Source organism: Pseudoclavibacter sp. JAI123 (assembly GCF_013409665.1).
Lineage (GTDB): Bacteria > Actinomycetota > Actinomycetes > Actinomycetales > Microbacteriaceae > Pseudoclavibacter.
Map to the genome: position 1 here is coordinate 1,766,453 of NZ_JACCCM010000001.1, position 57,113 is coordinate 1,823,565.

Below are 57,113 nucleotides of genomic sequence, written 5' to 3' on the forward strand. Positions count from 1 at the left end.
CTTCGCCGGCGTGCACTACGTGCTGATCCTCGTGAACCTCTACTCGCTCTCGAACCCGATGGGCGACGTCTTCCAGGTGTACCGCGGGTGGGTGGATCAGGCGCAGCAGGGGCAGGTGCCCGGCATCGACGCGACGTTCGTGTATCCGCTGCCGTCGCTGCTCCCGATGCTGCTCGCCGACGTGGTGGGCGGGCAGGCGAACTACGGTCTCGGCTGGCTGCTCGTGGTCACGGCGGGCAATGCGGTGGCGTTCGCGGCCCTGACGCTCTGGCGGCCGTCGTCGCGCGACGCTCGCCTCCGGCAGGTGGCTGCCTGGTGGTGGCTCATCCTGATGGCGCTGCTCGGTCCCGTCGCCCTCGGGCGGATCGACGCAATCAGCGTCCCCATCGCGCTCCTCGCGCTCCTGTCGCTCCGACGAAGGCCGGAGATCGCGGGTGCGCTCCTCACCTTCGGGGCCTGGCTCAAGATCTGGCCGGCCGCCGTGTTCGCGGCCGCCTTCATCGTGCTGCGGTACCGCCTCTGGCTCGTGGCGGGCGCTCTCGTCGTCTGCGCCGCCGTGCTCATTCCGGCGTTCGCTCTCGGTGGGGGATCGAACGTGCTCTCCTTCGTGACCGAGCAGACCGGCCGTGGGCTCCAGGTCGAGGCGGTCGCGGCGACCGTGCCCATGTGGCTGGCCTCGATGCAGGTGCCCGGCTACAGCGCTTCCTACTCCATGGAGATCCTGACCTTCCAGGTCTACGGGCCCGGCACCGAGTTCGTCAGCGCACTGCTCACTCCGGTGCTGGCCGTGGCCGTGCTCGGCGTGGTCCTGCTCGCGCTCGTCTCCAAGCGCCGGGGGATGCCGTTCACCCGGTTGTTCCCGGCGCTCTCGCTCGCGCTTGTGCTCTCGTTCATCGTCTTCAACAAGGTCGGGTCACCGCAGTTCATCACCTGGCTGGCGCCGGTCATCGTGTTCGGCCTCATCGTGGATGTCAGGCGGTTCGCGCTGCCTGCGGGGATCGCGCTGTGCATCGCCTGGCTGACGCAGGTCATCTACCCCGGCAACTACAACTTCGTGACCGACGCCCACGCCGCGGGCGTGGCCCTCCTCGCCGGGCGAAACGGCCTCCTGGTGGTGCTGCTCGTCTGGGCGCTGTGGGCCATGTGGCCGCGCAGCAGGCGTGCCGCGCCCACGGCGGCGAGGTCAGCCGTTGGCGAGCATCGAGCGGATCGCGTCGCCGACGTGATGGATCTCCAGCAGGAACCCGTCGTGGCCGAAGTTCGATCGAATCGTGACGGCCCGGTCACCTGAGTAGCTGTTCGGCACGCCGGCCGCGATGCGGTGCTGCGTCTCCGGCGGGAACAGCACATCGGTGGAGATGCCGATGACCATGGTTGATGCCGTGACGCGCCCGAGGGCCGCATCCACCCCGCCACGGTCACGGCCGACGTTGTGCGAGCTCATCGCCGTGAGCAGCGTGATGTAGCTGTTGGCGTCGAATCGACGCGTGAACCGATTGCCGTGGAAGTCGAGGTAGGACTCGACGGCGTAGCGGCCCTCGTCCTGCTCAGGGCTGAGGTTCGACTGCCAGCTGCGGCCGAAACGGTCGTCGAGCTCAGTGCCCGAGCGGTAGTTGAGCATGGCGAGCCGCCGCGCCAGGGCGAGTCCCCGGTGCGGCCCGAAGCCGGCGGGCTCGTCCGCGTAGTCGCCGTCGTTGAAGTTCGGGTCGAGCCTGATGGCATCGATCTGCAGCGTGTTCTGCGCGATGGTCTGCGCGTCCGACGCGGCTGGCGCGCTCATCACGATGAGCCGCTGCGTGCGGTCGGGGTGCATGATGCCCCATTCGAGCGCGTGCATGCCGCCCATGGAGCCGCCGATGACGGCCGCGAACGTCGAGATGCCGAGCTGGTCGGCGAGCAGGGCCTGAGCGCGCACCTGGTCGCGGATTGTCAGGACGGGGAACGAAGCACCGTACGCATTGCCGCGTGCGTCGAGGCTGGCTGGACCCGTCGAGCCCTGGCAGCCCCCGAGCATGTTGGGAGCGATGACGAAGTAGCGGTCCGTGTCGAGGGGCGCCCCCGGGCCGATGATGCCGGGCCACCAGCCGGCGGTGGGGTGCCCTGGGCCGAGCTGCCCTTCGACGTGGGAGTCGCCGGTGAGCGCGTGGAGGACGAGGATCGCGTTCGACCTGTCGGCGTTCAGCGTGCCCCAGGTCTCGTAGGCGAGTCTGATGAGCGGCAGCTCGCCTCCGTGCTCTGGGCTGAAGGCCCCGAGCCACGCGAATTGGCGGTCGCCGACATCGTCGCCGTCGCGCCACGCGCCGGAGGCGGGCGGCCTCAACGAGGCCGCCCGCAGTTCGTCGTTCGGGATTCTGCCGCTCGGCGGCGAGATTCCGTGATCTGTCCAGTCCATCAGCGCCAGGCTACGGGCAATTCCGCGCCTACGCGCGGAGGGAGTCGAGTGCCTGCGCGAGGTCCGCGATGAGGTCGTCGACGTTCTCGAGACCGACCGACAGGCGCACGAGTCCAGGGTTGATGCCCGAGGCGAGCAGCTGCTCTGGCGTCAGCTGCGAGTGCGTCGTCGACGGCGGGTGCACGATGAGGCTGCGCACGTCGCCGATGTTCGCCAGGTGGCTGAAGAGCTGGACGCGCTCGACGAGCTTGCGGCCGGCTTCGACGCCTCCGCGGAGCTCGAACGAGAGGATCGCGCCTGCGCCGTTGGGGGCGTAGCGCTTCGCGAACGCGTTCCACGGGCTGGACTCGAGTCCCGCGTAGTTCACGTTCTGCACTTCCGCGTTGCCCTGCAGCCAGCTCGCGATGGCGGTCGCGTTGGACACGTGGCGTTCCATGCGGAGGCTGAGCGTCTCCACGCCCTGGAGGATCTGCCAGGAGGACGCGGGGGCGATGGATGCGCCGATGTCGCGCAGGAGCTGCACGCGGGCCTTCGTGTGGAAGGCGTTCGCGTTGCCCAGGGCGCCCGTGTAGCTCAGTCCGTCGTAGCTCGGGTCTGGCTCGGAGAGGCCGGGGAAGCGGGCCTTGTGCTCATCCCACGGGAAGCTGCCACCGTCGACGATGATGCCGCCGATGACGGCGCCGTGGCCGCCGAGGAACTTCGTGGCGGAGTGGACGACGATGTCGGCCCCGTGCTCGAAGGGGCGGATGAGGTAGGGCGTCGCGATGGTGTTGTCGACGATGAGGGGCACGCCGACCTCGTGTGCGACGTTCGCGACGGTCTCGATGTCGAGGATGTTCACGGCGGGGTTGCCGATCGTCTCGCCGAAGAAGAGCTTCGTGTTCTCCTTGGCGGCGGCCCGCCAGGCGTCCGGGTTGTTCTGGTCCTCGACGAACGTGACGTCGATGCCGAGCTTGGCGAACGTGTACTTGAAGAGGTTGAACGTGCCCCCGTAGATGGAGGTGGAGGACACGATGTGGTCGCCGGCTCCGGCGATGTTCAGGATCGCGAAGGTCTCAGCGGCCTGGCCAGAGGCGAGGGCGAGGGCGCCGCTGCCGCCCTCGAGGTCGGCGATCCGGGCCTCGAGCACGGCCGTTGTCGGGTTGGTGATGCGCGTGTAGATGTTGCCCGCGCGGGAGAGGGAGAACAGGTCGGCCGCGTGCTGTGCGTCGTCGAACACGTACGAGGTCGTCTGATAGATGGGGGTGACCACCGCGTTGGTCGTCGGGTCTGGGGCGGAACCGGCATGGATCTGCCTGGTCTCGAAGCTCTGGGTCATAGGTAGCCTCCGGGTCGGCTGCGACCCGACTGGACTGTCGGGTGGCACCGAGTGTGGCAGTGGGAGCACTGGGGGGCAACGGAACGGGACACAAATCGTCACGCGTTGAGCGTTCGCGACATGCGCGCATGCCACGATGGAGGCATGCCTGAACAACAGAGAACGCGTGTGGTCGTGGTCACGGGAGCGAGCAGCGGGATCGGCCGTTCGACGGTCAGATCCCTGCGCGCCGCAGGGCGGACGGTGCTCGCGACGGCTCGTCGTGCGGATCGGCTCGACGAGCTCGCCGCCGAGACCGGGGCAGAGGTGCTCGCTGGCGACATCACGAGCGATGCGTTCGTCGCCGAGCTGCGGGATCGCGCGGCCCAGCTCGGCGTGGTCGAGGCGCTGGTGAACGTCGCGGGCGGGGCGTTCGGCACCGAGAGCGTCGAGGAGAGCCGCATCGATGACTGGCAGCGGATGTTCGACCTGAACGTTCTCGGCACCAAGCGCGTCATCACGGCGTTGCTGCCGCTCCTGCGCGCCTCCGCCGCGAGCAGCCAGGACGAGTTCCCGCACGCCGACATCGTCACCGTCACGTCGACGGCAGGGCGAGTCATCTACCAGGGTGGCGGAGGGTACGTCGCGGTCAAGGCGGCGGAGGCGGCGATGATCGGCGTGCTCCGACTCGAGCTCGGCGGCGAGCCCATCCGCGTCATCGACATCGCGCCCGGCATGGTGCACACCGATGAGTTCACGCTCAAGCGGATGCGCGGTGACGAGGAGTCGGCCGCGAAGCTCTACGAGGGTGTCGACCATCCGCTCACAGCCGACGACATCGCTGCGACCATCCAGCTTGCACTGCAGCTGCCCGGGCACGTCAACGTCGACGAGCTCATCGTGCGGCCGGTGGCCCAGCGAGAGCAGTTCCAGTTGCATCGTGGGCGTCTCGAGATGAAGGACACGGCGAAGGAGTCGAGCGAATGAGCATCTTCCTGGTTGGCGGCGGCGACGGACCGGGGGTGGAGCTCGCGCTCTCCCAGCTCGCAAGCGACGCACGGCTGCGGGCTGGCGGCGAGACTCCCGTCATCGCGATCATCGCGGTCGGGGAGGCACCCCGACCCATCGCGGACTGGTTCGCCGATCGTCTGCGCTCGCTCGACCCCGGCGTCCTCGCCACGCCGGTGCTCGCGCGCAGCACCGAGGCCGGCGAACCGCTCGACGAGATCGACCTCGCGAGCTTCTCGACGGCGCACGCCATCCTCGTCGCCGGTGGGCACACGCCCGCCTATCTGGCCGCGTTGGCCCCGCTCGCGACGGACGTGCGTCGCCTCGTCAGCGAGGGCGTGTCGTACCTCGGCTACTCCGCCGGGGCGGCGATCGCGGCCGATGAGGCCATCATCGGGGGTTGGCGCATCGGTGGCGTGCCCGTGGCTCCCGAGGAGTCCGGTGAGCGGCTCGACGAGGTGACGCTCGAGGCGGGACTCGGGTTGGTCGACCTGACCATCGAGGCGCACGCAGCGCAGTGGGGTCTCGTCGCGCTATGCGCAGCGAGCATCGAGGCGGGGCTGGCTGAGCGCATCCTCGCCATCGACGAGGACACGGTTCTAAAGGTGGGGGAGGGCGCACTCGAGATCCTCGGCTCGGGCAGCGTCTGGCAGCTCACTGCGGCAGAGGGCGGCGTCACGGTCTCGTCCAGTCGCGCTTCCGGATGACCGTGCCAGCGGGCCTCGCTGACCTGGGGCGACTCGAGCAGGGCTGGGCCAGGGCGCTCGAACCGGAGGCGGGCGCACTTGCCCGGATCGAGCGATGCCTCGAGGCGGAGGTCGAGGCCGGCCGCGGATTCCTTCCCGCCGCAGAGCACGTCTTACGAGCCTTTACCCAGCCCTTGGATCAGGTGCGAGTGCTGATCGTCGGTCAGGATCCGTACCCGACGCCCGGACACCCCATCGGCCTCTCGTTCGCCACCGACTCGCACGTGCGGCCGCTCCCGCGCAGCCTCGCCAACATCTACCGGGAGCTGCACGACGACCTCGGCATCGAGCCGGCCGCGAGCGGCGACCTCTCCCGCTGGAGCGAGCAGGGTGTCCTCCTGCTGAACCGGGTGCTCACGGTCTCCCCAGGGGCAGCGGGGTCGCATCGCAGCCTCGGCTGGCAGGCGGTCACCGACGCCGCGATCACGGCGCTCGTCGCCAGGCAGTCGCCGCTCGTCGCGATCCTGTGGGGCAAGGACGCACAGGCCCTCGGCCCGATGCTGGGCGATACTCCACGCATCGAGAGCCCGCACCCTAGCCCGCTGTCCGCATCCAGGGGGTTCTTCGGCTCGCGGCCATTCTCCAGGGCCAACGAGCTCCTCCGTGACCAGGGAGCGGCTCCCGTCGACTGGCGTGTCGAGACGACGGACAGCGTCGTCTCGCAGCCCTCTCTCTTCTGACTCGTCCCGCCAGGGCGCGACGTGCCCGTTCCTCGAAAGGCGCACCATGAGCGAACCGCTGCACGAACTCGGTGCCATGCGGCAACGCGAGCTGATCGCCGCTGGCGACCTCTCGCCCGTCGACCTCGTGAGCGCCTACCTCGCGAGGATCGACGCCGATGCTGGCAGGTCGGGCGCGTTCATCACCGTGACGCGCGAACGCGCACTCGAACGGGCGCGTCAGCTCGAGCAGGATCCCGAGGCTCGCTCGCAGCGCGCCGACAGGCGCTCAGCCCCGCTCTGGGGCATGCCGTTCGCGGACAAGGACCTCGAGGCACGTGCTGGCGTGCCGACGACGTTCGGCTCTCGAGCCTTCGCGGGCCACGTGCCTGAGGCGAGCTCGGCACTGGTCGAGACGATGGATGCGGGGGGCGGCATCAGTCTGGGCAAGACGAACACTCCAGAGTTCGGGCTTCCCGCGTACACCGAGAATGCGGTCGCCGCCCCGGCCGTCACCCCATGGGGGTCCGGGCTCGGTGCCGGCGGCTCCTCGGGTGGAGCCGCCGCGGCGGTCGCGGCGGGGCTGCTGCCCTTCGCGCCGGGCTCCGACGGTGGCGGCTCCATCCGCATCCCCGCCGCGGCCTGCGGTCTCGTCGGCCTCAAGCCGAGTCGGGGTCGTGTGCCAGACGGGTCCGGCGTCGGATCGCTGGCCGGACTGCCCGTCGCCGGGCCGCTCGCGAGGACAACAGCGGATGCAGCGCTGCTGCTCGACGGCATGATCGCCCGCCGCGCCGACGGGGGCCAGGCTGACCGGAGCGCGCTGACGGCCCCGGCGGGAGAGCGGTCCTACGTCGACGCGCTGGAGGCGCCCGTCCGGAGACTCCGCATCGGCTTCACCACGTGGTCGCCGTGGTCGACCACCTACGCCATCGACCTCGACGATGGCGTCGCCGAGGTCTTCGAGGCGACCAAGGAGCACCTCGTCCGGCTCGGGCACCAGCTCGTGCCGGCGACCCCGGTGGATGCGCCCGAGTACTTCGAGGCGTTCCGCACGGTCTGGCAAGCGGGAGCATCCACCATCCCGCTCGAGGGGGAAGCGCTTGCTGCGCTTGAGCCGTTGACACGCTGGCTGGTCGGCGTCGGGAGGACGAAGTCGGCGGCGGACCTGGCCGCCTCGCTCGCGTCCCTCGGTGCGTTCGAGCGCAGCATGATCGCCCAGTACTCGGAGTTCGACGTCGTGCTGACCCCGACCCTGGCGATGACCCCGAGGCCGCTGGGATGGTTCGATGCGGAGGACGGCGAGCGGAACTTCGAGCAGCAGTGCCAGTTCACCCCGTACACCTCGTACGTGAACGTGACCGGGCTGCCGGCGATCACGATGCCGACGGGGTCAGCGCGCGGTCTACCGGTCGGCGTGCAGGCCATCGGGCGCCCCGGGGACGACGTGACGCTGCTTCGACTCTCGACCGAGCTCGAGCGGGAGCTGGACTGGCCGAGGCGGCACCCGCCTACGTGGTGAGCGGCGACGTGCTCGCGTCCGGTCAGCCGCGCGGGGCTGGACGCCGGCGTGGCGGCAGGTAGTTGCCGTCTTCCAGGCCGGCTTCGATCTCGAAGCGGTTCTTGAGCGGGTCGAAACCCGCTAGCCAGTAGAGGGGCGGGAACAGGAAGCCGTAGCGCTTCCACTGCTCGACGTGCACGCGTTCGTGACGGAACACCCGCTCGCCGACGACGTCGCGCGTCAGATAGACACGGCCGACACAGGTCCCTCCTCGGCGGAAGGCCCACTTCGGGAGGCCGCGACAGACGATGAGCCCGTCGTGCACTTCCACGCGGCCCGTCGAGAGCGGGACTCCGACGACGAGACCGACGGCGGTCGCTGCGTGGTAGCCGAGTCGCGAGATCGGCGAGTCGAGGAACAGGCTCTTGAGGGGGTTCATGGTGACGACCTTCGTACGCTGATTGTGGTGCCGCGGAAAGGCTGGGGGAGAAGGACGCCGCTGAGACCCGACCGTGTGCGACGGGTCTCAGCGGCGAACACTGCCGGTTTCGAGGTCTAGAAGCTCTGCTCCGGGGCGTCGATGGCGGCGGGGGAGCGCTGCCCCTGCTTGAGCGCGGCGAGGCGAGCCTCGACCTCGGTCAGCTTGCCGAGGTCCTCGAGCTGGTTGAACTGCGAGTCGAGGCTGGAGGTCTGCAGCTCCTGCTGGCCGCGGACGAGCGCCTCCTGGCGGCGCACCTTCTCCTCGAAGCGGCCGAGGTCGCTGGTCGGGTCCATGACGTTGATGCTGCCGAGGGCTTCGTTGACCTTCTGCTGCGCCTCGGCCGTCTTGGCGCGAGCGGCGAGCTGATCGCGCTTGGCGCCGAGCTGACGCAGCTTCTCGCGCATCCCCTCGAGGCCGCCCTTCAGCTGGTCGACGACCTGCGTCTGGGCGCGGATCTGCGGTTCGGCAGTGCGCGCCTCGGTCTCGGACTCGATCTGGCGCGAGAGCGCGACCTTGGCGAGGTTGTCGAACTTCTGCGCGTCGACCTCATCGTTCGCGGCTCGGAGCTCGTCGGCCTTTCGGCTCGCGGCGAGCGCCTTGTTGCCCCACTCCGACGCAGCCTGCACGTCCTCGCGGTAGTCATCCTCCAGCATGCGCAGCTGGCCGATGGTCTGCGCGATGGCCGACTCGGCTTCCTTGATGTTCGCGGTGAAGTCGCGGATGAGCTGGTCGATCATGAGCTGCGGGTCTTCCGCGTTGTCGATGAGCGAGTTGATGTTCGCGCGGACGAGCTGGCTGATTCGTCCGAAGATGGACTGCTTGTTGGACATCGAGTGCTTCCTTCTTGCTGGTCGGTTCCTGGTGGATGGCAGTGCTGTGAAGTGGTGTGTTGCAGGCTGTGTGCTCCCGGGAGCGGCGTCAGCGCCGTCGGCCGCCGCCCGAGGAGCGGAAGCCGCCGCCTGAGGAGCGGAAGCCCCCGGACGACCTGAACCCGGAGGAGCCGCCTGAGCGGCGGCTCGAGCCGCCTCCCCAGGAGCTTCCGCCTCCCCAGGAGCTGCGACTCGAGGAGCCGCTGTTGCTGATGAGGCCGCCGAGGATTCCGCCCAGGAGCCCCGAGTTGAAGTTGCTGTTCGAGTTGACGCCAGACGACATGCCCCAGCTCTGCTCGTAGCCGCTGCGCTGCATCTGCACCTGGCTCCTGGCCTGCTCGGTCGCCCGTTCTGCGAGGCTGATCGCGCTCTTAGCCCGCTGCATCGCCTCTTCGGGCTGCGTCGCGGCGAGCTGCTCCGCCGTTCGGAGCTCGGTCTCGGCCTGCTGGATGCGCGCGCGGGGTTCGCTCTCGACGGCCCCTCGTCGTCCGTCGATGAACTGGAGCCCGCCCGTGACCGCGGAGCGGGCTTGTGCCAGCGCGACGTCGAGCTGGCGACGCAGACCGGCGAGGCGCTCATGCTCCTGCAGCAGCGATGCGATGGCGGTGTCGAGCGCCTCGTCGGCCTCGCGGAGAGCGCCGAGGGTCCGGAGGGGATCGGCCGCTGCCGTCCCGCCGGAGCGGGCCCGGCCGATGGCCTCGTGGGCCGCAGTCTGAGCTGCCGCCGCCGCAGCGGCGACGTCGGGCTGCAGCGACGCCTGCTGGACGAGCTGGGAGCTGCGCGCGAGCCCGGACTCCAGCTCCCCGATCTCCTGGCGGATGAGCTGCTCCGCGTTCTCCAGGTCGCTCGCTGCGGCGCCGATCGAGCCGAGCACCGAGCTCACCCGTGCGAGCGCGAGCTGCGCGTCACTGATGTCGACGGCCGCGGGCCCGGTCCGGCCCTCACGAAGACCGCCGTCCGCGTTCTCCGTCTCCGTGCGCGCCAGCGCGAGCAGCTCCCTCGCGTGCTGCGTGGAATCGTCGACGGTCGAGAGCGCCTGTGCGCTATACCGGGCACGCAAGGCTGTCAGCTGCGACTCGGCACCCTGCATCTGGCCTTCCAGCCGGTCGAGCTCGCCGCGCACCTGCCTGAGCAGTTCCGGCGCGTTGCGTTCCATGTCCCGCAGCTTCTCGAAGCGCGCGGCCTGCTCGGCGACGCGCTGCTCGGCCTGGTTCGCGAAACCCAAGATGGCCTCGTTCATCTGGATCTTGGCGGGCTCCGGCTCCGGGGTCGCGTCGAGGTACTGCCCCTGAACGTCGAACGCTCGTCGCAGCTGCTCGCGCGCATCCGCCACGGCCGCCCGGTACTCGGCGACCGGCTCCTGACCGAACTGCGCCTCGGCGAAGCTCACTTCCTGGTCGGCGGCGGTCACGAGGTTGTCGACCCTGACGAGCTCGCCTGCTGCGCGCTGCGCCAGCTGCTCGAGCTGCGCCGTGCGCTGAGCCTGGGTTGCCCGCTGTCCCTGCTTCTTCTTGCGCCGGGCCATCAGGACGACGACCAGGATGATGAGGGCCACGACGACGATGAATCCGCCCACGAAGAGGAAGATCGGCCCCGCATCGATGCTCGGGGCGGTTCCGGCCGACCCGCCTCCTGCCCCTGTCAGCTCCTGGCGGAGGGAGTCGGCGGCAGAGACGGCGGCTTGGCCGTAGTCGCCAGCATCGAGGTTGGGTGCGATGGACTGCGTCTCGATGTCGCGGAGCGCCCCGTCTCCGAGAGGGAAGGTGCTGTCGGTGTTGAGCCCGAAGTCGAGCTGATCGACGCCGACATAGAGGATGACCGCCTCAGAGCCGAGGTCGTTGACGGACGCGAACTCGCTCGCCCAGTCGAACCCCTCACTCGGGTTCGAGAATCGATCGACGATCGCGAAGTACATGGTGAAGTCGGAGTCCGCCTCGAGCGCCGAGATCGCCTGCTCGATGTCGGCGGTCTCACCCGTGACGAGCCCGTCGGGGTCGAAGATGTGCCCGTCGGGGGCCCCTGGGCTCGTCGCTGGCGCGATGGCAGCGGAAGTGATCGGAGAGACCTCGGCGGATGCTGGTGCACTCGTCCCGAGGAGTGCAACGGCAGCGATGCCGAGCAGAGAGAGCGCACGACGCACGGAGACCCCTTTCTGGCCGGTCAGCGGCCTCGCTCGTAACGCTAGCGGGACCAAGCCGTGAAGAACGTGATTGTTGTGCGCGTCGTCGCCGTGCCGGTGAACACGTGGGGAACGTCTGGCATCGTGGTGGTGGCCAACGTGAGCACTTGGTGACGATCGGGCGTCGATGTGTGATTCCGCATGGAGTTCCGTAGAATTGTCGTGCACCGGACAAGCGCACCTTGTCCGGTTTTCACATAAGACACAGGAGGTCCAACGTGCGAAGTGAAGACGTACGCACCAAGCGGTTCAACGCGCTGAAGTTCGACGGCTGCTACGACGTGCAGGAGGTCGACCAGTTTCTCGACCAGGCAGCGGCGACGTTGGAGGCGTTCGAGAGCGGCCACCCGGAGGAAGCCCAGATCGCGGGAGCCCATGAAGTCGAGGCGGTGAAGTTCACCTCGCGCGTCTATGAGCGCGGATACTCGGCGCAAGAGGTCGACGTGTTCCTGGAGGAGCTCGCCGATGCGATCGCGCGCTACAAGCGCTCGGAGGACGCCACCGACGCCAAGGGGTCGTGAACCCGGTTCCATCACCCGTTCCCGGCGAGGGTTGTTAGGCTGTCCTAACTCATACCCCCATCGTCAGGAGCCCCCACGTGACCGAAGCCGTCGTCCAGAAGCCACGCAAGCGCGGACCCACCGTCCGTCTGACGGTGGTGCGGACCGAGCGCCTCAGCCGTTCGCTCGTCCGCGTCCATTTCTCCGGCGCGGACCTCGACGACTTCGATCTCGAGCACGCCGACACCTACCTGAAGCTGCACTTCGGGGCAGGCATCGGCGAGCTCGAGCTCCCCTTCGACCTGCAGGAGCTCCGGGCCACGCTCCCGATCGACCAGGTGCCGGTCCGTCGCACCTACACGGTCCGCGGCATCGACCGTGCGAGCGGAACCGTCTCGGTCGACTTCGTTGTGCACGGCGACGCTGGGGTGGCCGGACCCTGGGCCCGAGACGCCAATCCGGGCGACGTCATCGTCGCAAGTACCCCGCACGGGGCCTACTCCCCGCTGCCCGAGAGCGACTGGCACCTCATCTGCGGTGACGAATCCGCCCTCCCGGCCATCGCCCGCACGCTCGAGGCGATGCCGGACGACGCCAAGGGCGCAGTGCTCGTCGAGGTTGGCGGGGACGAGGACCACATCCAGCTCGAAGCGCCGACGGGAGTCACCGTCACCTGGATCCACCGGGGCGAGCACGGCGGTTTCGACCGTCAACTGCTCGCAGCCGCGGTCGAAGAACTCGAACTCCCGGACGGAAGAGTTCAGGTGTTCGCACACGGCGAGCGCGAGCAGATGAAGCGGCTGCGGAAGAACTTCTCCGCGCGCGGCATCGACCTATCGCAGCTCTCCCTGTCCGGCTACTGGGCGGCGGGCCGGACCGAGGACGCCTTCCAGAGCGAGAAGCGCGAGCCGGTTGGCCAGATCTTCTAGTCCAGACACCGTCCGTCTGGCTCGGCGGGCAGTTCCGGTGGTCGGCCGTGCTGGCGGGGTGGACGCCAGCCCCGCCTGCTACCAGGAGCCCGGCTTGTAGTCCTTCAGGAAGACGCCGAAGAGGTCCTCGCCGGTCTCGCCTCGAACGATCGGGTCGTAGACGCGTGCGGCTCCGTCGACGAGATCGAGCGGAGCGTGGAAGCCCTCCTCGGCGAGCCGGATCTTGGTGAAGTGCGGCCGCTCGTCGGTGATCCAGCCGGTGTCGACGGCGGTCATGAGGATGCGATCGCTCTCGAACATCTCCCTCGCGCTTGTGCGCGTGAGCATGTTCAGTGCGGCTTTCGCCATGTTCGTGTGGGGGTGACCTGGGCCCTTGTAGCCACGACCGAACACGCCCTCCATCGCGGAGACGTTGACGATGTAGGTGCGTCGAGCCGACGATGCCTTGAGCGCGCCACGCAGCTTGCTGACCAGCAGGAACGGGGCGGTCATGTTGGCGAGCTGCACTTCGAGCATCTCGATGGGCTCGACCTGGTCGACGTGCTGGGTCCAGGAGTTGATGTGCAGCTCGTCCGGCACGAGTCCGCCGGCGTCGATCGCGGTGCCGGCGGCGAGGCGTTCGAGCGACGAAGAGCCCGCGGCCATCGCGTCGGCGCTGAGCTCCTCCGCGGTTCGACCGGCAGCAGACGAGAGAATCGGGTGCGCCGCAACCGACTCCGCGAGGGCGAGCGGATGCGCGTCGTTGGTGTGCCCGAACGTCACGAGCTCCGGGAGCGGGCCGTCCGGCAGCGGCGCCAGCTCAGCCTCCACGAGCGGCGCGTAGGCACCGGGGGAGCGACGCACGGTCTGCGCCGCGTTGTTGATGAGGATGTCGAGCGGCCCGGCAGCGGTGACCGAATCTGCGAGGCCCATGACCTGAGCCGGGTCGCGGAGATCGATGCCGACGATCTTCAGCCGGTCGATCCATTCGGCGGAGTCCGGCAGCGCCGAGAAGCGGCGCACGGCGTCGCGCGGGAAGCGCGTCGTGATCGTCGTGTGGGCACCATCGCGCAGGAGACGCAGCGCGATGTACATGCCGATCTTCGCGCGACCGCCCGTGAGCAGCGCGCGCTTCCCCGTGAGGTCGGCTCGTGCATCCCGCTTCGAGTGGCTGAACGCCGCGCAGTCGGGGCAGAGCTGGTGGTAGAACGCATCGACGACCGTGTAGGGCTGCTTGCAGATGTAGCAGGCGCGTGGCTTGAGGAGCTCGCCCGCGCTCGGGGTCGTCGTGGAGGTGGAGATCGGGATGCCGCGGGTCTCGTCGTCGATGCGATCGGGCGCGCCGGTCGCGGTCGCCGCGACGACCGCCTTGTCGGCGTCCGCGATGCGCTGCCGCTTCGCGGCGCGTCCCACCCGCTTCACGTCCTTGAAGAACTGGGCCGTCGCGCGTCGCACGGCGATGAAGTCCGGGTCCTCGCGGTCGTACGCGGACAGCTGCTCGAGCACCCGCAGGGTCGTCGCGAGGTCGGCTTCGCCGATGCGCTCCGGAGCGCTGCTCGCGATGGTCGCATCGTCGGGCGCCGCCGTGGGCGTCTCGTCTGGGGTCTCTGAAGGCACACGAGATTGTAGAGGCCAGCGGGCAGGCGCGCCACATGCGCCCACCCGCGGCCCCAGATGAGGGCGGGTCCTCTCAGGAGGCGACGGCCCTCGGCGCCCCCATGCCCGGGTCGATCTGATGCGGCCCGCGTGCGGAGGGCCGAACGTCGAAGTCGAAGATCGCCGTCGGCAGGTACACCGTGGAACAGGAGTTGGGGATGTCCACGACGCCAGACAGACGGCCCTCGATCGGCGCCGATCCGAGCAGCAGGTAGGCCTGCTCGGGGGCGTAGCCGAACTTCGTGAGGTAGTCGATGGCGTGCAGGCATGCTCGCTGGTAGGAGAGGTGGGAGTCGAGGTAGCGCTGCTCCCCGTCGAGCGTCACGGAGGTGCCGCTGAACGCGATCCACTCGCTGTAGTTCGGCTCCACGTTCCCTGGCATGAAGATCGCGTTCTCCGAGACCCCGTACGTGTCCATGCCGCCCTTGATGACGTCGACCCGCACATCCATGAACCCGCCCATCTCGATGGCGCCGCAGAAGGTGATCTCGCCGTCGCCCTGGGAGAAGTGCAGGTCGCCCATCGAGAGGTTCGCTCCGTCCACGAAGACGGGGTAGAAGATGCGGGTGCCCTTCGAGAGGTTCTTGATGTCCTGGTTGCCGCCGTTCTCCCGCGGGGGCGCGGTCCTGGCGGCCTCACCCGCGACGCGGTCGAACTCCGAGTCGGGGAGCGAGCCGAGCACCGCGAACTGCGGCTCGGGAGGCAGTGCGAGCGGCGGCACACGGTTCGGGTCGGTCGCGATGAGCTTCCCTTCCCGGGCGTTCCAGGTCGCGAGCAGCTCCGCCGACGGAGCCGTGCCCATCAGCCCTGGGTGGATGAGCCCGGTGAAGGACACCCCAGGCACGTGGCGAGAAGTTGCGGTCTGTCCGCTGAAATCCCAGATCGCCTTGTACGCGTCCGGGAACTGATCGGTGAGGAAGCCGCCGCCGTTCTGCTTCGCGAAGATCCCGGTGTACCCCCAGCCCTGGCCCGCGAGTGGGCCCTTCTCCTGCGGGATAGGACCGACGTCGAGGATGTCGACGATGAGCAGGTCGCCGGGCTTCGCCCCCTCGATGCGGAACGGGCCGCTGAGCTTGTGCACCGTGAGCAGCGGTGCGTTGAGGATGTCTTCGGCCGAGTCGTCGTTGACGATCGCGCCGTCGAACCACTCGCGGCAGTCGACTCGGAACTCGTCGCCTGGTTTCACGGTGGCCACCGGTGGGATCTCCGGGTGCCACCGGTTGTGGCCGATCTTCTCCTGGTCCTCGAACTTCTTCGAGGAATCGAGGGGAAACAGCACGTCTGGCATGGGGCGGTCCTTTCGTTGGTGCGAGCCCCACGACGTCAGTGTCGTGGCAGCTTCGCGTGGAGCGGGTTGCGGGTGACGCCGGTACCGGGTCGACGGGGTGTCCCCGGAGGCGAGCTCACGACCTGCGGCTCGTGCGCGGACCTCGCCGCGGCGTCGAGGAGGCCGTAGGCGGAGGAGGCAGCGGCGGAGAGGTGTGGGGCGGCGGGCCGGCGCCGCGCGTCGCCACCGCACTCAGGGCAGGTGGAAGCATCCGGGACTGAGGTCATCGGGTGCACCTCGTCGAAGCCGTGCGAGTCAGCGCATCGGTATGTGTAGGTGGGCATCCTTGCCTCCCCTCGTCGAGGTACTGCTGACCGTAGCCCTGCGTCGCGACGGCTGTCAACGGTGCCATGTCGACGGTCGATGGGTCCCGGCCCACGCGCAGACGGCCCGGCTCTGCGCTGCAGAACCGGGCCGTGCGTGATGCCTCGCGACATCGAGATGTGCCCCCGACAGGAGTCGAACCTGCGACCTTCGGTACCGGAAACCGGTGCTCTATCCACTGAGCTACGGAGGCGGGCGCGGAGCTGAGCATTCAGCAACGCGGGGCCAATACTAACAGGGCCAGAGGGCATCCCGACGCCACCCTGCGAGGCCGCACACACTTGTGCTGGAACGCCATGACGGCGTGACACAATCCGCTGGTGATGCGAAAGATCGAATCTGCCATTGACCTCGAACTCGACGGGGAAGCCGACCTCGTGTTCTCGATAGCCGCCCACACGCTGGCGAGCCTCGAGAGCGAGACGTTCACGATCACGGGTGACGGACAGCCGCTCGAGGTCATCGAGTCGATCGACCGCTCCGAGTGCCGGCTGCACCGCGTGACGACCTCAGCCAGGCACATCGAGATGCGCTACAGCGCGACGGTTCTCGGACGCGCGCAGGCGAACGAGCCGGAGGAGCTCGATCTCATCCAGTTCCGCCGCCCCTCTCGCTACGCGGAGTCCGACCTGCTCGGGCCCACGGCCCGCTCGATGTTCCGCGGCAAGCAGGGTTTCGAGCTCGTGGATGCGGTCGTCGACTGGGTCTCGAGGAACATCAGCTACGTGCCGGGTTCCAGCGCGCCGACCGACGGCGCGCGAGACACGTTCCTGAAGCGCCAGGGAGTCTGCCGAGACTTCGCGCACCTGACCATCGCGTTCCTGCGCGCCAACGACCTGCCGGCACGGCTCGTGTCCGTCTACGCTCCCGGCCTGGTGCCAATGGACTTCCACGCCGTGGTCGAGGTGCTCGTCGACGGAGCCTGGTATGTCGTGGACGCCACCCACCTGGCGCCGCGCCGCCTCATGCAGCGCATCGCGAGCGGTCGGGATGCCGCCGACACCGCCTTCCTCAGCAACACCATTGCGAACCTCCGCCTCTCGAAACTCCACGTGAACGCGACGTCGAGCGAGGTCATCCTCGAGGACTGGACCGAGCGGGTCCAGCTGGGCTGACCCCGGCGCTCCTTCGCGCCGCCGGAGCGCCCGTCTCGGCTCTAGGATGGGTGGTCTATGACTTCTCCAGCTCTCGTCACGGCTCTCACCACCGCTGTCAACGCCGCGCTCGCACCCCTCGAGGGCGCGGCAGGCATCACGGTCCCCGAAGCGGACATCGTGCTCGAGCGTCCGCGGAACCGCGACCACGGCGACTGGGCCTCGAACGTCGCGATGCGGCTCGCGAAGCGTGTCGGCACGAACCCGCGTGAGCTGGCCGCGAGCATCGTCGAGCAGCTGGTGCTCGACGCGCAGGTGGCGAGCGCCGAGGTCGCCGGCCCCGGCTTCATCAACATCACGCTCGACACGGCCACGGCTGGCTCGCTCGCGAAGGTCATCGTCGACGCCGGTGCGGCCTACGGCAATGGCGACTCGCTCGCGGACGTCAAGATCAACCTGGAGTTCGTGTCGGCCAACCCGACGGGCCCCATCCACATGGGCGGCGTCCGCTGGGCCGCGGTCGGCGACTCGCTGGCACGCGTGCTCATCGCTGCCGGCGCTGACGTGACACGCGAGTACTACTTCAACGACCACGGCGCGCAGATCGACCGCTTCGCCCGCTCGCTGCTCGCCGCCTACCTCGGCGAGGGCACGCCGGAGGACGGCTACGGCGGCGCGTACATCTCCGACATCGCGGGGCAGGTGGCTGCGGCCTACGGCGACGGGCTCGCCGAGCTCGATCGGGAGGCGCAGCAGGAAGTCTTCCGCTCGAAGGGCGTCGAGCAGATGTTCGGCGAGATCAAGCAGAAGCTCCACGACTTCGGTGTCGACTTCGACGTCTTCTTCCATGAGGATTCGGTGCACGAGTCCGGCGCCGTGGGACGCGCCATCGAGCGTCTGCGCGAGCAGGGTCAGATCTTCGAGCAGGACGGCGCGCAGTGGCTGCGCACGACGGAATACGGCGACGACAAAGATCGTGTCGTCGTGCGCTCGAACGGCAGCCCGACCTACATGGCCGGCGACATCGGCTACTACCTCGACAAGCGCGAGCGGGGCTTCGACCAGTGCATCATCATGCTCGGCGCCGACCACCACGGGTACGTCGCACGCATGATGGCCATGGTCGCGGCCTTCGGCGACCAGCCCGGCGTGAACCTGCAGATCCTCATCGGCCAGATGGTGAACCTCGTGAAGGACGGCGAGCCGGTTCGCATGTCGAAGCGCGCTGGCACGATCGTCACGCTCGACGACCTCGTCGACGCAGTGGGGGTCGACGCGGGCCGGTACGCGCTTGTGCGCTCATCCGCCAACTCGACACTCGACATCGACCTCGATGTCCTCGCGCAGCGCACGAACGACAACCCCGTCTACTACGTGCAGTACGCGCACGCTCGCACGTGCGCCGTGGGGCGAAACGCGGCTGAGTCCGGCGTCGACCGCTCGGCCTTCGAGCCGTCCCTCCTCGACCACGAGTCCGAGTCCGCGCTGCTCGGCGCGCTCCAGGACTTCCCGCGCGTCGTGGCGGCGGCCGCCGAGCTGCGCGAGCCGCACCGCGTCGCGCGCTTCGCGGAGGAGCTCGCAGGGCTCTACCACCGGTGGTACGACAGCTGCCGCGTCATTCCGCGGGGGGACGACGAGATCACCGACCTGCACCGCACGCGCCTCTGGCTGAACGACGCCACGAGCACGGTCCTGCGCTCTGCGCTCACGATGCTCGGGGTCTCCGCGCCAGAGCGGATGTGAGTTCCGCGTGACGCCGGTCATCTCCGCCGAGCCGCCGCTCGGCCCCGGACTGGTCCCGAGGCCGCAGCGGAGGCGGAGGATGCGCCGCTGGGTGAAGGCCGCGCTCTGGGCGCTCGGCGCCCTGCTGCTCCTCGTCGGACTGGATGTCGGCGTGCGCCTCGTCGCGCAGGACCGGATCGCGCAGCACGTGCAGGACTCGCTCCCGCCCGGGGTCGAGGGTGATGTCGAAGCCCGCGTGCACGGCTTCTCGACGCTCTGGCAGCTCGCATCCGGTCGGGCGAGTCACGTCACGGTGTCGGCGGATGAGCTGACGGCGTTCGGACTGAACCTGGCGGCGAGCGTCGACGCCTACGGCGTGCACATCTTCGACGGCATGCGGACGGAGATGCTCACGGGCACCCTCGACGTTCCCGAGGCGACGCTCGAAGGGGTCGCGGCCCTGCCGGGAACGGATGCATCGCTAACGCTCGGTGAAGATGAGCTGTCGTACGCATCCACGGTCTCCTTCCTCGGCATCACCGGTGTGCTCACCGTGGATGCGCAGCTGCGGCTCGTTGACGGCGAGGTGGTCATCGACCCGACGAACGTCGAGGTCTCCGGCAGCGCGTTCGGGCAGGCGCTCACGCAGGCCCTTCCCGACATCGACGAGTTCGCGGTGCCCATCTGCACCGCCGACTACCTGCCCGCGGGTCTGCACGTTTCGGAGTTGCGCATCGGCGAGGGGATGCTGACGGTCGGTGTCGAAGCGAGGAACATCGCGCTCACGGCCGAGATCCCGGATTCCGGGGAGTTCTCCACCTGTCGCGACTAGTTTCGAGCTGAGACGATGGGGTCCGTGCCGACGAGGCCACCCTGGGCTCGACGGCTCGCCCTCAGCGCGTCGCCGACTCAGCCGCTGAGGAACTGGAGAACTGAGATGAGCATCCCGCCGAACGGACAGGGCTTCGGGCAGCAGCCAGGTCAGGGTCAGCAGCAGCCGGGGTACGGTCAGCAGCCCCAGCAGCCCGGCTTCGGTCAACCGCAGCCGGGCCAGGGCCAGCAGCAGGGATACGGGCAGCAGCCTCAGCAGCCTGGCTTCGGTCAGCGCCCAGGGTACGGCCAGCAGCAGCCGCAGCAGCAGCCTGGCTACGGTCAGCAACCCCATGGTCCCGCCTACGGCCAGCCTCAGCAGCGTCCGTTCGGCCAGCCGCAGGGGAGCGGTTTCGGTCAGCAGGTCGCGGTCGCGGGCGGTCCGCCCCCGAACGGTCAGCAGCCGGGCCCGTGGCAAGGCGGTCAGCCCCCGCAGGGCAAGAGGCCGCGGCCCTGGTACGCGCAGTGGTGGCTGTGGACCGCCGTCGGGGTCGTGGTGGTCGCGGGTGGCCTGGTCATCGGCGAGTTCGCGGCTCGGGCGAACGTGACGAGCGCGCTCGAGGAGCAAGCGAGCAAGATCGTCATCGACAACTACGGGGAGGCTTCGGCTCCGACGGAGTACACCGTCGCCGTGGACGGCTTCAGCGTGCTCGCGCAGGTGCTCACCGGCAAGATCGAGCACGCGACCCTGACCTCGGTGGGCGATGAAGGGATCACGGTCGGCATCGACCTCAGGGGCATCGACGCATCGCTGGAGGGTCAGGTGGACGCCACGACCGTCGATCTCTCGGTGGCGACCGACGTCCTCGATGGCGTTCCGACCGCTCTGCAGGGCGAGGAGAGCGAGATCGACACCGAGTCCTACGAGACGACGATCAGCTACGGCGACGATGTCATCAACATCGAGGCCGTGAGCGGAACTGGTGAGTTCCAGGTCAAGGTCGAGTCTGAGCTCGGGTACGAGACCGCCGACGGGAAGCTCTTCGTGACGAACGACAGCAGCATGACGCTGTTCGGGACGAGCATTCCCTTCGGGTCCGACGAGAAGGTCGAGGTGCCGACGTGCGCGGACTCGGGGCTCGAGGCGACGGTCACCGACGCGGGTGTCTCCAGCGAGGCGATCACGTTCTCCTGGCAGGTCGACGGTGCACGACTCGACGAGCTCCCCGCGGTGGCCGACTGCCTGTAGCCCTGCGTGTCGGCGCCGGCGGCCTGTTCCGCCGAGAGGCCAGCCGATAGCATGCTCTGGTGCCTGAAGCTCTCCGCGAACCACAAGCCGTCCACCTGACCGGAGCGAACCCACTCGCCCCTGCTGCCCTCGAGGTGCCGAGTGACCTGAACGAGCTCGACGCCCACGTCTGGTCGAGGAATGCGAACCGCGCCGAAGACGGCGCGGTCTGGATTGCGGGTGCGGATGTCCGCGCGCTCGCAGAGCAGTTCGGCACCCCGCTCTACATCGTCGACGAGTCGGATGCGCGAGCGAGGGCAAGCGAGACCGTCGCGGCCTTCACCGACGCCTTCGCGCCACTCGGGGTCTCGGCCAAGGTCTACTACGCGGGCAAGGCGTTTCTGAGCGCCGACGTCGTGAGGTGGATGCTCGAGGCTGGCTGCGCGATCGACGTGTGCAGCGAGGGGGAGCTGGCGCTGGCGCTGGCGGCCGGCGCGCCGCCCGCGCTGATCGGCTTCCACGGGAACAACAAGTCGAACCGAGAGATCGGCCTCGCCGTCGCCGCCGGGATCGGTGGGATCGTGCTGGACAGCACCCAGGAGCTCGATCGCGTCGCCGCGGCCGCCGCCGCCGCGGGGGTCAGGCAGCCCGTGCGTGTCCGCGTCAACTCCGGGGTGCACGCCTCCACGCACGAGTTCCTCGCCACGAGTCGCGAAGACCAGAAGTTCGGCATCCCGCTCGATGAGGTGGAGGCGTTCGTCGCCCGTATCCGGGAGCACGACTCGCTCGAGTTCCTCGGGTTGCACTCGCACATCGGTTCGCAGATCTTCGACGCGGACGGGTTCGGCGAGGCGGCGGACCGCCTCGTCGCCGTGCACGCGCGCCTGCTCGCCGGAGGGCCGGTGCCCGAGCTGAACCTCGGCGGCGGGTACGGCATCGCCTACCTGCCGCGCGAGACGCCGACCGACATCCGCACGATGGCCGCCCACATCGCCTCCCACGTGGCGGACGCCTGCTCGCGGCTGGGCATCGCCGTCCCGAACATGGCGTTCGAGCCGGGCCGCACCATCATCGGGCCGGCCGGCACGGCGCTCTACGAGGTGGGCACGACGAAGAACGTCCGCGTCCCACTCGACGCCGGGGGCAGCGCCGACCGCCTCTACGTCTCCGTGGACGGTGGCATGAGCGACAACGTCAGGGCCGCGCTCTACGAGGCCGAATACAGCGTCCGCCTCGCGTCGCGGGCGTCCGCTGCCGGGCCAGCGCTCGTTCGTGTCGTTGGAAAACACTGCGAATCCGGCGACATCGTCGTTCTGGCAGACTATCTCCCGAGCGATGTCGCCCCCGGCGACCTCGTCGCCGTGCCAGCGACCGGCGCGTACTGCTGGTCGCTCTCGAGCAACTACAACATGATCGGCCGACCGGCCGTCGTCGCGGTTCGCGACGGCGAGACGCGCACGCTGATCCGTGCCGAGTCCGTGACCGATCTGCTTGCCAGAGACGCGGGACTCGCAGCTGCCATGACCGATGAGCGCCCGTAACCGAGGAGAACCGATGAACCAGAACCGACCCATCCGTGTCGCCCTGCTTGGCGCGGGATCCGTCGGCTCGCAGGTCGCCCGCATCCTGCTCGAGAACGCCGAGGAACTCGCTGCCAGGGTGGGGGCCCCGCTGCTGCTCACCGGCATCGCGGTGCGCAACGTCGACGCGAAGCGCGACGTCGACCTGCCCAAGGAGCTGTTCACCGACGACGCCGAACGCCTCATCCTGGGCTCGGACATCGTCATCGAGCTCATGGGCGGCATCGACCCGGCGAAGCACCTCATCTCCCTGGCGCTGTCCACGGGCGCCGACGTCGTCACCGCGAACAAGGCGCTCGTCGCGGCGCATGGGCCCGAGCTGTTCGACCAGGCGCGCCGGGTCGGCGCGCAGCTCACGTACGAGGCCGCCGTGGCGGGCGCCATCCCGATCATCCGCCCGCTGCGCGACAGCCTCGCCGGCGACAGGGTCGAGCGCATCCTGGGCATCGTGAACGGCACGACCAACTTCATCCTCGACCGGATGCACACCAGGGGCGACTCCCTGGAGGAGGCCCTGCGCATCGCGACGGAACTCGGCTACGCCGAAGCAGACCCGACGGCCGATATCGGCGGCTACGACGCGCAGCAGAAGGCGGCCATCCTGGCGTCCATCGCCTTCCACACTGAGGTCCCCGTCGAGCTCGTGCACCGTGAGGGCATCACGGAGATCACCATCGAGCAGATCGAGCGAGCGAAGGCGGCTGGCTTCGTGGTCAAGCTCCTCGCGATCTGCGAGCGCGTGACGGGCTCCGACGGCGTCGAGGGCATCTCGGCGCGCGTCTACCCGGCGCTCGTCGACGAACAGCACCCGCTCGCCTCGGTGCACGGTGGGAACAACGCCGTCTTCGTGCAGGCGCAGGCCGCCGGCGACCTCATGTTCTACGGTGCTGGAGCCGGGGGAGTGGAGACCGCCTCGGCCGTCCTCGGTGACCTCGTCTCCTCCGCCAGGCGCCGCGTCAACGGCGGACCCGGCCTGGGTGAGTCGACGCACGCGGACCTGCCGGTACTCGAGGTCGGCGAGATCACGACCCGCTACCAGATCATTCTCGAAGTGCACGACCGTCCCGGTGTGCTCGCGGAGATCGCGAAGGTCTTCAGCGACTTCGGCGTCTCGGTCTCGACGCTCGAGCAGCGCAGCGCCGGTGGTCAGGATGGCTCGCCCGCGGGCCACTCCGCAGACTCAGCCGAGGGCGGGGCGACCCTCGTCATCGGCACGCACGCCGCAACCGAACGAGCCCTCTCGGCCCTCGCCGAGGCCCTGGCCGCTCACGAGGCATCGCGTCGCGTCACGGGGGTTCTCCGTGTCGAGGGCGCGCTCTAGCGCACGGCCCACCGGCGCCACCGACCACGACGCACCGCCCGTGGTGTCCGTCGAATTCACTCACATCGCAACAGTCCTCTGCCTAGGAGTCGCAGCATGAAGCAGGTCGAACAGGCGCGTCGCGTCGAAGTCAAGGTCCCCGCGACGAGCGCCAACCTCGGACCGGGCTTCGACACGCTCGGTCTCGCGCTTGCCGTCTACGACACGCTCGTCGTCGAGAGCGCGCCGGCTGGCGTCCTCGAGATCGACGTGGAAGGCGTCGGTTCCGAGAGCGTGCCACGCGACGCCTCGCACCTCGTCGTCCAGTCGATCGAGCACACGCTCACCGGCCTCGGCTACGAGCTGCCCGGGCTGCGCATCCACGCCGTCAACACGATCCCGCACGGGCGCGGCATGGGGTCCTCTGGCGCCGCGATCGTCTCCGGCGTCATGGCAGCAGCCGCGCTCGTCTCCAACGACGTGGAGCTCGACGCGGACACGCTCCTGCGATTCGCGACCGAGCTCGAAGGTCACCCGGACAACGTCGCGCCGTGCCTCTTCGGTGGTCTGACGATCGCCTGGGTCGGAGAGAACGGGCCCCGCTCGAAGCAGCTGCTCGTGCATCGCGGCGTCTCGCCGATCGTCCTGATCCCGACCGAGACGATGTCCACCAAGCTCGCCCGCAGCCTCCAGCCCGAGAGCGTCCCGCACGCCGACGCGATCTTCAACCTCTCACGCTCCGCCCTGCTCGTCGCCGCACTCGTCCAGAGCCCGGAGCTGCTCTTCGAGGCGACGGAAGACCGCCTCCACCAGAGCTACCGCGCATCCGCCATGCCCTTCACGAGCGGCCTCGTCGCCGAGCTGCGGGCCGCAGGATTGCCCGCAGTCGTCTCCGGCGCGGGCCCGAGCGTGCTCGTGCTGTGCGAGAGCCCCGAGCAGCGGCTCCGCGCCGCGGCGGTCGCGGAGGCCAACACGCAGACCGAGTGGAACGCCATCATGCCTGCCGTTGATTTCCTCGGTGCTACAGTGGAGGTGCTGTCGGGCGACGCGGCCACACTCTCGGTGTAGGCACAGCGCGACAGCTTCAACTCTCCGAGCAGCGGAGTACGCACCCCCCTCGATTTCTGTCGATGTGGTTCAGAGTGCGTGAGAAGTCCCGCTCGCTCGATCTGAACACCGCAGAACGCGGTAGAGGTAAGGACTCACAGCAGATGACTGACACGACACCCACTGCGGAGCAGGAAGCTCCGCTCACTTCCATGAAGGTCGCGGACCTCCAGGCGCTTGCCGCCGGTCTGCAGATCCGTGGCGCTCGGAGCTTGCGCAAGGGCGCGCTCATCGACGCCATCGAGGCGGCACGCGCAAGCGCCGCGCCCGAGGCGCCGGCCGTCGAAGCCGACGTCGCACCGCTCGAGGCTGACGTCGTCGAGACGGATGCCGCACCGGTCGAGGCCGCTGCGGCGCCCGAGGCGGAAACCCAGGCCGAGTCGGCGCCTCTCACCGATGAGGAAGCGCCCGTCGTCATCGATGACTCCGCAGCGCAGGAAGCGACCGCACCGGCCGCGCCCGCGGCTCCGGAGCTGTCGCTCGACGACCTCGTCCTCCCTCCCGCACGCGGCGAGGCCTCGGAGCAGGACGACGCACGCGACGAGGACCAGGGACGCGCAGGCCAGCGGAAGCGTGGCCGCGGCCGCGGCCGTCGTGGTCGCACCAACGACACCGAGCAGAGCACCACCGACAACGCGGAACCCGCCGCCAAGCAGGACGAGCCGGCCACGGAGTCCAACGGCGACGCGCAGGATGACGAGCAGCAGGGCGGGCGCCGTCAGCGCGGACGCTCGCGCGGACGCGGCGGAGACCAGGCGCAGGGGCGCGCAGAAGGCCAGCAGGCACAGGACACGCCCGCTGACGACGAGACGGACGAGCAGCGTCGTGGCCGCGGCGGTCGCTACCGCGACCGCAAGCGCGGACGCGGGGGAGCGGAGGACACCGAGCCCGAGATCGCAGCGGACGACGTGCTCCTCCCCATCGCGGGCATCCTCGACGTGCTCGACAACTACGCCTTCGTGCGCACGAGCGGCTACCTGCCAGGCCCGAACGACGTCTACGTGTCGCTCGCGCAGGTCAAGAAGTACCAGCTGCGCAAGGGCGACGCCGTCGTCGGCGCCATCCGCCAGCCGCGCGAGGGCGAGAACCAGCACGGCCGCCAGAAGTTCAACGCCATCGTGCGCTTCGACGCGATCAACGGCCAGTCGCCGGAAGAGCCGCGCCAGCGCCCCGACTTCGACTCGCTGACCGCCCTGTACCCGCAGGAGCGACTGCGCCTCGAGACGAGCGAGGACCGCGTCGCCACTCGCCTCATGGACCTCTTCGCCCCCATCGGCAAGGGGACCCGCGGCCTCATCGTCGCACCGCCGAAGTCGGGCAAGTCCATCGTGCTCGAGCAGGTCGCCGCCGCAGTTGCGAAGAACAGCCCCGACGTGCACCTCATGGTCGTCCTCATCGACGAGCGTCCGGAAGAGGTGACGCACATGCAGCGCACCATCCAGGGCGAGGTCGTCGCGGCCACGTTCGACCTCCCCGCCGACGACCAGACCACCGTCGCGGAGCTCGCCATCGAGCGGGCGAAGCGCCTCGTCGAGCTCGGCCACGACGTGGTCGTGCTGCTCGACGGCGTGACCCAGCTGTGCCGCGCCTACAACCTCGCGGCTCCCGCATCCGGTCGCATCCTGCCTGGTGGCGTGGACGCCTCCGCGCTGACCCCGGTTCGCCGCTTCTTCGGCTCAGCCAAGAACGTCGAGAACGGCGGCTCGCTCACGATCCTCGCCACGGCCATGATCGGCACCGGCTCCAAGACGGAAGACACGATCCTCGAGTCGTTCGCCGGCACGGGCAACATGGAGCTGCGCCTGTCCCGCGACATCGCCGACAAGCGCGTCTTCCCCGCCATCGACATCTCGCACTCCCAGACGCTCCGCGAGGAGCAGCTGCTCACGCAGCAGGAGGTCGAGGCGACCTGGAGCATCCGCCGAGCCCTCACAGGCGGCGACCCGCTCCTGCTGCTCGAGGCCGTGCTCGCCCGCGTTGCAGGCACAAGCACTAACGCGGAGTTCCTCGCCTCTGTCGCGAAGCAGCCCATCCGCGCCGCCAAGGCATAGTCATGGCCAGACACGAGATGGCCGACTCCGTTCGGCAGCTTCGAGCCGAGCACGAGGACCTGCAAGAGCAGCTGGCCGACCCTGAGCTGCACGCCAACCCGGCGCGCGCGAAGAAGGTCAACCGCCGGTATGCCCAGCTCGCGCAGATCCTCGCGGCGGACGCCTCCCGGGCCGAGCTCGAGGACGACCTCGAGGCCGCCAGGGAACTCGCCAAAGAGGACCAGTCGTTCGCCGAGGAAGTCCCCGTGCTGGAGGAGAACCTGCGTGTCGCGCAGGAGAAGCTGCGGCGACTCCTCATCCCGCGCGACCCCGACGACGGCCGTGACGTCATCATGGAGATCAAGGGCGGTGAAGGCGGCGAGGAATCGGCGCTCTTCGCAGCCGACCTCCTCCGCATGTACTCGCACTACGCGGAGCAGCGCGGCTGGAAGACCGAGATGATCTCCTCGACGGAGAGCGACCTCGGCGGCTTCAAGGACGTGCAGGTCGCGATCAAGGGCAATGCCAACGACCCGGCGCTCGGCGTCTGGGCGAGCCTCAAATACGAGGGTGGCGTGCATCGCGTGCAGCGGGTCCCCGCGACCGAGTCGCAGGGACGCATCCACACGTCGACCACTGGCGTCCTCGTGTTCCCTGAGGTCGACGAGCCGGAGGAGATCGAGGTCAGCCCCAACGACCTCAAGATCGACGTCTTCCGCTCGTCCGGCCCCGGCGGCCAGTCGGTCAACACGACCGACTCTGCCGTGCGCATCACGCACATCCCCACGGGAATCGTGGTGTCGATGCAGAACGAGAAGAGCCAGATCCAGAACCGCGCAGCCGGCATGCGCGTGCTGCTCGCGAGGCTCCTCGCCCACCAGCAGGAGCAGATCGCGGCAGCGGAGTCGGAGGCGCGATCCGGGCAGATCCGCACGATGGACCGTTCGGAGCGCATCCGCACGTACAACTTCCCGGAGAACCGCATCGCGGACCACCGCACCGGGTACAAGGCGTACAACCTCGACCACGTCATGAACGGAGCCCTCGGGCCCGTCATCCAGTCGGCGATCGCCGCCGACGAGGAGGCACGTCTCGCGGCCCTCTCCGGCAGCGACGACTGAGGTCGACGCTCACATCGCACCGAAACGGCGGCCAGCACTGCTGGCCGCCGTTTCGCTGTCTCGGGGCTGGGACCCTTGAGATCTTTTAGATCTCGTAGTACCCGACGAGGTCCTGCTCGGCGGGAGTACGCTGACGGACGCGAGCTGGCACACCCGTGAGCACCGAGTTCGCGGGTGCGTCCCGCGTGACCACGGCGTTCGCGCCGATCCGCGAGTCGTCGCCGATCGTGATGTTGCCGAGCAGCTTCGCCCCGGCGCCGATGAGCACCCGGCTGCCGACGGTGGGGTGCCGCTTCACGCGGTGGCCGGAGGTGCCGCCCAGGGTGACCCCGTGGTAGATGAGCACGTCGTCTCCGACGACCGCGGTCTCGCCGATGACGATGCCCATGCCGTGGTCGATGACGACCCGGCGACCGATCTGCGCGCCCGGGTGGATCTCGACGCCCGTCGCGAAGCGATTGAACTGCGAGAGCGTGCGTGCGAGCAGCTTCGTGTCAGCGCGCATCCACAGTCGGTGGGCGATCCGGTGCAGCCAGAGCGCGTGCATGCCCGAGTAGTTGATCACGATCTCGGCCTTGGAACGGGCCGCCGGATCGTTCTTCCGGGTCGCCGCGATGTCCTCCCTGACGCGACGCCAAACGCCGACACCTTGGGGTGCCGGCGTTCGACGTGGTGTTGCCAGTGCCACTCGCTAGTCGCGGAGGTCGTCGAAGAGCACCGTCGAGAGGTAGCGCTCGCCGGTGTCGCAGATGATCACCACGATGTTCTTCCCGGCATTCTCGGGACGCTTCGCGATCTCGAGAGCCGCCCAGAGGTTCGCTCCGCTCGAGATGCCGCTGAAGATGCCCTCGGTCGAGGTCAGGGCGCGGGAGACGCGGATGCTGTCCTCGAGCGTCGCGTCGAGGACCTCGTCGATGACATCGCGGTCGAGCACGTCTGGCACGAAGTTGGCGCCGAGGCCCTGGATCTTGTGGGGGCCGGCCTTGCCCTCGGTGAGGAGCGGCGAGTCCTTCGGCTCGACGGCGACGATCTTGACCTCGGGCTTGCGCTCCTTGAGCACCTGTCCGACGCCGGAGATCGTTCCGCCCGTGCCGACGCCCGCGACGAAGATGTCGATTTCGCCGTCGGTGTCTGCCCAGATCTCCTCGGCAGTGGTCTCGCGGTGGATCTGGACGTTCGCCTCGTTCTCGAACTGGCGAGCGAGGATCGCGCCCGGCGTCTCGTCGACGATCTGCTTGGCGCGGGCGACGGCGCCACGCATGCCCTCGGGGCCGGGCGTGAGGACGAGCTCGGCGCCGAACGCCTTGAGCAGCTGTCGGCGTTCGATCGACATGGTCTCGGGCATGGCGAGGATGACGCGGTAGCCGCGAGACGCGCCGAGCATCGCGAGCGCGATGCCGGTGTTGCCCGAGGTGCCCTCGACGATGGTGCCACCCGGCTGCAGCTCGCCACTCTGCTCAGCTGCGCGGATGATGCCGAGGCCGAGGCGGTCCTTCACCGACGACCCGGGCCCGAAGAACTCGAGCTTGGCGAAGATGTTCGCGCCGGTCTCGTTGATGCGACCGAGCTTGACGAGCGGGGTGCGGCCGACGACCTCGGTGATGTCGTTGTAGATCTTTCCAGTCACTTCGTGCCCTTCTGGGATGCTGTGTGAACTTCGTGGGTGTCGCTGGCAGCGTTCGCCCGCGTCAATCGTCCCAATCATCTCGCGCGCGAGTGCTGTGCATGACGCTGCGAGTCAATGTGCGGGAGACTCTCTTCATGATCTTGCACGTAGACGCGCAGAGAAAGCTGGTTCGCGAACAGCTGAAGGCGGCCGGCATCGCCGAGAGCAGCGTCGAAGCGGACCTGCTGCTCGCGGGTGTGCTCGGCATCTCACGTGGCGAGGTGCAGATGCGCTCGCTGCTCGGCCGAGAGCTGTCGGAGCAGGAAGCACTGGAGGTGAGTGCTGCGGCGGCGAGGCGAGCCCGTCGCGAGCCCCTCCAGCATGTGCTCGGCGTGGCGCCCTTCCTCGACATGGAGCTCGCCGTCGGCCCGGGGGTCTTCATCCCGCGGCCCGAGACCGAATCGCTCGTGACCGCCGCGGTGTCCCTGCTCGGCCAGGATTCGAACGGCACCGACCTGGCGGGCATCGATGTCGGCTCCGGGAGCGGGGCGGTGGCGCTCGGCGTCGCCCGGACGCACGGTCGCATCCGCATGACGGCGATCGAGCGTTCGAGTGCCGCCTGGCCCTGGCTGCGCGCGAACGTCGAGGCGTTCGGCGGCGGGCAGGTGAACGCGTTCTTCGGAGATGCCGCGCGCGCCTTCTCGGCGGTGCCGCCCGGATCGCTTGATCTCGTCGTCTCCAACCCGCCGTACGTGCCCGCCGCGAATCGGCCGGAGAGCCGCGAGGTCTGGCGACACGACCCCGAGGATGCGCTCTACTCCGGAGCCGACGGCCTCGACTTCATCCGGGAGCTCGCGACCTGGTCGTCCGCTTCGCTCGCTCGGGGCGGCGTGCTCATCGTCGAGCACGAGGACTCCCAGGGGGCGGAGATCAGACAGATCTTCGCCGACGCCGGCTTCATCGACGCCACCACCGGTCAGGACCTCACCGGCAGGGACCGCATCACATCCGCCGTGCTCTCCGCGTCGGGCCAGGGTGGAAGCGGCCAGCCGACTATCATGTGACGAAGTATGGGACAGATCTACGCCACCACAGACTCACTCGACCTCCTGGCAGCGGTCCGCGCGGCACGCACGGCCATCGCGAGCGGCGAGGTCATCGTCATGCCGACCGACACGGTCTACGGCATCGCGGCCGATGCCTTCTCGGCATCTGCCGTCCAGCGTCTGCTGGACGCCAAGGGGCGCACACGCGCGACCCCGCCGCCGGTGCTCGTGGCGAACCACGAGACGCTCGACGCGCTCGCCGAGAACGTCCCCGCGCTCGCGCGGCAGCTCTTCGAGCGCTTCGCGCCGGGCCCCCTCACCGTCATCCTGCAGGCCAGGGGCTCGCTGCAGTGGGACCTCGGCGAGACGAACGGAACGGTCGCCCTGCGCATCCCCGACAGCCGCCTCGCACGCGAGCTGCTCAAGGAGACCGGACCGCTCGCCGTCTCGAGCGCCAACAAGCACGGCGAGCCCGCGGCGACGACGGCGCAGGAGGCGCTTGATGCCCTCGGCGAGGTCGTCGGTGTGTTCCTCGACGGTGGCCCGGCAGGAGGCGAGCCCTCCACGATCGTCGATGCGACCCCGCTGACGCGCGGTGAACCCGCGCGCATCGTCCGACAGGGAGCGCTTTCACGCGAGCTCATCGAAGAGGTGCTCGGAGACAAGCTCGCGCCGGTCGATGCCCCGGCGGCGGAACCGGCAGTCGAAGCGGAACCGGCAACCGTGCCGGAGCCGGCAGGAGAAACACAGCCGGCAGTCGTCGCTGCGAACCCGGAGCAGGTGGCCAGCGCACCCGCGGCGCAGCCGAAGCCGTCGACGGGGCACGAGTCCTAGCGTGCGGATCTACCTCGCCCTCGTGGTCGGCACGGCGCTCGTCACGCTTGTGCTCGTCTACGTGGTCTGGCGACTCGCGATGCGCTACAAGTGGTACCCGCCTGTCCGCGACAGGGACGTCCACACGACACCCAAGCCGAGACTCGGCGGCGTCGCGATGTTCGTCGGCATGCTGCTCGCGCTCGCCGCGGCCTCGCAGATCCCGTTCTTCTCACTCGTCTTCGAACAGCCGGGACGGGTATGGGCCCTCGTCGGCGCCGCGTCCCTCATCGTGCTGATCGGCGTCATCGACGACTTCATCGACCTCGATTGGATGACGAAGCTCGCAGGCCAGATCCTCGCCGCCATCCTTCTCGCCTGGCAGGGCGTCGCGATCACCTCGCTCCCGATCGGGGGCATCACGGTCGGCTCCCAGTGGATGTCGATCGCCATCACGGTGCTCGCCGTCGTCCTGGTGATGAACGCCGTCAACTTCATCGACGGGCTCGACGGGCTCGTGGCCGGAGTCGCGATCATCGCGAACGGCGTGTTCCTCGTCTACAGCTACGTGCTCAGCGAGTTCGCGGGGCAGACGGGGCGCTTCACGATGGGTGCGCTGCTCTCGGCGATCGTGATCGGCATCTGCCTCGGCTTCCTGGTCCTCAACTGGTACCCGTCGAAGATGTTCATGGGGGATGGGGGAGCGCTGCTCGTAGGGCTCCTCATGGCCGCCAGCGCTGTCGCGGTCACGGGCGAAGTCGACCCGCAGACGATCAGCCGCACGGAGCTCTGGCCCGCCTTTCTGCCCATGATCATCCCGTTCGCGGTGCTGATCGTGCCGCTGCTCGACTTCTCCCTCGCAGTGTTCCGACGGATGCGCGCGGGCAAATCGCCTTTCACCGCCGACAGGAAGCACCTCCACCACCGCCTGCTCGACATGGGTCACTCCCAGCGCTGGGCGGTCGTGGTCTTCTACTCCTGGACGGCTGTCGTCTCGGTGGGGGCGCTCATGGCGTTCGCCGCCGATCTGATCTCGATCCCCATCGGCCTCGTCATCGGCTTCGTCGTCGTCGGCTTCGTGCTCTGCACGCTCGTGACGATCGCGCCGCTCAGCCGGCGCAAGTCGAGGGAGCGCCACGCGCAGAAGGCTCCGGGCGAGAACGCCCACGACGAGCTCGCCGATGCACACGCCTCGCTGCTCAAGGCAGCACCAGAATCCGGAATGGACGCATGAACTCCTCTACGACCCCCACCTCCGTGCCCATCTTCAAGAGCATCCTGAAGTGGTCCGTCGTGGTCGCCATCGCGGTCGCCGTCATCGGCGGCGCCGCTGGCTTCTTCGCGGTCGGGATCAACGGCCTGTGGAGCGCGCTCTTCGCCGCGGCCATCACGCTGCTCTTCACGGGTATCACGGTCGTCTCCGTCATCCTGGCTTCGCACCTCGATCAGATCTTCTTCATGGCGACCATCCTCGGCGCCTGGATCCTCAAGTTCATCGTGTTCCTCGGCGCGCTCTTCCTCATCAGGGACCTGCCGATCGTCCACCTCTTCACCCTCTGGCTGTGTCTCGTCGTGGCTGTCATCGCGACGGTCATCGTGGACGTCGTCTGCGTCGTGCGCGGGCGGATGGGCAACGTCAGCGACGTGCGCCTGCCCGGCGACGACAAATAGTAGAAAAGTTGGCTCTGGAGGCCCGAACTGCACTCCTGCCTGGGGATTTCTTGATAGGCTGATCCAGGTGCGCCGAGAAGGGGTCCTTCTCGTGTGCTCACCCGCCCGAACTCATCGAAGCGCAGCAAAGACAGCTGCGCCCCGAGACAGGAGAGTGCTCTGTTCGCCTCAGCCCTGAATCTGCCAGTTTTCATCGCTGCCGCGGAGGACAACAGCATCTTCCACCCGCCGTCGCTTGACCACGAGTTCTTCCTCGAGGCAGTGGCGTTCGCCGGCACCCCCTTCGAGCTGAACCGCATCATCCTCGTGCGGCTCTTCGCGATCGCGATCCTCCTGCTCCTCTTCTGGCTCGCACTGCGCAGCCCGAAGGTCATCCCGGGCAAGGGACAGTCGCTCGCTGAGATCGCCATCGGCTTCGTGAAGTCGCAGATCGCGGACGGCATCCTCGGAGAGAAGCTCGGCCATAAGTACCTGCCGCTGCTCTCCGCCATGTTCTTCGGCATCTTCGCGATGAACATCACCGGCATCATCCCCGGCCTGAACATCGCCGGAACCGCGCTCATCGGCATGCCGCTCGTGCTGGCCGTCGTCTCGTACATCGCCTTCATCTACGCGGGCTTCCGCGAGGCCGGGCCCGGAACGTTCTTCAAGAACGCGCTCTTCCCGAGCGGTGTGCCGTGGCCGATGTACATCCTCCTGACGCCGATCGAGTTCATCAACATCTTCATCGTGCGCCCCGTGTCGCTCGCCCTGCGACTCTTCCTCAACATGATGGTCGGCCACCTCCTGCTCGTCCTGACGTTCAGCGCGACGAACTTCTTCGTCATCCAGTACTCGATGAACGGCCCAGGCGGCCCCCTCGACATGCTGTTCGGCATCCCCACGCTCCTTGGCGGCTTCGTCATGACGCTCGTCGAGATCCTCGCGTCGGTCCTCCAGGCCTTCGTATTCACCCTCCTGACCGCGGTCTTCATCCAGCAGGCCGCCGCCAAGAGCCACTAAGACCCACCTGACTCACGCGAAGCAACCTGCTTCACCACCCATACGGAAGGAAACCCCTGTGGAAACCACCACGCTCGCCGAGATCTCCGGCAACATCGCTACCGTCGGCTACGGCCTCTCTGCAATCGGCCCCGGCATCGGCATCGGTATCGTCGCCGGCAAGACCGTCGAGGCCATGGCACGTCAGCCCGAGATGGCTGGCCGCCTCCAGGTCACCATGTTCCTCGGTATCGCCTTCACCGAGCTGCTCGCCTTCATCGGCGTCGCAACGTTCTTCATCTTCCAGTAAGCGGGTCCGCACATGAGCACCTTCGTACTGTCGGCGGCAACGTCGACGCTCGCAGCGGAAGAGGGCGGCAACGTCCTCCTTCCCGCTACGTATGACATTGTCTGGTCGTTGGTCGTCTTCGTTGTGCTCGGATTCTTCTTCTGGAAGTTCGCCATCCCGGCACTCCGCAAGGTTCTCGACGAGCGCGAAGCGCAGATCGAGGGCGGCATCCGCAAGGCGGAGATCGCTCAGGCCGAGGCCGCTGCCAAGCGCGACGAGAACGAGAAGCTTCTCGCCGCCGCGCGAACCGAAGCCGCGGAGATCCGCGAGCAGGCTCGCGTCGACGCAGACCAGATCAAGGTCCAGAAGAAGGCCGAGACGCAGGCTGAGCTCGACCGGATGACCGCTTCCGCAAAGGCGCAGATCGAGGCGGAGCGCCAGACGGCGATCGTCTCGCTCCGCGCCGAGGTGGGCACGCTCGCACTCGACCTCGCCTCCGGCGTCGTCGGTGAGAGCCTGCGCGAGGACAGCCGTTCGACGGCCTACGTCGACCGGTTCCTGAGCGACCTCGACAACGACCAGAAGGCAGGAACGCACAGCTGATGGGAAGCGCGACCAGACACGCACTGGCAGCCCTCAAGAACAGCGTCGACGGCTGGGGCCAGGCAGAGCTTGGAGATGCTGAGCAGGTGTTCGCGGCGGTCAACGCGGCGGGCGCCAACCAGCACCTCCTCGCAGCACTGTCCAACCCCGCCGCCGACGTCAGCGCCAGGCGCGAGCTCGCAGGGAAGGTCTTCGGATCGCACCTCGGCCCGCGTGCGCTGCAGCTCCTCCAGGACGCTGTCAGCCAGACCTGGTCGAGCAACCATGAGTTCGCGCTCGGCCTGCAGGAACTCGCAGTCCGTGCCACGGCCCAGACCGCAGGAGAGCAGTCGGCGATCGCCGGCGAGCTCACCACGGTCGCTGACACGATCAGCGCCAACCCGGAGCTCGAGCTCACGCTCGGGTCGCGCCTCGGAGACTCGGCTGTCAAGTCGCAGCTCATCGAACGCCTCTTCGCGGGCAAGATCAGCGCGCCAAGCCTGCTGATCCTCCGTGAGCTCGTGGGCAACCCGCTCGGTCGCCGCACGCGCCGCCTCCTCACGTGGGCTGGCGAAGTGGTTGCCGACCAGGCAGGCCGCTCGGTCGCAACGGTCACGGTGGCGAGTCCGCTCGCCCCCGAGCAGCTTGCGAAGCTCGAGGCGGGACTGACGCGTCGCTTCAACCGACGCGTCTCCGTCACGACGGTCATCGACCCGAAGATCATCGGCGGCCTGCGCGTGCAGCTTGGCGATGACGTGATCGACGACAGCGTCGCCGCTCGACTCAACAACCTCCGCCTGCAGCTCGCCTGAGCCTCACGCACTGAAACTCTCGGGGCGAGGCCCCGGACGACAAGGGAAGAACATGTCAGAACTCACAATCAATCCGGATGAGATCCGCGACGCGCTTCAGCAGTTCGCTTCCTCATACCGTCCGGAAGGCGCCACGGCGACCGAGGTCGGCACCGTGGTTGACGCCTCGGACGGCATCGCGCACGTCGAGGGTCTCCCTGGCGTCATGGCCAACGAGCTCATCACCTTCGCCGACGGGACGCTCGGTCTGGCCCAGAACCTCGACGAGAGCAGCATCGGCGTCATCGTCCTCGGCGAGTTCCAGGGCATCGTCGAGGGCATGGAAGTCCGCCGCACCGGCGAGGTCCTCTCCGTCCCAGTCGGCGACGGCTACCTCGGCCGCGTCGTCGACCCGCTCGGGAACGCGATCGACGGACTCGGCGAGATCGCGACGTCCGGTCGCCGCGCCCTCGAGCTCCAGGCTCCAGGCGTCATGGACCGCAAGTCGGTGCACGAGCCACTCGAGACCGGCATCAAGGCCATCGACGCGATGATCCCCGTCGGCCGTGGCCAGCGACAGCTGATCATCGGCGACCGCCAGACCGGCAAGACGGCCATCGCGATCGACGCCATCATCAACCAGAAGGCCAACTGGGAGTCGGGCGACGTCAACAAGCAGGTTCGCTGCATCTACGTCGCCGTCGGCCAGAAGGGCTCGACCATCGCCTCCGTCAAGGGCGCGCTGGAAGACGCCGGAGCAATGGAGTACACGACGATCGTCGCGTCTCCCGCATCCGACCCTGCAGGCTTCAAGTACCTCGCTCCGTACACCGGCTCGGCCATCGGCCAGCAGTGGATGTACGAGGGCAAGCACGTCCTCATCGTCTTCGACGACCTGTCGAAGCAGGCTGAGGCTTACCGCGCCGTCTCGCTCCTCCTGCGCCGCCCGCCGGGCCGCGAGGCCTACCCGGGTGACGTGTTCTACCTGCACTCCCGTCTGCTCGAGCGTTGCGCGAAGCTCTCCGACGCGATGGGTGCAGGCTCGATGACCGGTCTTCCGATCATCGAGACGAAGGCCAACGACGTCTCCGCGTACATCCCGACCAACGTGATCTCGATCACCGACGGCCAGATCTTCCTCCAGTCCGACCTCTTCAACGCCAACCAGCGTCCTGCGGTCGACGTCGGAATCTCCGTCTCGCGAGTCGGTGGCGACGCACAGCAGAAGCACATCAAGAAGGTCTCGGGAACGCTCAAGCTTGAGCTCGCCCAGTACCGTTCGCAGCAGGCCTTCGCGATGTTCGCGTCCGACCTCGACGCGACGACGCGCAAGCAGCTCGAGCGTGGCGCACGCCTCACCGAGCTCCTCAAGCAGCCGCAGTACTCGCCGTACCCCGTCGAGCAGCAGGTCGTCGCGATCTGGGCCGGAACCAACGGCAAGCTCGACCTCGTCCCGGTCGACGAGGTGCTCCGCTTCGAGCGCGAGCTCCTCGAGTACCTCGAGCGCAACACCGACGTCCTCAGCCTCCTCCGCGACAGCGGGAAGCTCGAAGACGAAACGCTGAAGGCCATGGCCGACGGTGTCGACGCCTTCGTGAAGACGTACCTCAAGAACGACGGAACTCCGCTCGTCGCAAGCGCCGAACAGGTCGCCGCTGACGAGATCGAGCAGGAGAAGATCGTCAAGAAGCGCCGCTAGGCGCCCTCGACGACTTCGACGACGAGCACAGGAGAAGCATGGGAGCACAACTTCGGGTCTACCGGCAGAAGATCAAGTCTGCCCAGACGATGAAGAAGGTCACCCGCGCCATGGAGCTGATCGCCACTTCGCGCATCACCAAGGCGCGGAAACGCATGGCCGAGTCGAACCCGTACGCGCAGGCCATCACCGAGGCAGTCTCGGCAGTGGCCAGCTACACGGACATCGATCACATCCTCGTCACCGAGCGTGAAGAGGTCCGCCGTGTCGCGGTCGTCGTCTTCACGAGCGACCGAGGCCTCAACGGAGCCTTCTCCTCGAGCGTGCTTCGCGAGGCCGAAGGCCTCACGAACCTCCTCGAATCAGAGGGCAAGGAAGTCGTCCACTACCTCATCGGGCGCAAGGCGGTCGGCTACTTCGCCTTCCGCAAGCGCGCAAGCGAGAAGCAGTGGACGGGCTCGACGGACCTCCCGGTCTTCCAGACCGCGAAGGAGCTCGGCGAGGCACTGGTCGAACGGTTCACGATTCCGTTCGAAGAAGGCGGCGTGGAGGAGATCCACTACGTCTACAACCGGTTCCAGTCGATGGTCACGCAGACGCCGACCGTCGTACGGCTCCTGCCGCTCGAGGTCGTCGAAAGCGACGACGTCGCGGAAGAGGCCCCGCTGCTCCCGCTGTACGAGTTCGAGCCGGATGCGGAGACGGTGCTCCACGCACTGCTTCCCGACTACATCCAGGCGCGCCTCTTCAACGCCATGCTGCACTCCGCCGCATCCGAGCACGCTGCCCGTCAGCGCGCGATGAGCGCGGCTTCCGACAACGCAGACACCCTGGTGCGCGACTACACCAGGCTCGCGAACAACGCGCGCCAGGCAGAGATCACGCAGCAGATTTCCGAGATCGTGGGCGGCGCGGACGCGCTCGCAACCGCATAACCGCGCGAACACGCAAGAAAAGGACAAGACATGACGACGCACATCGTCTCCGACAGGGAAGACACGAAGGCTCCGGCCGGTGTCGGCCGGATCGCCCGTGTCACGGGTCCCGTTGTCGACATCGAGTTCCCGCATGACGCCATCCCAGGCATCTACCACGCGCTCGAGACCGAGGTCAGCCTCGGCGACCAGTCGCTCAAGCTCACGCTCGAGGTCGCACAGCACCTCGGCGACGACCTCGTCCGCGCCATCGCGCTCAAGCCGACCGACGGACTCGTCCGCGGCCAGGAAGTCCGCGACACGGGAGCCCCCATCTCGGTGCCCGTCGGCGACGTCACCAAGGGCAAGGTCTTCAGCGTCACCGGTGAAGTGCTCAACGAGACGATGATCTCCGAGCCCTACGAGATCACCGAGCGCTGGCCCATCCACCGCGAGCCCCCGGCCTTCGACCAGCTCGAGTCGAAGACCGAGCTCTTCGAGACCGGCATCAAGAGCATTGACCTGCTCACCCCGTACGTCCAGGGTGGAAAGATCGGCCTCTTCGGTGGAGCCGGTGTCGGCAAGACCGTCCTCATCCAGGAGATGATCCAGCGCGTCGCACAGGACCACGGCGGCGTCTCGGTGTTCGCCGGTGTCGGGGAGCGCACGCGTGAGGGCAACGACCTCATCTACGAGATGGAAGAAGCAGGCGTCTTCGACAAGACCGCGCTTGTGTTCGGCCAGATGGACGAGCCGCCGGGAACTCGACTCCGCGTCGCGCTCTCGGCCCTCACCATGGCTGAGTATTTCCGCGACGTGCAGAAGCAGGACGTGCTGCTTTTCATCGACAACATCTTCCGCTTCACGCAGGCCGGTTCCGAGGTCTCCACGCTGCTCGGCCGCATGCCGTCCGCCGTTGGATACCAGCCCAACCTCGCCGACGAGATGGGTGTGCTCCAGGAGCGCATCACGTCGACGCGTGGCCACTCGATCACGTCGCTCCAGGCCATCTACGTGCCTGCTGACGACTACACCGACCCGGCCCCCGCGACGACGTTCGCCCACCTCGACGCCACGACGGAGCTCTCGCGAGAGATCGCCTCGAAGGGCCTCTACCCGGCCATCGACCCGCTCACGTCGACGAGCCGCATCCTCGACCCCCGTTACCTGGGCGCCGACCACTACCGGGTCGCGACCGAGGTCAAGCAGATCCTCCAGAAGAACAAGGAACTGCAGGAGATCATCGCGATCCTCGGTGTCGACGAGCTCTCCGAGGAAGACAAGATCACCGTCTCCCGCGCTCGCCGCATCCAGCAGTTCCTCTCGCAGAACACCTACATGGCGAAGAAGTTCACGGGTGTCGAGGGTTCGACGGTTCCGCTCAAGGAGACCATCGAGTCGTTCGACGCCATCGCCAAGGGTGACTTCGACCACGTCGCCGAGCAGGCCTTCTTCAACGTCGGTGGAATCAACGACGTCGAAGAGAAGTGGGCGCAGATGCAGAAGGACAACGCATAGTCATGGCAGGCAAAGGCGAACTGACCGTCAAGGTCGTCGAAGCAACCAAGCTCGTCTGGGAAGGCAGCGCGACCATGGTCGTCGCTCGCACCTCCGAGGGCGAGATCGGAATCCTCTCCGGCCACGAGCCTGTGCTCGCTGCCCTGGGTGCCGGACAGGTTCGCATCACGGCTTCCGACGGATCGAAGATCGTCGCCAACGCCGAGGGCGGCTTCCTCTCGGTGAACAGCGACGTCGTCACGGTCGTCGCCGGCGAGGCTGAACTCGTCTCCGGGGAGTGACCGAAGGTCTCCTGCTGCTGTTGCCGCCGTCCGAAACCAAACGGGACGGCGGCAACGCTGCGTTCACGGGCGAATTGGTCGAGAGCCCGGAAGCAGGCGGGCTCAGCTGGTCGGAGACATTCGCGGCGACGCGTGAGCTCGTCGTCAGCGAGCTGCACAGCCTCTCCCACGACCGCGAGACAGCCCGCAAGGTGCTCAAGATCTCCGAGAAGCAAGCGGAGATCGAACTCAACAGGAACCGCACGCTCCGCTCAGCCCCTCGCATGCCAGCGCTGCTCCGGTATACAGGTGTGCTCTACGACGCCCTCGACGCCCCGACCCTGACGGCGTCCCAGCTGAGCTGGGCGGCGCACCACGTGGCGGTTCACTCCGCCCTGTTCGGGCTCGTCGGCGGGGGAGAAGGCATCCCCGCCTACCGGCTCTCTGCGGCGTCACGGCTCGGCGGTGTCGCGGCCGCACGCCGGTGGGCTCCAGCGGCGAGCCAGGCGCTGTCGGCGCATAGAGGTCTTGTGGTGGACCTTCGATCAAAGGCGTATTCAGCGCTCGGGCCCGTCGAAGCCGCTCAGCAGCATGTGTCCATCGACGTCGTCTCGAGGTCCGCCGACGGCGCCGTGCGCTCACTCAACCACTTCAACAAGCGAGGCAAGGGCCTCTTCACCCGCGGTCTCATCACGCGCGCCTCGTCGCAGCCCGACCGGGCGGCGGCGCTGCAGGATGCGGAAGAGCTGGCGGACTTCTGCCGCGAGGCCGGTTGGGAACTCGAACCAACAGGACCGGGCGCCGCGCGGCTGATCGTGCCGGAAGGCCTCTGAGCCCACCGCCACAGGCAGCAGCGCTTCCGACGCCAGGCGCGCAGGGGAGCGCTCCCCATCGACAAAGTCGTTGAAACGCCGCTACTTTGTACCATGTCTGCGATTTCTGGCTCATGCGCACTCCCCGCGCTCGACGCAGACGTCGACTGAATATCAGAAAGTGACTCCTCAATGGAAATCATCGCTTACGGCGATCAGGCTGCTGCCGGTATCGGCGCCCTCGGGATCCTCCTGTGGCTCGTCATCGTGCTCGGCGCGTACGCGCTCACCGCGTGGATCATGTCCAAGGTGTTCACGAAGATGGGCATCGAGGCCTGGAAGGCCTGGGTTCCGGTCTACAACTCGTGGACATTCGTCGAGGCCGCGGGCTTCCCCGGTTGGTGGGTCCTCGTCGGCTTCATCCCCGGCGTCAACATCGCGCTCGTCGTCCTCATGGCGATCGCCGCCTACCGCATCGGTCTTGGCTTCGGCAAGAGCGGCGTCTGGGTGCTGCTCTACATCTTCCTCCCTATCGTGTGGCTCGCCATCATCGGCTTCGACAGCTCGCGTTGGAACCCGGCACTCATGAACCTCGGGGGCCAGTACGGCCAGCAGCAGGGCGCAGTCGGCTACGCGCCTGGGGCCCAGGGGCAGGCATACGGACAGGCACCGGTGCAGTCGGGCTACGGACAGACTCCCGCCCAGCCGTATGGTCAGGCCCCGGCCCAGCCCAACGGCCAGCAGCCCTATGGTCAGGCCCCGGCCCAGCCCAACGGCCAGCAGCCCTATAGTCAGGCCCCGGCGCAGCAGCCGTATGGGCAGCCGCCGTACGGCCAGGCACCGACGCAGCAGCCGTACGGGCAGCCTCCCGTTCAGCAGCCGCCGCTTGGCCGGGCCCCCGAGAACCAGCAGCCCTACGGTCAGCAGCCCCCGGCTCAGCACTGACAGCGCACTGGACGCGGCGTCGTCCAGCCCCGAAGCACGGCACGCGGATATTCTTCCGCGTGCCGTGCTTCTTTCACGTCGTCGTCTGCTGCGTTCACTTCGTCGTCACAGACGCGTGAGTTTCGCGCTGTCCACAGGCGAGGCCGCCACGGAACCGCGCCGTTGACGTGAGGCCTAGCGTCTGGGCATGCAACAGATTCGCCTCAGCACGCCGAAGCAGATCCTCGACGCCGTGCCTCGTCTCCTCGGCTACTCACCCGTCGGCTCCCTTGTCGCCATACCGCTCAGCGGGAAACGGGGAGGCGTGGTCCTTCGCTTCGACTTGCCGGAGGTGCCGGAGCCATCTTCGGCGGGTGCGGCCCCGTACGCGAACGCGGTGATCGGTCACCTCTCGCACCTGAGAAGCATCGAGCGAGTCGTCTTCGTCCTGTGCCCGGACCTGCCCTTCGGGTCCGGGCCGCGGCCCCCCTTCTCCGTGGTTGCCGAGGAGCTCGTCGCAGCGGCAGACCGCGCGGGAATCGAGGTGGCTGCCTGCATCTGCCGAGCTGCTGACGCCTGGGGTGTCTACGGATGCGACGACGTCGACTGCTGTGACATCGGCCCGCGCGCGCTGGGCTCGCAGGAGGAGTGGGTGCAGGCTACGGCAAAGCCGGGGGACGAGTCGCTGATCACGCCCGCGTCCGTGACCAGGAGGCTTCGATTTGCGGAGGAGGATGAGCGACACTGGCAGCACCACGACGGCGAGGATGACCTGCCATCGATGCGGCAGCGGTGGCTTGCGGCCTTCGCGCCTGACACGTTCCGCGCTGCTCCGGCAGACGCGGAACTCGCACATCTGCTCTGTACGCTCCGAGGTCGCCACACCTCGGAACTCCTCCTCGTGACGATCGGGTTCGGCGCCCACAGCGACCTGCTCTCGCTGGCGCCGGTCTGGAGCACGGTGATGGGCGAGGAGGACGTGCACCGACCCTTGCCCGAGTTCTCCCGCAGACGTGTTCGCCAAGCCGCCGCGATCCTCCGACGTCTCGCCGAGCTCGTCGACCTCGACGATGAACCCGTGCTCCTTGCCAGCATGAGCTGGCTCGAATGGGCCTCGGGGCGTTCGAGCGCCGCGGCGGCCTTCGCGAAGAGAGCCCTCGGCGTCAGCGCGGACGATCCGCTTGCCTCGAGTGTCGCCTGGCTCGTCGAACGGTGCGTGGTTCCACCCTGGCTCGCCGTTGTCGAACAGTGGTCGGATGAGCCGGAAGCCGCCGCTGCAGGACGTGACGACTGAGCGGAGTGACGGGCCGCCGGACGAGCAGGCGCGGCCCCGGCTGATCGAGCCCGTCCTGTGCCTGCCGTCGCCCGTCGCCGATGCGAGAGTGGTGGCGTTTCCCATCATCATGGCCTCGGCTCCGGTCGTCGTTGCGATCCTGCTCTGGCTGCTTCTGGGGTCACCCGCGATGCTTGCGTTCGCCCTGCTCGGTCCCGTCATGGCGGTGGCCAGCTACGCGGAGTCGAGACGTCAGGCGAGCGCCCAGCAGACGCGCGCGCAGGCCATGTTCGACCGCGAACTCGACGCGTGCATCCAGCAGGCTCGGTCGCTCGCCGCGGACGAGCTGCGGAGGCTGGAGGCCCTCGCTGCGGAGACCTGCACCGCTCGGGCGGCACCTCGCCTGCAAGCCCAGGAGCGCTTCTGCCTCGGATCCGGCTCGGTGCGCCTGCGCGTCCCCATGTCCGGAGAGCTGCGCCACCTCCCCGAAGACGTGCGTTCACGTCTCGATCACGTCCTCACGCTCGACGACGCTCCCGTCTTCGGAGGCGGTGCGACGTTCGAGATAACCGGGAGTCCCAGCCTGGTGCTCGCGGCAGGGCGCGCGCTGCTCGTCCAGCATGCGGCGTGCGCGGGCGAGGTCCGCATCTGTGCTGGCGTTCCGGGGGCACTCTTGGCTCAGGAACTGTCCACGCTTGGCCGCCCGTGGAGGTGGGGCGACGCGCAGGTCGCCGAGGGCGGGTTGCTCCTCGTTCTCTCAGAAGGCCGAGATATCGAATCGTCGAACGCGGCGCCGGTTCGCGTCCATGTGCAGAGCGCGTCGGCCGCGAGCGTCGTGCTCGAGAACGGCAGTCGCGTCACGCTGCGGCCCAGGTTCATGACGGCGGAGCAGCTGCGCGCGTCCGGTCCGAGCCGTTCCGACGAGGCTGGTCAGGCGGGCGTCGACGGCAAGGACGCCGGAGAACTGCGACGTGCCGCTTCGATCACGAGCCGAGGCGGGGCCCAGCCAGTGAGGTTGGAAGGCGCCGGCCTGTTCGCCGAGCTCGGCACGCACGGCACCGCGCTGTTCGGCATCGACCTCGTCACCGACGGCCCGCACGCGGTCATCGGGGGCACGACCGGTTCGGGGAAGAGCGAGCTGCTCGTGACCTGGGTGCTGGCGCTGACAGAATCGAGGTCCACTCGCGAGGTACAGGTGCTGTGCTTCGACTTCAAGGGCGGCGCGACGTTCGACCCACTGGCCGAGCTCCCGCACTGTGTGGGGATCGTGACCGACTTGGATGCTGCCGAGGCGCAACGGGCGGCGATCAGCCTGCGCGCCGAGCTCCGCGAGCGTGAACGTGCGCTCCGAGCTGCCGGTGCGACCCACATCGGCCAGCTGCCCGGCCTCGCACGGTTGGTCGTCATCGTCGACGAGTACCAGGCGCTTGTGGACGCCGGTGCCGCGCTGCATTCCGTGTTCGCGGACATCTCATCGAGGGGGAGGAGCCTCGGGATGCACCTCGTCCTGTGCTCCCAGCAGCCTGCGATCGCGGTCCGTGGGACGACGCTGGCCAACTGCAGCATTCGCATCTGCCTCCGCGTGGTCGCGGACGCGGACAGCACCGCGCTGATCGGCACCGCGTCCGCCGCGCGCCTGCCGGCCGACTCACCCGGGCTCGCCCTGGTCGTGCGCGACAGCCGGATCGTCGAAGTCCAGGTGCGGCAGCGTGAGCGACTGGCCGTGGCGGGCCTCGTCCTGGCGGCCGTCGAACGTGAAGCTCACCTCGGTCATCTGCCGCCGCAGCGGCCGTGGCTCCCTGCCCTTCCCTCGCGGATCGCGCTTGCCGCGATCGCGGAGGACGGTCCGGGCCTCGCATTCGGGCTGAGCGACGACACGGACGCTCGCGAGCAGCGACCGGCTCGCTTTGATGCAGGTCTCGGCGCGATGGCCGTCATCGGCGGGCCTCGAACCGGCAAGACCGGCTGCCTCACGGTGCTCGTCGAGGCGTCCGGCGAGCGGTCCGACTCTGCCGTCGGGCGGATCACCGTCCTGTCGTCGGACCCTGAGTCCGCCTGGGACCAGCTGTGCGCCGCAGACCTCGCGTCGAGCCCGGGCTTGCTGGTCGTCGATGACATCGATGCGCTCCTCGCCGGGGTGGAGGAGCCGCACCGCACCGCCATGACCGAGCACCTCGTGCGCCTCATCAAGGCCTCCGCATCCTGCTCACCGGCTGTTGCGTTCTCGCTGAGTCGGGTGACGGGCGGGACAGCCGCGCTTGTCGCCTCCGCCGCCCAGACGCTCCGCCTGGTCGGCGGTGACCGCAGCGCGTACGTCATGGCGGGCGGGCAGGCTTCGGAGCACGACGCGGATGCCCCAGCCGGCCGGGCGGTCTGGCGGGGGAGAGCCTGTCAGGTCGCACAGGCGTCCCGGCCGATCAGCAACCGCGATCGCGACGCCGAGGCTGCGACGGATCGGCTCGCTCCGGTGCACGGAGAGACCGACCGAGAGCTGCTCGTGGTGGCGCGGCAGCCCGCCACGATGCGGCGCCTCCTCGAGGCAAGGGGGTTCGTGTGCACGGATCTCGCGGACTGGTGCGCGGCGACAACCGTGACTCGTGGCCACCCCGAGCGGGGCGGCTCGGAGCCGCGGAGCGTTCAGCGAGCCGTCATCGGCGACGTCGAGACGTGGCAAGGTCGCTTCGGGGTCCTGGCGAGGCTCTCCGCCGAGCACCGCGTGCTGCTGTCCGGTGTGACCCCCGGAGAGCACCGGTCGCTCCTCAGAGGCGATCCTCTGCCACCGCTGGTCGTCGACGCGTCGCGCAGCGCTGTGCTCCGCCACGGTCGAGGCACGATGGAACGCATCCGCTGGTCGAACGAGGAGAGGTCCCTCAGCAGTGCCTAGAGGCTCGTCGGAACTCCGCTGCCGACCATGATCTCGCCGACGAGGACGCCACCGCCCATGACCTCGAGCCCAAGCCGCGGCAGCAGCTGCTGCACTCGGCCCACATCGACGGCACCGGCGGCAACGAGCAGCTGCAGTCCCACGAGCGTCGTTCCACGACTGGAGCCGTCGAGCATCTTCATCGCGACAGCGGTGCCGTCCGGCGAGGCGAGGATGAGGACACCTTCAGCGCCGGACTTCGCGAGGACACCGAGCTCGGAGATGACGAGGGAGTTCGGGCGCCCGTGGCCCTCGAGAAGCCAGCCGTTGGAGAGCACGGAGCGCCACACCGCGGCGGCAGCTTTGAAGAGCGGAAACGGGGAAGACGGACTCGCCGTGGCGAGCCGGCTCGCCGCCGCCGCGAGACCGACGAGGCTCACGGCGAAGACCGGCGCGCCGCATCCGTCGACACCGACCGCGCTCGGGCGCTCCCTGGTCATGCGCTCGACCGTGTCCTTGATAGCCACCTGGAGCGGATGATCTGCCGCCAGGTACCCCTCCGTCGGCCACCCCTGGGCGACGCAGGCCGCCAGCATCGCAGCGTGCTTGCCGCTGCACTCCATGTACACGGGGGAGGATGCCTCGCCGGCGCGTACGAGCGCGTCTCTGGATGCACGATCTCGGGGCCAGGAGGCGGGGCAGGCGAGCGCCCGGTCGTCGAGCCCGCTGGCGTGCAGGATCTCCCGCACGTGTGCGACGTGGTCTGGAGATCCGGAGTGGCTGCCGCAGGCGATCGCCGTCTGCTCGTCGGTCAGCTGCGCGCCGAGCGTCAGCGCGGTCTGCGCTTGGAAGAGCTTGAGGGTCGAGCGTGGGAACACGGGCTGATGCCCGTCTCCCAGCTCGGCTCGGATCGTAGCGTCCGGGTTGGTCAGGACCGCAGCGCCGACGTGCCGGGATTCGATGAACCCTGAGCGGACGACAACGGCGAGTTCGACGGCGGCTGCAGCGTGCAGCGTTGATGCTTCGCTCATGATCGGGCAAGCCTACGCGGTGGGGGACTCGCACCGCCGGTACGCGGGCGGCCCGGCGGGCAAGGCAGATCGACAGCATGCGAGCGACAAGGCAGGTCTACGCTTGACCCCCGTGGAATCAGTCTTGCTCTTCATCGTCGGCGTCCTGGCCGCAGTCATCGGCCTCGCCGCGTCTGTCGCGCTCCACGAAGTCGGCCACCTCGTCCCGGCCAAGCGCTTCGGAGTGCGTGTCACGCAGTACATGGTGGGGTTCGGGCCGACGCTCTTCTCGCGCAAGCGGGGTGAGACGGAGTACGGCGTGAAGGCCATCCCGCTCGGCGGCTACGTCGCCATGATCGGCATGTACCCGCCTGCCAAGGCTGGCCAGGCCGCACGCACAGGTGGGACCGGGTTCATGTCGAGCATGATCGACGATGCCAGGCTGGCGTCCGCGGAAGGAGTGGCTCCAGGGGAGGAGTCGCGCACGTATTCTGCGCTCCCCGTGTGGAAGCGCATCGTCATCATGGTCGGGGGACCAGCCATGAACTTCGTCATCGCGATCCTCGGGTTCATGATCGTCTGCTCCGGATTCGGCCTGTACCAGCCGTCGACGACGGTCGGCACGGTCTACGAGTGCGTGGTCCCCGCCGGCTCGGTGGCGCCAGAACCAGGGGAAACGTGCGAGACGCCGGCACCGGCCTTCGAGGCCGGCCTCCTCCCCGGCGACAGGATCACCAGCGTTGACGGCACCGCCACCGACAGCTGGGACCTCCTCCAGGAGACGATCCGCGTGAGCCCGGGGGAGCCGATCTCCGTGGGGGTCGATCGCGCGGGGCAGCAGCTGGAGGTGGAGCTCACCCCACGCGTCAACACCGTCTACGAGCTCGACGAGCTGACGGGAGCGCGCGTCGAGGCTGCGGACGGCTCGTTCGTGACGCAAGAGGTCGGGTTCGTCGGCATCACGCCCACGCAGGAGCGCGTCAGGCAGTCGCCGCTCTACGCGTTCACGATGGCCGAGGCCAATGTGCGCGCCGTCGGCAACTTCCTGATCACGATCCCCGAGCGCATCGTCGAGATGTGGAACGCCGGCTTCGGGGGCGCCGAGCGCGACCCGAACGGTCCGATGAGCGTTGTCGGGGTCGGACGGATCACGGGCGAGGTGGCGGCTGAGAGCAGCATCCCCGTCGTCGATCGGGTCGCGACCATCGTGCAGCTGGTCGCATCCGTCAACATCGCCCTCGGCGTCATCAACCTCGTCCCGCTGCCGCCGCTCGACGGCGGGCATGTGCTCGCCGCGCTCATCGATGGTGTCCGCCGCCGGCTGGCCAAGCTGTTCGGTCGCCCCGATCCCGGTCCGTTCGACACGGCGAAGCTCCTCCCCGTCACCCTCGTCATCGCCGGATGCATCATGGCGATGAGCGCACTCTTCATCTATGTCGACATCGTCAATCCGATTCGGCTCTTTCCATAGTCGCTCGCGCGAGACTCGCGGGAGGCTGAACGCGAGTGCCGCACGGTGTCACTACGCTTTCCCTTGCGAATCACTGAAATGCCCCAGACGAGATCAGAAGAGTCGGCAGGTGTGTCCAGCCGCAGGAAGAAGGATCCGTGACGATTGTCGGCGGTCAGCAGCTCAAGCTCAGCCAGCAGGAGCTCCAGGAGGCGGGGCGTGCCATCGGGGCCGTCTCGCAAGCCTTCGCACACAAGGTCGTCGGCCAGACGCAGCTGCGCGAGACACTGCTCGTCGGGCTCATGTCGGGCGGGCATGTCCTCCTCGAGTCCGTTCCCGGCCTCGCGAAGACGACGGCCGCCCAGACGCTCGCCCAGTCGGTCCGTGGGTCGTTCAGCCGCATCCAGTGCACGCCGGACCTCCTGCCGTCAGACATCGTCGGCACACAGATCTACGATGCGGCGGAGCACCGTTTCTCGACTCAGCTCGGGCCCGTGCATGCGAACTTCGTCCTGCTCGACGAGATCAACCGCTCGAGCGCGAAGACGCAGTCCGCGATGCTCGAGGCGATGCAGGAGCGCCAGACCACGATCGGCGGCACGCTGTACCCGCTGCCGGATCCGTTCCTCGTGATCGCCACGCAGAACCCAATCGAGCAGGAAGGCACGTACGTGCTGCCTGAGGCGCAGCTCGACCGCTTCATGCTCAAGGACGTGCTCGAGTACCCGAACCCCGCGGAGGAGGCCGAGATCCTGCGGCGCATCGACGAGGGCGTCTTCGAGCACGGGGAACCAGCCGCGGTGGGGCTGCAGGATGTGACGAGGCTGCAGGAGCTGACGTCGCGGGTGTACGTCGACAAGGCGATCACGGAGTACATCGTCGGGCTCGTCTACGTGACGCGTCACGCCGGGGAGTACATCGGCCCGGAGCTGGCACGGCTCGTCGAGGTCGGCGCGTCGCCGCGCGCCTCGATCAACTTCGCCAAGGGCGCCAGGGCAGTCGCGCTTCTGCAGGGCCGCGACCATGTCGTGCCGGAGGACGTTCGCCGGCTGGCGCACCGCATCCTGCGCCACCGCATCATCCTCGGCTTCGAGGCGGATGCGACGGGTGTCCGCGTCGAGCAGATCATCGACGCGGTGCTCGGGGCTGTTCGTACTCCGTGACCATGTCGAGCGAACGCCCCCTTCTGGCGAAGGTCAAGTCGAAGATGTTCCTGCACGCGCGAAGGCGCGTGCTGCACCTGCTCGACGGCCAGTACGCCTCGCATCTGCGTGGTCGGAGCATGGATTTCGATGACCTCCGCGAGTACGTGGCGGGAGACGAGATCAAGGACATCGACTGGAAGGCGAGCGCGCGAACTGGGCAGCCGCTCGTGAAGCGCTACGTCGCCGAGCGGCGCCACCGTGTGCTCTTCGCCGTCGATGGTGGCCGCAACATGGCGGCGATCTCGGCGAGCGGCGAGCCGAAGCGAGAGGTGCTCGTCACGGCCCTGGGTGTTCTCGGGTATCTCGCCATTCGGCATGGTGATGAAGTCGGCCTCGTGACGGGCAGCTCCGAGGGCATCAGGCAGCTCCCGTTCCGCAGCACGTCGTCCGCGCTCGAGCGGATGCTCCACGCGGTCTACGACTCGGTTGGACTCGAGACGGCGACCAGTGACATGAACGCGGTCCTCGACCGAGTCCGGCTCACGGTGAGGCACCGTGCGCTGCTCGTCGTCATCGCGGACGAGTTCGACTGGGACGAGGAACGTGCTGCTCTCGTGCGTCGGCTCGCGGCTCAGCACGAGATCGTCTGGCTCCAGATCACGGATGCCGAACCCCATCAGCGGGGCGCCCGCGGCGAGCTGGCCTTCGACGTGGAAGGGAACTGGGCGATGCCGAGCCTCTTCGGCGGGGACAGGCTCCTCGAGCGCGAGTTCGAGTACGCGGAGCAGAAGCGAGCGCTCGACATGGAGCGGACGTTCGAGGCGAACGCGGTCTCGTACGCGGAGATCGCGAGCGAGCAGCAGGTCGCGCCGACGCTCCTGGCGCTCTTGAAGGCGAGGATGAATGTTCGTCGCTGATGTCCAACCGCCGGAGGGAACCGTCGTTCCCGTCATCGACTACGCGCAGTTCTGGCTGGTTCTCGGGTTCCTGATCTTGGCGTCCATCGTCGCGTACTACTTCCTCGTGGTCTTCCTGACGCGACCGCGCCCGCCGAAGGCCGCCCCGGTGCTCCCGGCCGCGAGACCGCCAGTCCACGCGCTGCAGCAGGAGTATCTCGAGCGCGTGGACGAGGTTGCCCGTCGTGCGGCGGCCGGCGAGCTGACGCCACGACGTGCTCACGCTGAGCTGAGCGTGCTCGTGCGTGGTTTCGTCGCTGCCGTCTCGACTGTTCCGGCGGACAAGATGACGCTCACCGACTTGAGGCGCACCGAGCTCCGGGGGGTCTCGCACACGGTCGGCCAGTACTACCCCATGGTCTTCGGGGCGCACGATCCGAGCGGCACAGCGGCCGGGATCGCGGCTGCGCGGGAGGTGATCGCGACATGGCGATAGCGATGTGGTGGGTCAGTCTGTCGCTGATCGCAGTGGCGGCGGCCGTCGCGGCCATCGCCTGGTGGCGCGCCCGCAAGCGTGGGCAGTCCGGCGCGATTCCCGTCGCCAACTCCAGGCGCCTCACGAGGCTCCCGGCGTATCGGCGAGCGTTGCTCCGATACTCGAGTCTCATGACCGCGGTCGGGGTCGTGCTCACGATCCTCCTCGCCGTGACGAGCGTCGCGGCCGGCCGCTGGGTGTACCAGCGTGTCGAGTCGCCGGAGAAGTTCAACCGCGACATCGTGCTCTGCCTCGATATCTCGGGCTCCATGGTCGACTACGACGTCGAGGTGCTCGACAGGTACCTCGAGATGCTCCCCGGGTTCGACGGGGAGCGCATGTCGCTCATGCTGTGGGATGCGACGGCGGTGCAGCTGTTCCCGCTGACGGACGACTACGCGTTCGTCGAGACCCAGCTGCAGCAGGTGCGGGATGAGATGGAGTCAGCCTCGGGCGGGTCCAACAGCGAGTACTCGTTCGCCCAGGGCACGCAGGGCGCTGCAGGTGCGTCCCTCGTCGGCGATGGCCTTGCCTCCTGCGCGATGACCTTCGGCGAGTACGATCCGGCCGCCGACGACGGAAGGTCCCGGTCCATCATCTTCGCGACGGACAACGCGGTGAACGGCGACCCGCTCGTCTCGTTCCCGGAGGCCGCCGAGTACACGGAGGAGCGGGGGATCACCATCTACGCGCTTGATGCCAACCAGTTCGAGGATGCGTTCGCGGACCAGTTCCGGACGACGATCCTGCAGGCGGATGGCAGCTACTTCAAGCTCACCGACCCGGCCAGCGTGTCCGGCATCGTCGATCAGATCACGAGCGAGCAGACCTCGCTCATGGTCGGCCAGCCCCAGCTGCTCGTCACCGACCGGCCGAACGTGTGGCTCGTGCTGATGCTCGTCTTCGCATCCATCTACGTCGTGCTGGCCTGGAGGCTCCGACTATGACCTGGAATCCCATACTTCCCCCGGCGCTCCTTGCGCTCGTCGGCATGGTCCTGCTCGGCTTCTGCGTCTTCGCGCTTGTCAGGGCATCCGATCGCCGACGGCGCGTCAACTGGGTCCTGCGCCTCGCCGCCTGTGCGCTGATCGTGGTCGCCGCGTTCCGCCCCGGCATCGGCAGCGCTCCGGCACCGAACCTCCAGAGCGAGGTTGACGTGCTCTTCGTGGTCGACACGACGGCGAGCATGGTCGCAGAGGACTGGGACGGTGCACCGCGGCTCGACGGCGTGAAAGCGGACATCTCAGCGCTGACGGCCGCGCACGAGGGTGCCAGGTTCGGACTCGTGACCTTCGACGCCGCCGCCGTCCAGCGGCTGCCGTTCACCGCCGACACGACCGCGCTCGACGCTCTGCTGCAGACGCTGCGTCCGGAGGTCACCCAGTACTCCCGTGGCAGCTCCATCTCCATCGCAGAGCCGCTGGTCCGGGATGTGCTGGAAGCGGCAGCCGAGGCCGAGCCGGAGCGCGCGAGGCTCGTGTACTACCTGGGCGACGGTGAGCAGACAGCCGAGACGGAGCCGGAGTCGTTCAGCGCTGTCGCGGGCTATCTGGCCGGGGGCGCCGTGCTCGGCTATGGCACTGAGGAGGGCGGGCCCATGAAGGCGACTGCTGGCACGCTCGCGGCGGACGAGCCGAGCTACATCCTCGACGGACAGGGCCAGCAGGCTCGCTCCGTCATCGACACGGCGGCTCTGCAGACCATCGCGGACGACCTCGCGCTGCCGCTCGAGGTGCGCGAGCCTGGCACCGAAGTGGTGCCCGCGGAGGTCGACGGCACGAGGGTGACGCAGACCGGCGGCAGCGCGGAGACGGCGTTCGAGGTGTACTGGATCCTCGCGGCGGCCGCGTTCCTCCTGCTGCTCCGAGACGTCTGGGAGTCCGTGAAGCACTCGATCGAGCTCAGCAGAGCAAGGGGAGGAACGGCATGAGTCCTCGCCGGAAGAAGTCGGGCGGTACCCTGCCGGTGGCCGCCGTCGCCGCGAAGCGCAGGCGCAGGTTCATCCTCTTCAGCATCCCGTTCGCGCTCCTGGCGGCCGCGTTCGCGACGAAGCTGATCAGCATGTCGATCATCGCCGACCGCACGGTGTCGCTCTACGCCGACTCCGAGTACGAGGGGAGCATGAACTCCGCGCAGCAGCAGAAGTTCGTGAACATCCTCGAGAGCTGGAAAGCCCCGTACAACACGGGCACGTCGATGCTCCAGCTGGGGCTGCTCGACGAGGCGCGCACCGAGCTCGAAGCGGCCCTGCCCATGGCCGAGCCTCCGCAGCAGTGCCCGATCCGCGCGAATCTCGCCATCACGATCGAGCGCCAGGGCGATGCGCGACTGGCCGCGGACGACACCGCAGGGGCGGTGGCGCTCTGGCAGGAGGCGCTCGCAGTCCTGGATGCCCGCGACCCGAGTTGCGCGTCCACCGAATTCGAGCCCCCGACGGTCGAATCGAGCGAACGCATCCAGCAGAAGCTGCAGCAGCAGTCGGAGGCGCAGGAGCCGAACGAGGGGGAGGAGCCCCCGGAATCGACGCAGTCACCGGAGATGACCGAGCTCGAAGAGCAGCTGCAGGAGAATCAGCAGGACCGACAGGACGAGCTCGACCAGGAGCGCGGCGAGACAGAGGGTGATTCGCTGTACGACAAGCCCTGGTGACGCAGATCGGTGCCCGCGGTCGAGCCGTCCTCTGCCAGGGTCCAGCGCGGCCAGCGCGTGGGCCCTGGCACGACTAGCATTGGCCGGGTGACTACTCGCCTCTCCAAGCTCTTTGTCCGCACGCTCCGCGAAGACCCCGTCGACGCAGAGGTGGCAAGCCACAGGCTCCTCGTGCGCGCCGGCTACATTCGCCGCCAGGCGCCAGGCGTCTTTGCATGGCTGCCGCTCGGTCTCAAGGTGAAGCGCCGCATCGAGCAGATCGTGCGCGAGGAGATGGAAGCCGCGGGTGCCCAGGAGGTTCATTTCCCAGGCATCCTGCCTGCCGACTTCTACGAGGCCACGGGGCGCCTCGACGATTTCGGCGACGGGATCTTCCGCTTGGAGGACCGCAAGGGGGCGCCGCTGGTGCTCGCGCCGACACACGAGGAGGCCTTCACGCTCGCCGTCAAGGATCTGTACTCCTCGTACAAGGACCTGCCGCTCGCGATCTACCAGATCCAGGACAAGTACCGCGACGAGGCTCGTCCCCGCGCTGGGCTGCTGCGCGGCCGTGAGTTCACGATGAAGGACGCCTACTCGTTCGACATCGACGACGCCGGTCTCGACATCAGCTACCAGGCTCAGCGAGACGCCTACGAGCGCATCTTCGACCGCCTCGGACTCGAGTACGTCATCGTCGCGGCGAACGCCGGCGCGATGGGCGGCTCGCGGAGCGAGGAGTTCCTGCACCCCACACCCGTCGGCGAGGACACCTTCGTGCGCTCGCCCGGTGGCTACGCGGCGAACGTCGAGGCCTACGCCGCGCCGGCTCCCGTCGCAGTGGACCCCAGCTCGACCGGGGCCGCGACCGTCTTCGATTCGCCGGACACGCCGACCATCGCGACGCTCGTCGCACACGCGAATGCGGTCGTCCCGAAGACCGGGGACCGCGACTGGACCGCGGCGGACACACTCAAGAACGTGGTCGTGGCACGTCTCCACACAGACGGCACCCGCGACCTGGTCGTCGTCGGCATCCCCGGCGACCGTGAGGTCGACATGAAGCGCCTCGAGACGGCCCTTCAGCCTGCCGAGGTCGAGGCTGCGACTGCGGAGGACTTCGCGAAGCACCCCGGTCTCGTTCGCGGGTACATCGGACCATGGTCGGCCGCGGGCCAGGTGCTCGGTGAGGAGTCGACCACCGGTGTGGCGTACTTCCTCGACGAGACGGTCGCGGACGGCTCCAGCTGGATCACCGGCGCCAACATCGCTGGCAAGCACGTCCACTCGCTGGTCGTCGGACGGGACTTCACGGCGGATGCGCGCATCGGCGCCGCCGAGGTCCGTGACGGCGACCCTGCCCCCGACGGCAGCGGAGCCATCACGACGGCTCGCGGCACGGAGATCGGGCATGTCTTCCAGCTCGGTCGCAAGTACGCGGAGGCCCTCGGGTTGAAGGTCCTCAATGAGCAGGGCAAGCTCACAACCGTGACGATGGGGTCGTACGGCATCGGCGTGACCCGGAACCTCGCGCTCATCGCCGAGGCCAACCACGACGACCGTGGTCTCATCTGGCCTGAGCAGGTGGCGCCTTTCGACGTGCAGATCATCGCAACCGGGCGCAACGAGGAGCCGTTCGCGGTTGCGGAGGAGCTCTCCGCCGCGTTCGACGCCGCCGGCCTCGACGTGCTATACGACGACCGGAAGAAGGTCTCACCCGGCGTCAAGTTCGGAGATGCGGAGCTCCTGGGCGTTCCGTGGATCGTCATCGCGGGCAAGGGCGCCGCCGACGGCCAGGTCGAGCTGTGGAACCGCCGGACGAACGAGCGCGACGCGGTCGCCAAGGACGAGGTGCTGGCGCTCCTGCAGTCCAAGCGCGCCAGCTGAGGGCGGCCCGGGACGAGGCACCGCGTCGCCTCGTCCCGCGTGCCTGGCCTGAGGACGAGTCTGCCCCGCATGGGGTAAACTCGTCCTTTCATCTGAATAGAGGGAGCGCCATGAAGATCGACCTTGCTGTCCTGAGGATTCTCGAGCGAGAGCGTGAGATTCCGTTTGAGGAACTTGCCAGCATTCTCGAGCAGGCGATCCTGACCGCGTACGAGAAGCACGTCTCGCAGGAACTGGGCCAGGACGTGCCGCCGGCCTCGACCCGCGTGCACCTCGACCGCAAGAGCGGCGAGGTCAACGTCTTCGTTCCCGAGCTCGACGACGACGGCGAGATCGTCGGCGAAGCCCAGCTCCCCGCCGACGACTTCGGCCGAGTTGCCGCGTTCGCAGCCAAGCAGGTCATCAACCAGCGCATCCGCGACATCGGCGACGACAAGGTGCTCGGCGAGTTCCGCGGACGCGAAGGCGACATCATCGCCGGCGTCATCCAGCAGGGGCCGAACCCCCGCATGATCCACGTCGACCTCGGAACCGTCGAGGCGATCCTGCCCCCTGAAGAGCAGGTGCCGGGTGAGGACTACTCGCACGGCCGCCGGCTGCGGGTCTTCGTGACGAAGGTCGAGCGGGGCAGCAAGGGCCCCCAGATCACCGTCTCCCGCACCCACCCGTCTCTCGTGCGCAAGCTCTTCGCACTCGAGGTTCCTGAGATCGCGAGCGGCGTCGTCGAGATCGTGTCGCTGGCCCGTGAGGCCGGCCACCGCTCGAAGATCGCGGTGCGCGCGACGCAGGAGGGCATCAACCCGAAGGGCGCGTGCATCGGTGAGCTCGGGGCACGCGTGCGTGCCGTCACCAACGAGCTCGGCGACGAGAAGATCGACATCGTCGACTACTCGGATGATCTGCCGACGTTCGTGGCCAGCGCACTGAGCCCTGCGAAGGTCTCGAGCGCGTTTGTCATCGACCGGGCGACCAAGGCCGTCCGGGCACTTGTTCCGGACTTCCAGCTGTCGCTCGCGATCGGCAAGGAAGGCCAGAATGCGCGTCTCGCGGCCAAGCTCACGGGGGCGAGAATCGACATCCAGCCCGACTCGATCCTCGAAGACGGAGACGAAGCGCGCGCAGAGGGGTAGTATGTCGTCTGTACGAACGTGCGTTGGATGCCGTTCGCGCTCCGCACGGAGTCAGCTCCTCAGGGTTGTGCTCCGTCAGGGAAGCCTCGAAGTCGATATCTCGGCGAGTCTTCCAGGGCGCGGAGCCTGGATCCATCCGACCGCGGAGTGCACCAGGCTAGCGATCGAGCGGCGCGCATTCTTGCGGGCCTTCAAGACCGGCACGGTGGACACCGAGGCGCTCAGCAGGCACGCGAGCACACTGGAGCAGGGCGAACGCACTGCTCCTACCACGAGAAAAGGCTGATCGGACCATGGACTAATCATGAGTGACTCACGATGAGGCACATCCGACTTTAATGGTCCGCTCCTGTTTGGGCGGGCCCCAGACAGGAGAAAAGTGGCAAAACCACGCGTACACGAAATCGCCAGCGAGATGGGCGTCGACTCGAAGACCGCCCTCAAGACTCTGCAGGACATGGGCGAGTTCGTTAAGAGCGCATCGTCGAGCGTCGAGCCCCCCGTGGCCCGTCGCCTTCGCGAGGCGCTGAAGACCAACGCAGCCGGTGGCGCAC

The 57,113-nt window shown here is 68.3% G+C and carries 54 protein-coding genes and 1 tRNA gene (2 of these 55 running past the window's edge); 43 read left to right on the forward strand and 12 right to left on the reverse strand.

From position 1 onward, the window contains the following. Positions 1-1,291, forward strand: the 3' portion of a protein-coding gene (locus HDC34_RS08300) for a glycosyltransferase 87 family protein (protein ID WP_179556522.1). 65 nt of this gene lie to the left of the window's left edge; only the last 1,291 of its 1,356 coding nucleotides appear in the window; the start codon falls outside the window, past its left edge; the stop codon is at positions 1,289-1,291. Here HDC34_RS08300 and HDC34_RS08305 read toward each other — a convergent pair. Continuing rightward, on the reverse strand, positions 1,184-2,392 hold the full coding sequence (locus HDC34_RS08305; RefSeq protein ID WP_179556523.1) for a homoserine O-acetyltransferase: 1,209 nt from the start codon (positions 2,390-2,392) through the stop codon (positions 1,184-1,186). The two genes, HDC34_RS08300 and HDC34_RS08305, sit on opposite strands and share 108 nt — an antisense overlap. A gap of 28 nt (positions 2,393-2,420) precedes the next feature. Next, positions 2,421-3,710: a bifunctional o-acetylhomoserine/o-acetylserine sulfhydrylase gene (locus HDC34_RS08310; RefSeq protein WP_179556524.1), complete on the reverse strand. Its 1,290-nt coding sequence runs from the start codon at positions 3,708-3,710 to the stop codon at positions 2,421-2,423. 144 nt (positions 3,711-3,854) lie between these two features. Between HDC34_RS08310 and HDC34_RS08315 the strand changes: the two genes are divergently transcribed. The 4 genes from HDC34_RS08315 to HDC34_RS08330 are packed head-to-tail and all read left to right on the forward strand — an operon-like array spanning position 3,855 to position 7,621. After that, positions 3,855-4,676: an SDR family oxidoreductase gene (locus tag HDC34_RS08315; protein ID WP_179556525.1), complete on the forward strand. Its 822-nt coding sequence runs from the start codon at positions 3,855-3,857 to the stop codon at positions 4,674-4,676. After that, on the forward strand, positions 4,673-5,404 hold the full coding sequence (locus tag HDC34_RS08320) for a Type 1 glutamine amidotransferase-like domain-containing protein (RefSeq protein WP_179556526.1): 732 nt from the start codon (positions 4,673-4,675) through the stop codon (positions 5,402-5,404). The genes HDC34_RS08315 and HDC34_RS08320 overlap by 4 nt, the downstream gene beginning before the upstream one ends. Continuing rightward, the gene (locus tag HDC34_RS08325) at positions 5,401-6,123 is read left to right on the forward strand and encodes a uracil-DNA glycosylase (RefSeq protein WP_179556527.1); all 723 of its coding nucleotides are present in this window, start codon (positions 5,401-5,403) and stop codon (positions 6,121-6,123) included. The genes HDC34_RS08320 and HDC34_RS08325 overlap by 4 nt, the downstream gene beginning before the upstream one ends. A 46-nt stretch (positions 6,124-6,169) precedes the next feature. Then, positions 6,170-7,621, forward strand: a complete 1,452-nt coding sequence (locus tag HDC34_RS08330) for an amidase (RefSeq protein ID WP_179556528.1) — start codon at positions 6,170-6,172, stop codon at positions 7,619-7,621. Between the two features lie 22 nt (positions 7,622-7,643). On the opposite strand, the gene HDC34_RS08335 is transcribed toward HDC34_RS08330, so the two are convergent. The 3 genes from HDC34_RS08335 to HDC34_RS08345 form a co-directional block, all read right to left on the reverse strand. Next, positions 7,644-8,039 (reverse strand): Fe-S oxidoreductase, encoded by a 396-nt coding sequence (locus tag HDC34_RS08335; protein ID WP_104312166.1) that lies wholly within the window; start codon positions 8,037-8,039, stop codon positions 7,644-7,646. Between the two features lie 116 nt (positions 8,040-8,155). After that, the gene (locus tag HDC34_RS08340; protein WP_104312165.1) at positions 8,156-8,911 is read right to left on the reverse strand and encodes a PspA/IM30 family protein; all 756 of its coding nucleotides are present in this window, start codon (positions 8,909-8,911) and stop codon (positions 8,156-8,158) included. 88 nt (positions 8,912-8,999) lie between these two features. After that, positions 9,000-11,090, reverse strand: a complete 2,091-nt coding sequence (locus tag HDC34_RS08345; protein WP_179556529.1) for a TPM domain-containing protein — start codon at positions 11,088-11,090, stop codon at positions 9,000-9,002. A 257-nt stretch (positions 11,091-11,347) separates the two neighbouring features. On the opposite strand from HDC34_RS08345, the gene HDC34_RS08350 reads away from it, so the two are divergent. Together HDC34_RS08350 and HDC34_RS08355 are read left to right on the forward strand one after the other, a co-directional pair. Beyond that, positions 11,348-11,650, forward strand: a complete 303-nt coding sequence (locus HDC34_RS08350) for a DivIVA domain-containing protein (RefSeq protein ID WP_179556530.1) — start codon at positions 11,348-11,350, stop codon at positions 11,648-11,650. Between the two features lie 77 nt (positions 11,651-11,727). After that, positions 11,728-12,558, forward strand: a complete 831-nt coding sequence (locus HDC34_RS08355; RefSeq protein ID WP_179556531.1) for a siderophore-interacting protein — start codon at positions 11,728-11,730, stop codon at positions 12,556-12,558. A gap of 78 nt (positions 12,559-12,636) precedes the next feature. Here HDC34_RS08355 and HDC34_RS08360 read toward each other — a convergent pair whose 3' ends face one another. The 4 genes from HDC34_RS08360 to HDC34_RS08375 all read right to left on the reverse strand — a co-directional run bounded on the left by HDC34_RS08360 (position 12,637) and on the right by HDC34_RS08375 (position 16,037). Then, positions 12,637-14,154 carry an SDR family NAD(P)-dependent oxidoreductase gene (locus HDC34_RS08360; RefSeq protein ID WP_374757227.1) on the reverse strand — a complete coding sequence of 506 codons (1,518 nt, stop codon included), beginning with the start codon at positions 14,152-14,154 and terminating at the stop codon, positions 12,637-12,639. 73 nt (positions 14,155-14,227) lie between these two features. Further along, a complete protein-coding gene (fmdA, locus tag HDC34_RS08365) occupies positions 14,228-15,481 on the reverse strand; it encodes a formamidase (protein WP_179556532.1) in 1,254 nt (417 codons plus the stop codon). 35 nt (positions 15,482-15,516) lie between these two features. Next, positions 15,517-15,804, reverse strand: coding sequence for an FmdB family zinc ribbon protein (locus HDC34_RS08370; protein ID WP_179556533.1), 288 nt, complete (start codon positions 15,802-15,804; stop codon positions 15,517-15,519). Between the two features lie 160 nt (positions 15,805-15,964). Further along, a tRNA-Arg gene (locus HDC34_RS08375) sits at positions 15,965-16,037 on the reverse strand. Positions 16,038-16,167: 130 nt separating this feature from the next. On the opposite strand from HDC34_RS08375, the gene HDC34_RS08380 reads away from it, so the two are divergent. The 9 genes from HDC34_RS08380 to prfA all read left to right on the forward strand — a co-directional run bounded on the left by HDC34_RS08380 (position 16,168) and on the right by prfA (position 27,836). Then, complete coding sequence (locus HDC34_RS08380) at positions 16,168-16,959, forward strand: transglutaminase family protein (RefSeq protein WP_179556534.1); 792 nt, start codon at positions 16,168-16,170, stop codon at positions 16,957-16,959. Between the two features lie 57 nt (positions 16,960-17,016). Further along, positions 17,017-18,681 carry an arginine--tRNA ligase gene (argS, locus tag HDC34_RS08385; protein WP_104312158.1) on the forward strand — a complete coding sequence of 555 codons (1,665 nt, stop codon included), beginning with the start codon at positions 17,017-17,019 and terminating at the stop codon, positions 18,679-18,681. 7 nt (positions 18,682-18,688) lie between these two features. Then, on the forward strand, positions 18,689-19,492 hold the full coding sequence (locus HDC34_RS08390; RefSeq protein WP_179556535.1) for a DUF2993 domain-containing protein: 804 nt from the start codon (positions 18,689-18,691) through the stop codon (positions 19,490-19,492). Between the two features lie 105 nt (positions 19,493-19,597). After that, entirely contained in the window at positions 19,598-20,719 is a 1,122-nt protein-coding gene (locus HDC34_RS08395; protein ID WP_179556536.1) for a hypothetical protein, read from the forward strand. Between the two features lie 59 nt (positions 20,720-20,778). After that, a complete protein-coding gene (gene lysA / locus HDC34_RS08400) occupies positions 20,779-22,239 on the forward strand; it encodes a diaminopimelate decarboxylase (RefSeq protein WP_308807289.1) in 1,461 nt (486 codons plus the stop codon). A gap of 13 nt (positions 22,240-22,252) precedes the next feature. Continuing rightward, positions 22,253-23,599 (forward strand): homoserine dehydrogenase, encoded by a 1,347-nt coding sequence (locus HDC34_RS08405; RefSeq protein ID WP_104312156.1) that lies wholly within the window; start codon positions 22,253-22,255, stop codon positions 23,597-23,599. 96 nt (positions 23,600-23,695) lie between these two features. After that, a complete protein-coding gene (thrB, locus tag HDC34_RS08410) occupies positions 23,696-24,646 on the forward strand; it encodes a homoserine kinase (protein WP_179556537.1) in 951 nt (316 codons plus the stop codon). A 143-nt stretch (positions 24,647-24,789) separates the two neighbouring features. Continuing rightward, positions 24,790-26,736 carry a transcription termination factor Rho gene (rho, locus tag HDC34_RS08415; RefSeq protein WP_179556538.1) on the forward strand — a complete coding sequence of 649 codons (1,947 nt, stop codon included), beginning with the start codon at positions 24,790-24,792 and terminating at the stop codon, positions 26,734-26,736. A gap of 17 nt (positions 26,737-26,753) precedes the next feature. Then, complete coding sequence (prfA, locus tag HDC34_RS08420) at positions 26,754-27,836, forward strand: peptide chain release factor 1 (RefSeq protein WP_104312601.1); 1,083 nt, start codon at positions 26,754-26,756, stop codon at positions 27,834-27,836. An 85-nt stretch (positions 27,837-27,921) separates the two neighbouring features. On the opposite strand, the gene cysE is transcribed toward prfA, so the two are convergent. After that, complete coding sequence (gene cysE, locus HDC34_RS08425) at positions 27,922-28,518, reverse strand: serine O-acetyltransferase (RefSeq protein WP_104312600.1); 597 nt, start codon at positions 28,516-28,518, stop codon at positions 27,922-27,924. Between the two features lie 9 nt (positions 28,519-28,527). After that, a complete protein-coding gene (gene cysK, locus HDC34_RS08430; RefSeq protein WP_244295926.1) occupies positions 28,528-29,463 on the reverse strand; it encodes a cysteine synthase A in 936 nt (311 codons plus the stop codon). A gap of 134 nt (positions 29,464-29,597) precedes the next feature. On the opposite strand from cysK, the gene prmC reads away from it, so the two are divergent. The 16 genes from prmC to HDC34_RS08510 all read left to right on the forward strand — a co-directional run bounded on the left by prmC (position 29,598) and on the right by HDC34_RS08510 (position 45,899). Next, positions 29,598-30,506: a peptide chain release factor N(5)-glutamine methyltransferase gene (prmC, locus tag HDC34_RS08435; protein ID WP_179556539.1), complete on the forward strand. Its 909-nt coding sequence runs from the start codon at positions 29,598-29,600 to the stop codon at positions 30,504-30,506. Positions 30,507-30,512: 6 nt separating this feature from the next. After that, a complete protein-coding gene (locus tag HDC34_RS08440) occupies positions 30,513-31,322 on the forward strand; it encodes an L-threonylcarbamoyladenylate synthase (protein ID WP_179556540.1) in 810 nt (269 codons plus the stop codon). Between the two features lies 1 nt (position 31,323). Then, complete coding sequence (locus tag HDC34_RS08445; protein WP_104312151.1) at positions 31,324-32,535, forward strand: MraY family glycosyltransferase; 1,212 nt, start codon at positions 31,324-31,326, stop codon at positions 32,533-32,535. Then, positions 32,532-32,972, forward strand: a complete 441-nt coding sequence (locus HDC34_RS08450) for a hypothetical protein (RefSeq protein ID WP_104312150.1) — start codon at positions 32,532-32,534, stop codon at positions 32,970-32,972. Before HDC34_RS08445 ends, HDC34_RS08450 begins: the two co-directional genes overlap by 4 nt. 174 nt (positions 32,973-33,146) lie before the next feature. Further along, positions 33,147-33,974, forward strand: a complete 828-nt coding sequence (atpB, locus tag HDC34_RS08455) for a F0F1 ATP synthase subunit A (protein WP_104312599.1) — start codon at positions 33,147-33,149, stop codon at positions 33,972-33,974. Positions 33,975-34,032: 58 nt separating this feature from the next. Beyond that, positions 34,033-34,263 carry an ATP synthase F0 subunit C gene (gene atpE, locus HDC34_RS08460; protein WP_104241494.1) on the forward strand — a complete coding sequence of 77 codons (231 nt, stop codon included), beginning with the start codon at positions 34,033-34,035 and terminating at the stop codon, positions 34,261-34,263. Positions 34,264-34,275: 12 nt separating this feature from the next. After that, on the forward strand, positions 34,276-34,845 hold the full coding sequence (locus HDC34_RS08465) for a F0F1 ATP synthase subunit B (RefSeq protein WP_104312149.1): 570 nt from the start codon (positions 34,276-34,278) through the stop codon (positions 34,843-34,845). Then, a complete protein-coding gene (locus HDC34_RS08470; protein WP_179556541.1) occupies positions 34,845-35,636 on the forward strand; it encodes a F0F1 ATP synthase subunit delta in 792 nt (263 codons plus the stop codon). Before HDC34_RS08465 ends, HDC34_RS08470 begins: the two co-directional genes overlap by 1 nt. A 52-nt stretch (positions 35,637-35,688) precedes the next feature. Then, positions 35,689-37,314, forward strand: coding sequence for a F0F1 ATP synthase subunit alpha (gene atpA, locus HDC34_RS08475; RefSeq protein WP_179556542.1), 1,626 nt, complete (start codon positions 35,689-35,691; stop codon positions 37,312-37,314). Between the two features lie 38 nt (positions 37,315-37,352). Then, the gene (locus tag HDC34_RS08480; protein WP_179556543.1) at positions 37,353-38,249 is read left to right on the forward strand and encodes a F0F1 ATP synthase subunit gamma; all 897 of its coding nucleotides are present in this window, start codon (positions 37,353-37,355) and stop codon (positions 38,247-38,249) included. A 30-nt stretch (positions 38,250-38,279) separates the two neighbouring features. Then, positions 38,280-39,746 (forward strand): F0F1 ATP synthase subunit beta, encoded by a 1,467-nt coding sequence (gene atpD / locus HDC34_RS08485; RefSeq protein WP_104312145.1) that lies wholly within the window; start codon positions 38,280-38,282, stop codon positions 39,744-39,746. 2 nt (positions 39,747-39,748) lie between these two features. Then, complete coding sequence (locus tag HDC34_RS08490) at positions 39,749-40,027, forward strand: F0F1 ATP synthase subunit epsilon (RefSeq protein WP_104253476.1); 279 nt, start codon at positions 39,749-39,751, stop codon at positions 40,025-40,027. Next, positions 40,024-40,839, forward strand: coding sequence for a peroxide stress protein YaaA (locus HDC34_RS08495; protein WP_179556544.1), 816 nt, complete (start codon positions 40,024-40,026; stop codon positions 40,837-40,839). The genes HDC34_RS08490 and HDC34_RS08495 overlap by 4 nt, the downstream gene beginning before the upstream one ends. A gap of 171 nt (positions 40,840-41,010) precedes the next feature. Further along, the gene (locus HDC34_RS18050; protein ID WP_179556545.1) at positions 41,011-41,763 is read left to right on the forward strand and encodes a DUF5684 domain-containing protein; all 753 of its coding nucleotides are present in this window, start codon (positions 41,011-41,013) and stop codon (positions 41,761-41,763) included. A gap of 187 nt (positions 41,764-41,950) precedes the next feature. Beyond that, a complete protein-coding gene (locus HDC34_RS08505; protein ID WP_179556546.1) occupies positions 41,951-43,036 on the forward strand; it encodes a DUF4192 family protein in 1,086 nt (361 codons plus the stop codon). Further along, positions 42,999-45,899 (forward strand): FtsK/SpoIIIE domain-containing protein, encoded by a 2,901-nt coding sequence (locus tag HDC34_RS08510; RefSeq protein ID WP_179556547.1) that lies wholly within the window; start codon positions 42,999-43,001, stop codon positions 45,897-45,899. The genes HDC34_RS08505 and HDC34_RS08510 overlap by 38 nt, the downstream gene beginning before the upstream one ends. On the opposite strand, the gene HDC34_RS08515 is transcribed toward HDC34_RS08510, so the two are convergent. Next, complete coding sequence (locus HDC34_RS08515; protein ID WP_104312139.1) at positions 45,896-46,909, reverse strand: asparaginase; 1,014 nt, start codon at positions 46,907-46,909, stop codon at positions 45,896-45,898. The two genes, HDC34_RS08510 and HDC34_RS08515, sit on opposite strands and share 4 nt — an antisense overlap. Before the next feature lie 112 nt (positions 46,910-47,021). Between HDC34_RS08515 and HDC34_RS08520 the strand changes: the two genes are divergently transcribed. The 11 genes from HDC34_RS08520 to infB form a co-directional block, all read left to right on the forward strand. Further along, positions 47,022-48,359 carry a site-2 protease family protein gene (locus HDC34_RS08520; RefSeq protein WP_308807290.1) on the forward strand — a complete coding sequence of 446 codons (1,338 nt, stop codon included), beginning with the start codon at positions 47,022-47,024 and terminating at the stop codon, positions 48,357-48,359. A 137-nt stretch (positions 48,360-48,496) separates the two neighbouring features. Beyond that, positions 48,497-49,501: an AAA family ATPase gene (locus HDC34_RS08525; protein WP_371029531.1), complete on the forward strand. Its 1,005-nt coding sequence runs from the start codon at positions 48,497-48,499 to the stop codon at positions 49,499-49,501. Between the two features lie 2 nt (positions 49,502-49,503). Next, on the forward strand, positions 49,504-50,400 hold the full coding sequence (locus tag HDC34_RS08530; RefSeq protein ID WP_179556549.1) for a DUF58 domain-containing protein: 897 nt from the start codon (positions 49,504-49,506) through the stop codon (positions 50,398-50,400). Then, positions 50,387-50,875: a hypothetical protein gene (locus tag HDC34_RS08535; RefSeq protein WP_179556550.1), complete on the forward strand. Its 489-nt coding sequence runs from the start codon at positions 50,387-50,389 to the stop codon at positions 50,873-50,875. Before HDC34_RS08530 ends, HDC34_RS08535 begins: the two co-directional genes overlap by 14 nt. Continuing rightward, a complete protein-coding gene (locus tag HDC34_RS08540) occupies positions 50,866-51,861 on the forward strand; it encodes a hypothetical protein (RefSeq protein ID WP_179556551.1) in 996 nt (331 codons plus the stop codon). Before HDC34_RS08535 ends, HDC34_RS08540 begins: the two co-directional genes overlap by 10 nt. Beyond that, positions 51,858-52,844, forward strand: coding sequence for a VWA domain-containing protein (locus HDC34_RS08545; RefSeq protein ID WP_179556552.1), 987 nt, complete (start codon positions 51,858-51,860; stop codon positions 52,842-52,844). Before HDC34_RS08540 ends, HDC34_RS08545 begins: the two co-directional genes overlap by 4 nt. Beyond that, positions 52,841-53,563, forward strand: coding sequence for a hypothetical protein (locus HDC34_RS08550; RefSeq protein WP_179556553.1), 723 nt, complete (start codon positions 52,841-52,843; stop codon positions 53,561-53,563). The genes HDC34_RS08545 and HDC34_RS08550 overlap by 4 nt, the downstream gene beginning before the upstream one ends. An 87-nt stretch (positions 53,564-53,650) precedes the next feature. After that, positions 53,651-55,429: a proline--tRNA ligase gene (locus HDC34_RS08555; RefSeq protein ID WP_104312132.1), complete on the forward strand. Its 1,779-nt coding sequence runs from the start codon at positions 53,651-53,653 to the stop codon at positions 55,427-55,429. Positions 55,430-55,539: 110 nt separating this feature from the next. Further along, positions 55,540-56,559 carry a transcription termination factor NusA gene (gene nusA / locus HDC34_RS08560; RefSeq protein WP_104312131.1) on the forward strand — a complete coding sequence of 340 codons (1,020 nt, stop codon included), beginning with the start codon at positions 55,540-55,542 and terminating at the stop codon, positions 56,557-56,559. A 1-nt stretch (position 56,560) separates the two neighbouring features. Next, the gene (locus tag HDC34_RS08565) at positions 56,561-56,845 is read left to right on the forward strand and encodes a YlxR family protein (RefSeq protein ID WP_104312130.1); all 285 of its coding nucleotides are present in this window, start codon (positions 56,561-56,563) and stop codon (positions 56,843-56,845) included. 93 nt (positions 56,846-56,938) lie between these two features. After that, positions 56,939-57,113: the 5' end (the start) of a translation initiation factor IF-2 gene (gene infB, locus HDC34_RS08570; protein ID WP_179556554.1), read on the forward strand. The gene runs 2,693 nt beyond the window's last position; only the first 175 of its 2,868 coding nucleotides appear in the window; the start codon lies at positions 56,939-56,941; the stop codon falls past the right edge of the window.

Bases quoted from the DNA above. Each gene is read 5' to 3' on its own strand.
- HDC34_RS18050 (WP_179556545.1), top strand. From the start codon at position 41,011: ATGGAAATCATCGCTTACGGCGATCAGGCTGCTGCCGGTATCGGCGCC.
- prfA (WP_104312601.1), top strand. From the start codon at position 26,754: ATGGCCGACTCCGTTCGGCAGCTTCGAGCCGAGCACGAGGACCTGCAA.
- HDC34_RS08330 (WP_179556528.1), top strand. From the start codon at position 6,170: ATGAGCGAACCGCTGCACGAACTCGGTGCCATGCGGCAACGCGAGCTG.
- nusA (WP_104312131.1), top strand. From the start codon at position 55,540: ATGAAGATCGACCTTGCTGTCCTGAGGATTCTCGAGCGAGAGCGTGAG.
- HDC34_RS08545 (WP_179556552.1), top strand. From the start codon at position 51,858: ATGACCTGGAATCCCATACTTCCCCCGGCGCTCCTTGCGCTCGTCGGC.
- HDC34_RS08535 (WP_179556550.1), top strand. From the start codon at position 50,387: ATGTTCGTCGCTGATGTCCAACCGCCGGAGGGAACCGTCGTTCCCGTC.
- HDC34_RS08310 (WP_179556524.1), bottom strand. From the start codon at position 3,710: ATGACCCAGAGCTTCGAGACCAGGCAGATCCATGCCGGTTCCGCCCCA.
- HDC34_RS08315 (WP_179556525.1), top strand. From the start codon at position 3,855: ATGCCTGAACAACAGAGAACGCGTGTGGTCGTGGTCACGGGAGCGAGC.
- HDC34_RS08470 (WP_179556541.1), top strand. From the start codon at position 34,845: ATGGGAAGCGCGACCAGACACGCACTGGCAGCCCTCAAGAACAGCGTC.
- atpA (WP_179556542.1), top strand. From the start codon at position 35,689: ATGTCAGAACTCACAATCAATCCGGATGAGATCCGCGACGCGCTTCAG.
- HDC34_RS08565 (WP_104312130.1), top strand. From the start codon at position 56,561: ATGTCGTCTGTACGAACGTGCGTTGGATGCCGTTCGCGCTCCGCACGG.
- HDC34_RS08515 (WP_104312139.1), bottom strand. From the start codon at position 46,909: ATGAGCGAAGCATCAACGCTGCACGCTGCAGCCGCCGTCGAACTCGCC.
- HDC34_RS08405 (WP_104312156.1), top strand. From the start codon at position 22,253: ATGAACCAGAACCGACCCATCCGTGTCGCCCTGCTTGGCGCGGGATCC.
- HDC34_RS08325 (WP_179556527.1), top strand. From the start codon at position 5,401: ATGACCGTGCCAGCGGGCCTCGCTGACCTGGGGCGACTCGAGCAGGGC.
- HDC34_RS08440 (WP_179556540.1), top strand. From the start codon at position 30,513: ATGGGACAGATCTACGCCACCACAGACTCACTCGACCTCCTGGCAGCG.
- HDC34_RS08530 (WP_179556549.1), top strand. From the start codon at position 49,504: ATGTCGAGCGAACGCCCCCTTCTGGCGAAGGTCAAGTCGAAGATGTTC.
- HDC34_RS08370 (WP_179556533.1), bottom strand. From the start codon at position 15,804: ATGCCCACCTACACATACCGATGCGCTGACTCGCACGGCTTCGACGAG.
- rho (WP_179556538.1), top strand. From the start codon at position 24,790: ATGACTGACACGACACCCACTGCGGAGCAGGAAGCTCCGCTCACTTCC.
- HDC34_RS08510 (WP_179556547.1), top strand. From the start codon at position 42,999: ATGAGCCGGAAGCCGCCGCTGCAGGACGTGACGACTGAGCGGAGTGAC.
- HDC34_RS08305 (WP_179556523.1), bottom strand. From the start codon at position 2,392: ATGGACTGGACAGATCACGGAATCTCGCCGCCGAGCGGCAGAATCCCG.
- fmdA (WP_179556532.1), bottom strand. From the start codon at position 15,481: ATGCCAGACGTGCTGTTTCCCCTCGATTCCTCGAAGAAGTTCGAGGAC.
- HDC34_RS08395 (WP_179556536.1), top strand. From the start codon at position 19,598: ATGAGCATCCCGCCGAACGGACAGGGCTTCGGGCAGCAGCCAGGTCAG.
- HDC34_RS08490 (WP_104253476.1), top strand. From the start codon at position 39,749: ATGGCAGGCAAAGGCGAACTGACCGTCAAGGTCGTCGAAGCAACCAAG.
- HDC34_RS08335 (WP_104312166.1), bottom strand. From the start codon at position 8,039: ATGAACCCCCTCAAGAGCCTGTTCCTCGACTCGCCGATCTCGCGACTC.
- thrB (WP_179556537.1), top strand. From the start codon at position 23,696: ATGAAGCAGGTCGAACAGGCGCGTCGCGTCGAAGTCAAGGTCCCCGCG.
- argS (WP_104312158.1), top strand. From the start codon at position 17,017: ATGACTTCTCCAGCTCTCGTCACGGCTCTCACCACCGCTGTCAACGCC.
- HDC34_RS08550 (WP_179556553.1), top strand. From the start codon at position 52,841: ATGAGTCCTCGCCGGAAGAAGTCGGGCGGTACCCTGCCGGTGGCCGCC.
- HDC34_RS08540 (WP_179556551.1), top strand. From the start codon at position 50,866: ATGGCGATAGCGATGTGGTGGGTCAGTCTGTCGCTGATCGCAGTGGCG.
- atpD (WP_104312145.1), top strand. From the start codon at position 38,280: ATGACGACGCACATCGTCTCCGACAGGGAAGACACGAAGGCTCCGGCC.
- prmC (WP_179556539.1), top strand. From the start codon at position 29,598: ATGATCTTGCACGTAGACGCGCAGAGAAAGCTGGTTCGCGAACAGCTG.
- HDC34_RS08480 (WP_179556543.1), top strand. From the start codon at position 37,353: ATGGGAGCACAACTTCGGGTCTACCGGCAGAAGATCAAGTCTGCCCAG.
- HDC34_RS08380 (WP_179556534.1), top strand. From the start codon at position 16,168: ATGCGAAAGATCGAATCTGCCATTGACCTCGAACTCGACGGGGAAGCC.
- HDC34_RS08505 (WP_179556546.1), top strand. From the start codon at position 41,951: ATGCAACAGATTCGCCTCAGCACGCCGAAGCAGATCCTCGACGCCGTG.
- HDC34_RS08340 (WP_104312165.1), bottom strand. From the start codon at position 8,911: ATGTCCAACAAGCAGTCCATCTTCGGACGAATCAGCCAGCTCGTCCGC.
- HDC34_RS08465 (WP_104312149.1), top strand. From the start codon at position 34,276: ATGAGCACCTTCGTACTGTCGGCGGCAACGTCGACGCTCGCAGCGGAA.
- HDC34_RS08450 (WP_104312150.1), top strand. From the start codon at position 32,532: ATGAACTCCTCTACGACCCCCACCTCCGTGCCCATCTTCAAGAGCATC.
- HDC34_RS08320 (WP_179556526.1), top strand. From the start codon at position 4,673: ATGAGCATCTTCCTGGTTGGCGGCGGCGACGGACCGGGGGTGGAGCTC.